56 protein-coding genes, 2 tRNA genes and 1 pseudogene (1 of these 59 running past the window's edge) are annotated in these 55,622 nt (G+C 58.5%); 41 read left to right on the forward strand and 18 right to left on the reverse strand.

The window, feature by feature from the left end; all coding sequences use genetic code 11:
• The 3 genes from AC2FNB_RS06840 to AC2FNB_RS06850 form a co-directional block, all read left to right on the forward strand.
• Positions 1–446: alpha/beta hydrolase family protein (locus AC2FNB_RS06840; RefSeq protein ID WP_496745284.1), on the forward strand; the 446-nt coding region annotated here is incomplete at its 5' end.
• A 54-nt stretch (positions 447–500) separates the two neighbouring features.
• Complete coding sequence (locus AC2FNB_RS06845) at positions 501–911, forward strand: cupin domain-containing protein (RefSeq protein WP_480751506.1); 411 nt, start codon at positions 501–503, stop codon at positions 909–911.
• 71 nt (positions 912–982) lie between these two features.
• Positions 983–1,837 (forward strand): 2-dehydro-3-deoxygalactonokinase, encoded by an 855-nt coding sequence (locus AC2FNB_RS06850; RefSeq protein WP_496745286.1) that lies wholly within the window; start codon positions 983–985, stop codon positions 1,835–1,837.
• A 5-nt stretch (positions 1,838–1,842) separates the two neighbouring features.
• Here the strand turns inward: AC2FNB_RS06850 and gph are convergent, their stop codons facing one another.
• A complete protein-coding gene (gene gph / locus AC2FNB_RS06855; protein ID WP_496745288.1) occupies positions 1,843–2,508 on the reverse strand; it encodes a phosphoglycolate phosphatase in 666 nt (221 codons plus the stop codon).
• Between the two features lie 83 nt (positions 2,509–2,591).
• Positions 2,592–3,506, reverse strand: coding sequence for an MBL fold metallo-hydrolase (locus AC2FNB_RS06860; protein ID WP_496745289.1), 915 nt, complete (start codon positions 3,504–3,506; stop codon positions 2,592–2,594).
• Between the two features lie 254 nt (positions 3,507–3,760).
• On the opposite strand from AC2FNB_RS06860, the gene hemP reads away from it, so the two are divergent.
• Together hemP and AC2FNB_RS06870 are read left to right on the forward strand one after the other, a co-directional pair.
• Entirely contained in the window at positions 3,761–3,928 is a 168-nt protein-coding gene (hemP, locus tag AC2FNB_RS06865) for a hemin uptake protein HemP (protein WP_480751512.1), read from the forward strand.
• Positions 3,925–4,398 carry a hypothetical protein gene (locus AC2FNB_RS06870; protein WP_480751513.1) on the forward strand — a complete coding sequence of 158 codons (474 nt, stop codon included), beginning with the start codon at positions 3,925–3,927 and terminating at the stop codon, positions 4,396–4,398. Before hemP ends, AC2FNB_RS06870 begins: the two co-directional genes overlap by 4 nt.
• A gap of 13 nt (positions 4,399–4,411) precedes the next feature.
• On the opposite strand, the gene AC2FNB_RS06875 is transcribed toward AC2FNB_RS06870, so the two are convergent.
• The 4 genes from AC2FNB_RS06875 to AC2FNB_RS06890 form a co-directional block, all read right to left on the reverse strand.
• Positions 4,412–7,477, reverse strand: coding sequence for an aminotransferase class III-fold pyridoxal phosphate-dependent enzyme (locus tag AC2FNB_RS06875; protein ID WP_496745292.1), 3,066 nt, complete (start codon positions 7,475–7,477; stop codon positions 4,412–4,414).
• Positions 7,478–7,511: 34 nt separating this feature from the next.
• A complete protein-coding gene (locus AC2FNB_RS06880; RefSeq protein WP_496745294.1) occupies positions 7,512–8,384 on the reverse strand; it encodes an NAD(P)-dependent oxidoreductase in 873 nt (290 codons plus the stop codon).
• A 135-nt stretch (positions 8,385–8,519) separates the two neighbouring features.
• Complete coding sequence (locus AC2FNB_RS06885) at positions 8,520–9,263, reverse strand: aspartate/glutamate racemase family protein (RefSeq protein ID WP_496745296.1); 744 nt, start codon at positions 9,261–9,263, stop codon at positions 8,520–8,522.
• A 7-nt stretch (positions 9,264–9,270) separates the two neighbouring features.
• Positions 9,271–9,960: a GntR family transcriptional regulator gene (locus tag AC2FNB_RS06890; protein ID WP_480751520.1), complete on the reverse strand. Its 690-nt coding sequence runs from the start codon at positions 9,958–9,960 to the stop codon at positions 9,271–9,273.
• Positions 9,961–10,062: 102 nt separating this feature from the next.
• Here AC2FNB_RS06890 and AC2FNB_RS06895 point away from each other — a divergent pair, with 102 nt between their 5' ends.
• Positions 10,063–11,754 (forward strand): thiamine pyrophosphate-binding protein, encoded by a 1,692-nt coding sequence (locus AC2FNB_RS06895; protein ID WP_496745298.1) that lies wholly within the window; start codon positions 10,063–10,065, stop codon positions 11,752–11,754.
• Positions 11,755–11,824: 70 nt separating this feature from the next.
• On the opposite strand, the gene AC2FNB_RS06900 is transcribed toward AC2FNB_RS06895, so the two are convergent.
• Together AC2FNB_RS06900 and AC2FNB_RS06905 are read right to left on the reverse strand one after the other, a co-directional pair.
• A complete protein-coding gene (locus AC2FNB_RS06900) occupies positions 11,825–12,019 on the reverse strand; it encodes a DUF1059 domain-containing protein (protein ID WP_496745300.1) in 195 nt (64 codons plus the stop codon).
• A 30-nt stretch (positions 12,020–12,049) separates the two neighbouring features.
• Complete coding sequence (locus AC2FNB_RS06905) at positions 12,050–12,472, reverse strand: GFA family protein (RefSeq protein ID WP_496745302.1); 423 nt, start codon at positions 12,470–12,472, stop codon at positions 12,050–12,052.
• Between the two features lie 144 nt (positions 12,473–12,616).
• Between AC2FNB_RS06905 and AC2FNB_RS06910 the strand changes: the two genes are divergently transcribed.
• Entirely contained in the window at positions 12,617–13,498 is an 882-nt protein-coding gene (locus AC2FNB_RS06910) for a LysR family transcriptional regulator (protein WP_496745304.1), read from the forward strand.
• Between the two features lie 7 nt (positions 13,499–13,505).
• Here AC2FNB_RS06910 and AC2FNB_RS06915 read toward each other — a convergent pair whose 3' ends face one another.
• The 4 genes from AC2FNB_RS06915 to AC2FNB_RS06930 are packed head-to-tail and all read right to left on the reverse strand — an operon-like array spanning position 13,506 to position 16,490.
• Positions 13,506–14,339, reverse strand: coding sequence for a PhzF family phenazine biosynthesis protein (locus AC2FNB_RS06915; RefSeq protein ID WP_496745305.1), 834 nt, complete (start codon positions 14,337–14,339; stop codon positions 13,506–13,508).
• A gap of 53 nt (positions 14,340–14,392) precedes the next feature.
• Positions 14,393–15,337, reverse strand: coding sequence for an alpha/beta fold hydrolase (locus tag AC2FNB_RS06920; protein ID WP_496745307.1), 945 nt, complete (start codon positions 15,335–15,337; stop codon positions 14,393–14,395).
• 51 nt (positions 15,338–15,388) lie between these two features.
• The gene (locus AC2FNB_RS06925; RefSeq protein WP_496745308.1) at positions 15,389–16,015 is read right to left on the reverse strand and encodes a pyridoxamine 5'-phosphate oxidase family protein; all 627 of its coding nucleotides are present in this window, start codon (positions 16,013–16,015) and stop codon (positions 15,389–15,391) included.
• Between the two features lie 10 nt (positions 16,016–16,025).
• Complete coding sequence (locus tag AC2FNB_RS06930) at positions 16,026–16,490, reverse strand: nuclear transport factor 2 family protein (protein ID WP_480751533.1); 465 nt, start codon at positions 16,488–16,490, stop codon at positions 16,026–16,028.
• A gap of 304 nt (positions 16,491–16,794) precedes the next feature.
• Here AC2FNB_RS06930 and AC2FNB_RS06935 point away from each other — a divergent pair, with 304 nt between their 5' ends.
• Positions 16,795–17,358, forward strand: coding sequence for a TetR/AcrR family transcriptional regulator (locus AC2FNB_RS06935; protein WP_480751534.1), 564 nt, complete (start codon positions 16,795–16,797; stop codon positions 17,356–17,358).
• Positions 17,359–17,369: 11 nt separating this feature from the next.
• On the opposite strand, the gene AC2FNB_RS06940 is transcribed toward AC2FNB_RS06935, so the two are convergent.
• A complete protein-coding gene (locus tag AC2FNB_RS06940; RefSeq protein WP_496745311.1) occupies positions 17,370–18,527 on the reverse strand; it encodes an acyl-CoA dehydrogenase family protein in 1,158 nt (385 codons plus the stop codon).
• Between the two features lie 187 nt (positions 18,528–18,714).
• On the opposite strand from AC2FNB_RS06940, the gene AC2FNB_RS06945 reads away from it, so the two are divergent.
• From AC2FNB_RS06945 to AC2FNB_RS06960, 4 genes are all read left to right on the forward strand, one after another.
• Positions 18,715–20,334: an acyl-CoA carboxylase subunit beta gene (locus AC2FNB_RS06945; RefSeq protein WP_496745313.1), complete on the forward strand. Its 1,620-nt coding sequence runs from the start codon at positions 18,715–18,717 to the stop codon at positions 20,332–20,334.
• Positions 20,335–20,336: 2 nt separating this feature from the next.
• Positions 20,337–22,307 (forward strand): acetyl/propionyl/methylcrotonyl-CoA carboxylase subunit alpha, encoded by a 1,971-nt coding sequence (locus AC2FNB_RS06950; RefSeq protein ID WP_496745315.1) that lies wholly within the window; start codon positions 20,337–20,339, stop codon positions 22,305–22,307.
• Positions 22,304–23,098 (forward strand): TIGR03084 family metal-binding protein, encoded by a 795-nt coding sequence (locus AC2FNB_RS06955; protein WP_480751540.1) that lies wholly within the window; start codon positions 22,304–22,306, stop codon positions 23,096–23,098. The genes AC2FNB_RS06950 and AC2FNB_RS06955 overlap by 4 nt, the downstream gene beginning before the upstream one ends.
• 106 nt (positions 23,099–23,204) lie before the next feature.
• Positions 23,205–24,362 carry an acyl-CoA dehydrogenase family protein gene (locus AC2FNB_RS06960; RefSeq protein ID WP_480751542.1) on the forward strand — a complete coding sequence of 386 codons (1,158 nt, stop codon included), beginning with the start codon at positions 23,205–23,207 and terminating at the stop codon, positions 24,360–24,362.
• Between the two features lie 123 nt (positions 24,363–24,485).
• On the opposite strand, the gene AC2FNB_RS06965 is transcribed toward AC2FNB_RS06960, so the two are convergent.
• Positions 24,486–25,382, reverse strand: a complete 897-nt coding sequence (locus tag AC2FNB_RS06965; RefSeq protein ID WP_480751543.1) for a LysR substrate-binding domain-containing protein — start codon at positions 25,380–25,382, stop codon at positions 24,486–24,488.
• Positions 25,383–25,480: 98 nt separating this feature from the next.
• Here AC2FNB_RS06965 and AC2FNB_RS06970 point away from each other — a divergent pair, with 98 nt between their 5' ends.
• Genes AC2FNB_RS06970 through AC2FNB_RS06985 form a run of 4 tightly spaced genes read left to right on the forward strand, consistent with a single transcriptional unit; the run spans position 25,481 to position 31,214 of the window.
• On the forward strand, positions 25,481–26,647 hold the full coding sequence (locus tag AC2FNB_RS06970) for a pyridoxal phosphate-dependent aminotransferase (RefSeq protein ID WP_496745318.1): 1,167 nt from the start codon (positions 25,481–25,483) through the stop codon (positions 26,645–26,647).
• Between the two features lie 24 nt (positions 26,648–26,671).
• The gene (locus AC2FNB_RS06975; RefSeq protein WP_496745320.1) at positions 26,672–28,864 is read left to right on the forward strand and encodes a dehydrogenase E1 component subunit alpha/beta; all 2,193 of its coding nucleotides are present in this window, start codon (positions 26,672–26,674) and stop codon (positions 28,862–28,864) included.
• Positions 28,861–29,895 (forward strand): ACP S-malonyltransferase, encoded by a 1,035-nt coding sequence (locus AC2FNB_RS06980; protein ID WP_496745322.1) that lies wholly within the window; start codon positions 28,861–28,863, stop codon positions 29,893–29,895. Before AC2FNB_RS06975 ends, AC2FNB_RS06980 begins: the two co-directional genes overlap by 4 nt.
• A 50-nt stretch (positions 29,896–29,945) precedes the next feature.
• Positions 29,946–31,214 (forward strand): NAD(P)/FAD-dependent oxidoreductase, encoded by a 1,269-nt coding sequence (locus AC2FNB_RS06985; protein ID WP_496745324.1) that lies wholly within the window; start codon positions 29,946–29,948, stop codon positions 31,212–31,214.
• A gap of 24 nt (positions 31,215–31,238) precedes the next feature.
• Here AC2FNB_RS06985 and AC2FNB_RS06990 read toward each other — a convergent pair whose 3' ends face one another.
• Complete coding sequence (locus tag AC2FNB_RS06990; protein WP_480751550.1) at positions 31,239–32,141, reverse strand: LysR family transcriptional regulator; 903 nt, start codon at positions 32,139–32,141, stop codon at positions 31,239–31,241.
• A 74-nt stretch (positions 32,142–32,215) separates the two neighbouring features.
• Here AC2FNB_RS06990 and AC2FNB_RS06995 point away from each other — a divergent pair, with 74 nt between their 5' ends.
• The 5 genes from AC2FNB_RS06995 (at position 32,216) to AC2FNB_RS07015 (ending at position 39,412) form a co-directional block, all read left to right on the forward strand.
• Positions 32,216–35,428, forward strand: a complete 3,213-nt coding sequence (locus AC2FNB_RS06995; RefSeq protein ID WP_496745326.1) for a reductive dehalogenase — start codon at positions 32,216–32,218, stop codon at positions 35,426–35,428.
• A gap of 144 nt (positions 35,429–35,572) precedes the next feature.
• Positions 35,573–36,433 carry an FAD binding domain-containing protein gene (locus AC2FNB_RS07000; protein WP_480751553.1) on the forward strand — a complete coding sequence of 287 codons (861 nt, stop codon included), beginning with the start codon at positions 35,573–35,575 and terminating at the stop codon, positions 36,431–36,433.
• Positions 36,434–36,436: 3 nt separating this feature from the next.
• Positions 36,437–36,916, forward strand: coding sequence for a (2Fe-2S)-binding protein (locus AC2FNB_RS07005; RefSeq protein ID WP_480751554.1), 480 nt, complete (start codon positions 36,437–36,439; stop codon positions 36,914–36,916).
• Entirely contained in the window at positions 36,916–39,174 is a 2,259-nt protein-coding gene (locus tag AC2FNB_RS07010) for a xanthine dehydrogenase family protein molybdopterin-binding subunit (protein ID WP_496745328.1), read from the forward strand. Before AC2FNB_RS07005 ends, AC2FNB_RS07010 begins: the two co-directional genes overlap by 1 nt.
• Positions 39,167–39,412, forward strand: a complete 246-nt coding sequence (locus AC2FNB_RS07015; RefSeq protein ID WP_480751558.1) for a MoaD/ThiS family protein — start codon at positions 39,167–39,169, stop codon at positions 39,410–39,412. The genes AC2FNB_RS07010 and AC2FNB_RS07015 overlap by 8 nt, the downstream gene beginning before the upstream one ends.
• 76 nt (positions 39,413–39,488) lie before the next feature.
• Here AC2FNB_RS07015 and AC2FNB_RS07020 read toward each other — a convergent pair whose 3' ends face one another.
• The gene (locus AC2FNB_RS07020; RefSeq protein ID WP_480751559.1) at positions 39,489–39,842 is read right to left on the reverse strand and encodes a phasin family protein; all 354 of its coding nucleotides are present in this window, start codon (positions 39,840–39,842) and stop codon (positions 39,489–39,491) included.
• Between the two features lie 226 nt (positions 39,843–40,068).
• Positions 40,069–40,143: transfer RNA gene (locus AC2FNB_RS07025), tRNA-Thr, on the reverse strand.
• Between the two features lie 83 nt (positions 40,144–40,226).
• Between AC2FNB_RS07025 and AC2FNB_RS07030 the strand changes: the two genes are divergently transcribed.
• The 16 genes from AC2FNB_RS07030 to AC2FNB_RS07105 all read left to right on the forward strand — a co-directional run bounded on the left by AC2FNB_RS07030 (position 40,227) and on the right by AC2FNB_RS07105 (position 49,819).
• Entirely contained in the window at positions 40,227–40,382 is a 156-nt protein-coding gene (locus tag AC2FNB_RS07030; protein ID WP_480751561.1) for a hypothetical protein, read from the forward strand.
• 6 nt (positions 40,383–40,388) lie between these two features.
• Positions 40,389–41,657, forward strand: coding sequence for a UDP-N-acetylglucosamine 1-carboxyvinyltransferase (gene murA / locus AC2FNB_RS07035; protein ID WP_480751562.1), 1,269 nt, complete (start codon positions 40,389–40,391; stop codon positions 41,655–41,657).
• The gene (locus tag AC2FNB_RS07040; protein WP_496745331.1) at positions 41,654–42,130 is read left to right on the forward strand and encodes a DUF2948 family protein; all 477 of its coding nucleotides are present in this window, start codon (positions 41,654–41,656) and stop codon (positions 42,128–42,130) included. Before murA ends, AC2FNB_RS07040 begins: the two co-directional genes overlap by 4 nt.
• 29 nt (positions 42,131–42,159) lie before the next feature.
• A complete protein-coding gene (locus tag AC2FNB_RS07045; RefSeq protein WP_496745333.1) occupies positions 42,160–42,639 on the forward strand; it encodes a GNAT family N-acetyltransferase in 480 nt (159 codons plus the stop codon).
• Between the two features lie 100 nt (positions 42,640–42,739).
• Entirely contained in the window at positions 42,740–44,041 is a 1,302-nt protein-coding gene (hisD, locus tag AC2FNB_RS07050) for a histidinol dehydrogenase (protein ID WP_496745335.1), read from the forward strand.
• A gap of 121 nt (positions 44,042–44,162) precedes the next feature.
• A complete protein-coding gene (locus AC2FNB_RS07055) occupies positions 44,163–44,642 on the forward strand; it encodes a UPF0262 family protein (protein WP_480751568.1) in 480 nt (159 codons plus the stop codon).
• A gap of 3 nt (positions 44,643–44,645) precedes the next feature.
• Complete coding sequence (locus AC2FNB_RS07060) at positions 44,646–45,104, forward strand: arsenate-mycothiol transferase ArsC (protein ID WP_496745337.1); 459 nt, start codon at positions 44,646–44,648, stop codon at positions 45,102–45,104.
• A complete protein-coding gene (locus AC2FNB_RS07065) occupies positions 45,101–45,499 on the forward strand; it encodes a ketosteroid isomerase-related protein (RefSeq protein WP_480751571.1) in 399 nt (132 codons plus the stop codon). Before AC2FNB_RS07060 ends, AC2FNB_RS07065 begins: the two co-directional genes overlap by 4 nt.
• On the forward strand, positions 45,492–46,085 hold the full coding sequence (locus AC2FNB_RS07070) for a GNAT family N-acetyltransferase (RefSeq protein ID WP_496745339.1): 594 nt from the start codon (positions 45,492–45,494) through the stop codon (positions 46,083–46,085). Before AC2FNB_RS07065 ends, AC2FNB_RS07070 begins: the two co-directional genes overlap by 8 nt.
• Before the next feature lie 271 nt (positions 46,086–46,356).
• A complete protein-coding gene (locus AC2FNB_RS07075) occupies positions 46,357–46,626 on the forward strand; it encodes a DUF4242 domain-containing protein (protein ID WP_480751573.1) in 270 nt (89 codons plus the stop codon).
• A 67-nt stretch (positions 46,627–46,693) separates the two neighbouring features.
• Positions 46,694–47,569: a carbon-nitrogen hydrolase family protein gene (locus AC2FNB_RS07080; protein WP_496745340.1), complete on the forward strand. Its 876-nt coding sequence runs from the start codon at positions 46,694–46,696 to the stop codon at positions 47,567–47,569.
• A 90-nt stretch (positions 47,570–47,659) separates the two neighbouring features.
• Positions 47,660–47,878: a translation initiation factor IF-1 gene (gene infA / locus AC2FNB_RS07085; protein WP_005978431.1), complete on the forward strand. Its 219-nt coding sequence runs from the start codon at positions 47,660–47,662 to the stop codon at positions 47,876–47,878.
• 10 nt (positions 47,879–47,888) lie between these two features.
• Positions 47,889–48,467 carry a Maf family protein gene (locus AC2FNB_RS07090; protein ID WP_480751576.1) on the forward strand — a complete coding sequence of 193 codons (579 nt, stop codon included), beginning with the start codon at positions 47,889–47,891 and terminating at the stop codon, positions 48,465–48,467.
• The gene (locus AC2FNB_RS07095) at positions 48,464–49,486 is read left to right on the forward strand and encodes a ribonuclease E/G (RefSeq protein ID WP_496745342.1); all 1,023 of its coding nucleotides are present in this window, start codon (positions 48,464–48,466) and stop codon (positions 49,484–49,486) included. Before AC2FNB_RS07090 ends, AC2FNB_RS07095 begins: the two co-directional genes overlap by 4 nt.
• Positions 49,483–49,665, forward strand: coding sequence for a DNA gyrase inhibitor YacG (locus AC2FNB_RS07100; protein ID WP_496745344.1), 183 nt, complete (start codon positions 49,483–49,485; stop codon positions 49,663–49,665). The genes AC2FNB_RS07095 and AC2FNB_RS07100 overlap by 4 nt, the downstream gene beginning before the upstream one ends.
• 79 nt (positions 49,666–49,744) lie before the next feature.
• Positions 49,745–49,819, forward strand: a tRNA-Phe gene (locus AC2FNB_RS07105).
• Positions 49,820–50,416: 597 nt separating this feature from the next.
• Here the strand turns inward: AC2FNB_RS07105 and AC2FNB_RS07110 are convergent.
• Complete coding sequence (locus AC2FNB_RS07110; protein WP_496745346.1) at positions 50,417–50,578, reverse strand: IS1096 element passenger TnpR family protein; 162 nt, start codon at positions 50,576–50,578, stop codon at positions 50,417–50,419.
• Positions 50,579–50,679: 101 nt separating this feature from the next.
• On the opposite strand from AC2FNB_RS07110, the pseudogene AC2FNB_RS07115 reads away from it, so the two are divergent.
• From AC2FNB_RS07115 to AC2FNB_RS07130, 4 genes and pseudogenes are all read left to right on the forward strand, one after another.
• Positions 50,680–50,811 (forward strand): annotated as a pseudogene (locus AC2FNB_RS07115) (IS6 family transposase); the annotation flags it as partial.
• Between the two features lie 183 nt (positions 50,812–50,994).
• A complete protein-coding gene (locus AC2FNB_RS07120) occupies positions 50,995–52,764 on the forward strand; it encodes a type I secretion system permease/ATPase (RefSeq protein WP_496745348.1) in 1,770 nt (589 codons plus the stop codon).
• A complete protein-coding gene (locus AC2FNB_RS07125; RefSeq protein ID WP_496745350.1) occupies positions 52,761–54,119 on the forward strand; it encodes an HlyD family type I secretion periplasmic adaptor subunit in 1,359 nt (452 codons plus the stop codon). The genes AC2FNB_RS07120 and AC2FNB_RS07125 overlap by 4 nt, the downstream gene beginning before the upstream one ends.
• Before the next feature lie 82 nt (positions 54,120–54,201).
• Positions 54,202–55,622, forward strand: partial view of a hypothetical protein gene (locus AC2FNB_RS07130; protein WP_496745351.1) — the beginning only. Its footprint extends 4,792 nt past the window's final position; 1,421 of the gene's 6,213 nt are visible here — the first part of the coding sequence; its start codon is at positions 54,202–54,204; its stop codon lies beyond the right edge, outside the window.

The following is a 55,622-nucleotide window of genomic DNA, read 5'->3' on the forward strand; positions in this document are numbered from 1 at the left end:
CCATCGACCTCGACCGCATCTATGTCTCGGGCTATTCCTTTGGCTCGGCCATGGCGTGGCGCTATGTCTGCCAGTCGGGCAATCACGTTGCCGCCCTGCTTGCCATCGCAGGCACGTTGAACCAGACCGAGGACTGCCCGCAGGGGCCAGCCGAGGTGCGCCATGTGCATGGCCTTGACGATACGGTGATGCGCTTTCCCTTTGGCCCCGGCGGCGACACGACCTATCCGGTAGCCCTTTGGCGGCAACGCAACGGGTGTCACGAGGCAACGCCGCAGGGTGATTGGCAGGTGGTGCCGTATTTGAAACTTTCGCGCGTGGCGTGGAATGATTGCGACGGGGGGCGGGTGACGCTTGACACTCATCCCGGCGGGCATTTCATCCCGCATGGCTGGATTGCGCGGCAACTCGACGAGTTGCTGGGATTGCCATTATCCTATCCCTAGCCAATGTCGCACCTTTCACACGGCGACCTTCATAGCTCGAACAGGAGATTCGACATGAAATCCATACTGCCCACTGTTTTGCTGATCGGCGCAACGGCGTCTGGTGTCTGGGCCAAGGATACCTATCCGCCGGTGCAGCTGCTGCTGCAAACGGAAACTTCTGTTCTGGGGGAGCCTCTGCAATATCCTGAAGGAACACCGCAGATCACGGTTGCAATCGTCACCATGCAGCCGGGGCAGAAAACCGGATTGCACCGGCATGAGGCGCCTTTGACGGGCTACATGCTGGAAGGTGAGTTGACGGTGGATTACGGCGACGCCGGCATCAGAACCTACAATCAGGGCGATGCGCTGGTCGAAGCATTCGGATCGCCACACGAAGGCACCAATACGGGCGCGGATATTGCGCGCGTTCTGGTCGTATTTTCCGGTGCGGAAGGAACGGAAAACACCGTTTCCGAATAAGCCCGGGGATGGCATCGGGTGACTTGCTGGCCTAGAACGGTTCAAACTTGGATCGGAACGGAGAAAACCGGATGGTGCCCGAATGGATTGCGGTGGATTGGGGCCAGACCCTCCAGCGGGCCTGGGCCATGCGTGGTTCGGATGTGTTGGACCGGGTTGAGCAGCAAGGTGTCGAAAAAACTGACAGAGACGCCTTGATCGATCTTGTCTTTCCTTGGTTGGGGCAGGGCACTGTTCCGGTGGTGACCTGCGGCGCGCTCGGGCCGTTGGGCCCGGCGGTTCCCTGTAAACCCTTCTCCGATGGGACTTGGGCGGTTTCGTTGGGCGACGACCGTGTGAACCTGCATATGGTGCCGGGAATACGACAGTCCACTCCGCCAGACATGATGACGGGCGACGAAACCCGCGTTGCGGGATTTCTGGCGCTCAACAAGGACTGGGACGGGGTTGTGTGTCTGACCGGACAGCAAAGTCGATGGGTGCATGTCAGTGCCGGAGAGGTTGTCAGTTTCCAGACTTTTCTCACCGGCTCTATGCTTTCGGCCCTGAAGCATGTCCCGGCCACGACTTTGGCGCTGATGACAGAGGGGTTCGACCGGCCAGCTTTCATCGCCGCGCTTGAGGATGCCATTGCCAAACCCGAACGCATTTTGGCACGCCTCTATGGCGTTCATGCTGATGGTGTCATGAACGGGTTGGAGCCCGAGGCGGCCCGCGCCCGTATTTTCGGCGCACTGATCGGGGCCGAACTGGCTGCTGCGCGCCCTTTCTGGCTGGGTCAACAATTGGCGGTGATCGGTGACGATCCTCTGGCCAGCCTGTATGTGGAAGCTCTGACGGCACAGGGCGCGCCGGCGGCACTGGCGGATGAGGCGCGCATGACGCTGCAGGGTTTGATCGAGGCCTGGCGCTTACTTGTCGTCTGACGAGACTATTTTGCGAGGGCGACCAAGTGCCTTTCGACCAGTTCCGGCAAATGGCTGCTGTGGTCATAGCGCGCAGAATGCGGCAGTTCTTCGGCAGGACGTTTGCTATAGCCTTGGGTGAATAGAAAGAACGGCACTTCGGCGCGTAGCGCGGTCTCGGCATCCACTTCGCTGTCACCGACATAAAGGTGCGGGCCGTTGGGCAAGGCATCGAATGCGGCCCAAAGGGCGGCTGGGTCGGGCTTGCGAACATTCAGGGTATCGCCTCCGACGACCACATCGAAGTATGGGGCCAACCCCAGGTCATCCAGAACCAGCCGGGCCGCGCCTTCAGGTTTGTTGGTGCAGATGCCAAGGGCGTGTCCACGGGATTTCAGCGCTTGCAAAGCGTCCCTGACGCCAGGATATAAAACGGTCATTTCGCTTGGCGCGGCTTTGTAGTGATCCAGTGTTACCTGTGTAAGCCGAGGATGAGAGGCAATATCCAAGGCGCAGTGATGGATCACCATTTTTACCAGATGAGGCAGGCCGTTCCCGGTGAAGCCAATTACCGTTGCCAGGTCAAGTGGCGCAACGCACTCTGCCTCAAGCATCCGGTTGACCGCCGCCGCGATATCCGGCGCACTGTCAATCAGGGTGCCGTCAAGGTCGAATACGATGGGTGTGGTCATGACATCTCCGGTCTTGTCAAGCCTACCAGTGACAGCGCCGCGCCAGAAAATCCACCGGAAACAGAATGTCGTCTTAGTTTTGGCTATGAGTTCAGCGGAACAAAATGATAGGCATCGCCGCTTCGATCAACATGCCCGATGCCGCCATGACTGAGATGAAACCCAATGATCCGGGTGTGCTGCGAGGCCAGCTGGTCCAGAAGTTGCACACGTGTCGCGGCGGCCATTTCCTGATCGTGGTCCGAACCGGAGTGCCAATCAGGCCGCTCGAATGCGACGTGAAAGTTAATGAGCGCATCGCCAACGATCATCAGGGATTCAGACCCACTGCGCAGTTCGAATGACATATGGCCCAGCGTATGGCCAGGGGTTGCGCGCGCAGCGACGCCAGAAAGGATCTCCTCTCCATCATCAAAAAGCTCGATGCGGTCTTCAAGCACATCCAACCGGCGTTTTGCTCCAACTGCCATGGTCTGACGTGCGGCACCGATTTCATTGACAGTATTCGGGTTCCACCAATAGTCCCATTCGGCCTTCCCCATCATGTGTCGTGCGTTGATGAAGAATGGTTCGTCAAAGTCATCCAGAGCGCCCCACAGGTGATCGGCATGACCATGGGTGAAGATAACATCCGTGATGTCTTCGGGGGTTAGGTCGATTGCACCCAGCGCCTCTGACAGCTTGCCGGCACCATCCTGAAATCCAGGGCCAGCGCCCACGTCAAACAGGATATTCCTGTTTCCGGTTTGGAGCAGCGTCACGTTGCAGGGGGGCTTTATCAGATCGCCGGTCAACCCGTATTTTTTTAGAATCGGGGCCAATTGATCCTGTGGCATGGCGTCGAAGAAAAACTCGGCCGGGACAGTCAGATGGCCGTCGCTGAGGCTGACGATCCGGGCCTGGCCCAGACTGATTTCCGTTGCGGCCCAGGTTGGTCTGGTACTCAAGGCGGTTGTGGCCGCGGTTGCTTTTAGAAATGTTCGGCGGGTCATGAGCATGATGGATCCTCCTGAACGCATAATTACATTCAATAACGTGAATAACAATAACATGATGAGATCCGATACTGGAAATCCCCGCTTGACTTACCTTACTAAAATAATCAGATTAACCCAAGAGCAGTAGCCACCCCGGAATTCGGGTCAGCCAGCAATGAAAATGGAAGCGAATGTTACTGGTATTGCCGCTGCGACGCGGACGCGCCAGCGGTTTTGTGGAACGCATTCGTGACCCGGACTCTGGAGATGACGCGATGAACGTTCAAAACCCGACACCCTCTCAAGGCTATGCTGTTCAGGTGCTACCTGCTCACAAAGCCGAAGATCTGACCGCAGGTGGAAACCTCGCCCATATTGCCTTGGGAGACCAGCTTTATACCTTGCGCATCACCCGCGCAGGCAAGCTGATCCTGACGAAATGAGCAACCAAATCTCGCGAGGTGCGGCCGCGGTTGGCCGGCTGTCCGATTTGGGTCCGATCGAAGCGAGGGTGGTCATGTATCTGCGCCGATGGAGCGATCGAGACCAAGCGAGGAGCGACGGTCAGAACTCGGATTTGACCATCTCAACCGGAAAGGATCAATCGGTGGCAGCGACGCTGGACCAGATTTGTATGCTCTGTGCACATTATGGTCGGCGTCCGCTGGTGCGGCATGAGATTGAATGCGAATGTCTCGGGGCGGACGAAAGCTGTTTCGCCCATATGGTCGGGGCTGCTTCGGAGGGGGCAAGGGAAGACGCCCTTATGGTCGCTTCGCTGATCGTAAGAGCCGATGTTGCACCGGCCCTAGTCGCTCTGTCTGAACAACTCGGGCTGGCCTTGCGGCGTGTCGCGGACACTCACTTTGAGGGTTGCCGAAACCTGTCCTGCCAAAACAGGCATCTGCATTGATGACCGGTTCTGATCAGCAACAACCGCATCCCGCGTGATGCTGGCCGTGATCGCACGCAGGGGCCGGGGTGAAGGTTCCCACCTCATCCAGAACGACGCGTAAGGCCCAAAGGATCATGTCAACGTCATCGGCCTCGACGGTCAGCGGCGGACGGATTTTCAGGATGTTGTCTTTTGGCCCTTCGCTGCCGATCAGAATCCGATGGTCCCGCATCCGGTTCTTGACGTATTTACAGATCTCGGTGCCTTCGGACCCGTCCGGGTTGATTAATTCTACGCCAAGGAACAGGCCCATTCCCCGTACATCCCCGATACAAGCGAAGTCCGCATCAATCTGGCGTAGACCGGTCATCAGGCGCTCGCCCATGAGGCGCGCGTTTTCCTGCAAGCCTTCGTCATCGACGATGTCCAGAACCTCTTTGCCGATCAGACAGGACAGGGTAGACCCGCCAAAGGTCGAAAAGAACTCGATACCGTTGTCAAAGCTTTCGGCAATTGCCTTGGTCGTGACCAGAACACCCAGCGGGTGCCCGTTGCCGATGGGTTTGCCCAACACCACGATATCTGGCAGCGCTCCTTGATGTTCAAAACCGAAGTAGAACTCACCCAACCGGCCAAGACCGGTCTGAACCTCGTCCGCGATACATACCCCACCGGCGGCGCGGATTTTCTTGTAGACAGCGGGAAGGTATCCCTTGGGTGGAATGATCTGGCCGCCGACTGACGGGAAGGTTTCGGCGATGAACCCCGCTACGCCATGGCCCTTCTCCTGCAAGGCAGCGATGGCCGGGTCGACGAGATCCGCAAATTTCTTGGCGCGCTCGGGATCGTTCCGCTTGAATGATCCGCGATAGTCATCCGCGACTTCGACCAATTCGACCCAATCCGCTTGCCCCACGCCGCCCGGCTTGTTGAACTTGTAGGCCGAGATGTCAATCGCACCGGTCGTGTTGCCGTGATAACCGTGATTGGGCGTCACCATTCCCTTGGCGCCGGTATGCGCGCGCGCCAACCGCAAGGCCAGTTCGTTGGCTTCGGTGCCGGAATTGACGAAAAAGCAAACCTCCAGGTGGTCCGGCATTTTGGACAGAACCTTTTTTGCAAATGCTGTCTGTGCCGGATGCAGATAGCGGGTGTTCGCGTTCATCCGCCTGAGTTGGTCCGCCGCGGCCGCCTGAACGCGGGGATGCGCATGCCCTACATGGGGGACATTGTTATAGGCGTCCAGATAAGGCCGTCCCCATTCGTCGAACAAGTGGTGTTTCCAGCCACGCACCAGCATGACAGGATCGTCGTAGGTCAGTGACAGGTTGCCACCGAAATGTGCTTGCCGCTCGGCCAGAACCTGGGCCTTGTCGGTCGGGCGATAAGACACCTTGTCATCAGGCAGGTTCAGCAGCGCCGCAGGGTTCGGGCAAACCGCGTGCCACAGGTCCATCTCGTCCGGATCGCCAACGCCGGGCCAGTCGTTTTCCATTCCGGCCGTGGTCAGCGCCAGCTGGAAATGCACATGCGGCGCCCAGCCGCCGTTCTGTCTGGCATCGCCGAGCTTGGCAAAGGCTGAACCCTGAGCCACCGGATCGCCCGGTTTCAAGCGGTCGCAAATCTCGGGGTCGAGATGGCCGTATAGGGTATAGAAGGCATCGCCCTGAGGCGTTTCGTGATGCAGGATTACCACTCCGCCGTAGTCGAGGTGATGATCTCGGTTTTCAACCGCTTCGACGCGCCCGCTCATCGGCGCGTAAAGGATCGTGCCAGCCGGGGCGAAAACGTCCACCGCCAAATGCACCGTGCGCCGGTCGCTGGCTTTCCACGGCCCTTTGCGGAACGCGGTATCGGCGTAGATCAGCCGGGGTTCGTTGTAATAGCCCAGCCACATATCCGTACCAAACTCTTCGCCCACGCGGGCGGCTTCTTCCAGTGGCATGTGGAACGGGTTTTGTGGCCAAAACGAATTTTCGACGGAAAGGGACCCCATCGGCGCATGTGACAAATCCTGTCCGAACAATTCCGCGAAATCGCCCCGGTGTTCCTCAAGATAGGCATGAATGCGTTCGGCCCCATCCGTCACCGGCAAGCCGCAGGCAACGCGCAGGCGCGCGGGCATCATGCCACCATTAATGGCCGTGTTTTCCAGGAACCGCCACGCTGGGGCCTGACTGATCGTCACGTATGGATCGTCGGGGTTTTCAGCGGCCATCAGTGAGGAGTTCACCACCGAAACCGCCAACCGTGTTCTGAGCAGCGGCCAGATCAGATCGACTTCGGCGGCGCTTAGCCGGTTCGCGGCGTGATATGCGCGAACCAATGCAGACAATGCTCGTTCTGGGTGCGGATGGTCCAGCACCACATAAGCCCCGGCAATCGCCACCTCACAAACTTTTGGCGCCGCACACATGTCGCCCAGATCGATCAGCCCCGAAATCGACCGACGTTCATGCAACTCGCCTTCGACCAGAACGTTATAGTCGTTTGCATCGTTGTGAATGGCCTGTTTCGGCAGATCGGCGAGTTTGCAGGAAGCCGCTTCAAAAGCTCTATATATCTCTAGAAGAATTGCTCGCCGGGACGGATCTCCAATTGTGTCGAGATGTTTGGAAATCCATCCGGCCTGCATGAGATCCCATTTGAAGCCTTCGCGCCGAAGCCCTTCGTGATCAAAGCTTGCAAGTGCTCGGTCCGTCGCGCCCAGCACGCGACCGAGTTTCAGGATCAGATCTTCGGGTTTGGGAGCGGATTTCGCATAACAACGGCCAGGCAATCTTTCCATCAACCAGACAAGCCGCGGTTTTCCGTCTTTGTCCGCGATTTCAGGAAGGCGTTTGTCGTCGAGCGCCGGTATGACGCCCGGAAAGGGCAGGCCGGGCGCATGAATACCGATATGCTCCAACGCTTTGATTTGCAGATCCACCAATTCGGCATCGCAACCCGGACGCATCACTTTCAAAACATGGTTCTGCCCATTCATGCCTTCGGCCAGAAAGTTCAGGTCAAATTCGCCGTCCAGACGGGTCAGTTTTGCCCGAATGCCCCAATGCCTGTGCAGGGCCTCGGCCCAGAATGCCGTATCGCCGCTCATCGGTTCCGGTGTCCTCTCTTCAAAACCTGATGCCTTAATCCAGCGCGCGCAGGCGCTTGATCAGTGACGAGGTATCCCAACGGCCACCGCCCAGTTTTTGCACATCCTTATAGAACTGATCGACCAAAGCGGTGACCGGAAGCGATGCCCCGGTTTCGTTGGCGGTATTCAGGCAGATGCCCAAATCCTTGCGCATCCAGTCAACCGCGAAACCGTGGTCGAAATGGTCATCCAGCATCGTCTCGTACCGGTTTGACATCTGCCAGCTCCCGGCCGCGCCCTGGCTGATCACCTCGACAACCGCACGCCCGTCCAGTCCCGCCTTTTCGGCGAAATGCAATGCCTCGCTCAGGCCTTGAACTAGCCCGGCAATGGCAATCTGGTTGCACATCTTCGTCATTTGTCCGGCCCCGCTGTCACCGATGCGGCGGCAAATCCTGGCATAGATCTGCATCACGGGCTCAGCCTGGTCAAAGGCAGCCTGATCCCCACCGCACATGATCGACAAAAGCCCGTTTTCTGCCCCGGCCTGACCACCCGAAATAGGCGCATCCACAAAGGCAATCCCTTTGGACTGACCTGCCTCGTACAGCTGGCGGGTCACTTTGGCTGATACGGTAGTGTGATCGACAAATACCGAGCCGTGGGCCATGCCATGAAACGCGCCGTTCTCACCCGTGCAAACCATGCGCAGGTCGTCGTCATTGCCGACGCAGGCCATCACGAATTCGGCTCCGCGCGCGGCCTCTTCAGGCGTCGACGCCATCGCGCCGTGGTGTTGCTCAACCCAGGCCTCGGCCTTGGCCTGTGTGCGATTGTAAACGGTGACATCGTGGCCCGCGGCTTGAAGATGCCCGGCCATGGGATAGCCCATGACGCCGAGGCCAAGGAATGCAATTTTCGCCATCTGGTGATCCTCCCGATTGCCCGGTCGCGACCATAAATCGGAGCGGCCGGGGATGCTCTGCCGAGACAAAGCAAAGCCCGGCCCAAAGGGCAACCCCGTCTGGCGTTCAGGATGGGGCAAAACTCGTTTTCCGGGTTAAAGGTGGCGCGGATCGTCCAGTTCAAGTGCGAATTTGCGCGGCATCAGGCCCGCTTGGAACCATTCGATCATTGAATAGACCGAATAGACCGGAAGACCCGTACGTTTGCGGATATCCGCAGCATACGGAACCATGTTGGTGCATTCCAGCACGATCGCGCCTGCATCCGGTTCGTTTGCAATGATCTCGTCAGCGGCATCCAGCAGGTCAAGCCTGCAGGCCTCGAAGTCGATCCGGGGGGCGTCGCCCAAGATGTCGCGTGTAAAGGCCCGCCCCCCGTCAGTGCCATAGATGGGTGTGTCCAGCGGGACTCCGGCAGCTTTCAGGTGGGCATCGGTCAAAGTCGTTTTCGAAATCGTCAGGATCACCGGCTTTCTTGTTGGCGGCAACATAGCCTGCACCATCGGAACCTGTATCAGCGACGACGTTGCGACCGGCACGCCAAGTGCTTCACGCAGTTCGTCCTGCACCAGTGCAAGAAACCCGCAATTCGTGGTAATGCCATCCGCCCCGGTAGCGACCAGATCGCGGCCTGCTTGGACAAAGGCATCCAGCAGATCCTTGGGGTTCCCGCGCACGACTTTCTCGGGTGACGCGCCGCGTACCACACGGTAGTGCACAGGAAATGGCCAGGTTGCGGCGTTGCCCATGTCACCGAGGATGCGCGGAAAGCGGGTTTCCAGCATCAGGATGCCGATTGCGGCGCCAAATACGGTCTTCCCTCCGGTATGAACAGACATGTGGACCTCAGAAATCAGGGACATAGAGTTGGGCGTAAGCGTCGCGAACGGCTTGTGTTGCGCCTTCGCGTCGGCGCTCGATATGGGCGCGCATCTGGACGGTTGCCTCATTCGCGTCGCGGGTGGCTATAGCCTTCAGAATGCGGCGATGGGCCGAGATCATGGTTTTGCTGTCTGATGCCGTTTCGCGAAGCCTGCGAAGATCGATCAGACGCAGATATCGGATGCGGTCATTAAGGTTGGCAAGCATCCGGCACAGTTCGGCATTGCCCGACAGTTGGCACAACTGACCGTGAAAGCGTTCGTCCATTGCCAAGAGCTGCTCTGGATCTGCTTCAGGGGTATAGTCAGGCGCGATGTCTTCGAGTTCCTGCATCAGTGCGGTGATCGCATGATCTGTTCCGCGCTCGCAGGCCAGGCGTACCGCTTCGACTTCAACAGCGACACGGGCCTCGTACAGGTCCATCACCAGTTCAGGCGAGAGCGAGCGGCAGAAAAAGCCGCGCCCTGAATGAAAGGTCAGAAAGCCTTCGGCCACTAGCCGGTTCAAGGCTTCGCGGATTGGTGTACGCGAGGCGTTGAGTTGGGTGGCCAATGCACTTTCATTGATGCGGGCATCCGGCTTGAAGGCGAAATCCGCCGCCATGCGCCGCAACGCTTCGTACAATCGGTCAACATTGCTTTCTGCCTTGGACATATCCGCTCCTCTTGGCGCCGAGATTAGGACGGGATTGACATGTGTGCAAGATGTAATGCAATTCTGTATACAATTTTGAACACGATTCTGCAGGGGAGTGAAATGAGCAATCAGATGAACGGCGCCGAGGCGATGATGCGGATGCTTGAGGCGCAAGGCGTGCAGCATATCTTTGGCCTTTGCGGCGACACCACGCTGCCGTTCTACGACGCCATGCTGCGGCTCGATCACAACATCACTCACGTTCTGACTCGTGATGAGCGCAGCGCGATGTATATGGCCGATGGTTATTCCCGCGTGACCGGGCGTGTCGGTGTGGCCGAGGGGCCATCGGGTGGCGGGGCGACCTATATCCTGCCAGGACTGATCGAGGCGTCTGAAAGCTCTTATGCAGTGCTCGGCATCACCACGGATATCTCGGTGGCGTCTTATGGGAAATACCCACTGACCGAGGTGAACCAGGAGGCGCTGATGGCGCCGCTGACCAAGTGGAACACGGTGATCAAACGCGCAGACCACATTCCTCGCATGGTTCGCGCGGCATTTCGGGCAATGACCACCGGGCGGTCAGGCGCGGCGCATATCGGGCTGCCTTATGACGTTCAATATGACCCTGTTGATGTGTCTGACATCTGGGCCGATGCGGCTACCGCGACCTATCCTGCTTATCCTCAGGTGCCGGCACCAGGAGCGGCTCAGGCAGCAGTCGAGGCAATTGTGTCGGCCAAGAACCCGCTGATCGTTTGCGGTGGCGGTGTTGTCATTGCGCGGGCCTGGGATGAACTTGATCGCTTGGCCACCCGGCTGGACATACCGGTTGCAACCTCGATCTCGGGGCAGGGATCATTGGCCGAAACGCATCCGAATTGTTTGGGTGTTGTCGGGTCCAATGGTGGCACCGACGAAACATGGGAAATGATGGAGGCGGCCGATCTGGTCGTGTTCATGGGCTGTCGTGCCGGCTCGACCACGACGGCTCGGTGGGAGGCGCCAAAACCCGGCACCCGGATCGTCCATTTCGACAACGACCCGATGGTGATGAATGCCAATTACCGAACCGAAGTCGCCGTAGTAGGCGATTTGCGGCTTGCGCTGGCCGAAGTCAACGCGGTGCTAGACAGGTTCGACCAGGGGGCCAAAACTTTTGGCGGTGCTGCCGCAATTGCAGAAAAGAAAAAGCGCAAATTTGAAGTATTCGAGAAACTCGCACAGTCTTCTCAGGCGCCGATCCGACCCGAACGGGTGATCGCCGCACTGATGAAGGTGTTGCCAGAGGACGCCACCGTCGTGTCCGATCCCGGCACCAGTTGTCCCTATTTCTCGGCCTACTATCAGTTGCCGAAACCTGGGCGGCATTTCATTACCAACCGGGCACATGGTGCGTTGGGGTATTCGCTTTCGGCGGCGTTGGGTGCGTGGTACGGGCGACCAACCTCGAAAACCGTGGCGCTGATGGGCGACGGGTCGTTCGGATTCACTTGCGGTGAGTTGGAAACCGTCTGCCGTGCGCGTGCGCCCATCACATATGTCGTGTTTTCGAACTCCAACTTCGGCTGGATCAAGGCCAGCCAGTTCGCGGACAAGGATGCACGGTATTACAACGTCGATTTCAACCAAACCGATCATGCAGCGATCGCAGCGGCCTATGGTGTCAAAAGTTGGCGGGTCGAGAACCCTGCCGATCTGGAAAAGGTGCTCGCCGAGGCGGTTGCACACGATGGACCGACACTGATCGACGTTGTCTGCCAAGCGCTTGAGGAAAGCAACGCCCCGGTACGACGCTGGATGGGATGATCGCCGTCTTGAAAGGACTCTGGTAGAGCCGTTCTGCTGCGAAGTGGCGGAGTCCCGAGGGTTTCACCAGTTACTCTGTCTTTATCAGTTTCGCCAATTCGGCACGGTCTTCGTCGCTCCAGGCCGAAGGGTCTTCGCCATGTGCGACCACCGCGTGAAGCTCCATCAATTTCCAGACCTCGTCCTCGGTCGCTGCAACGACTTTACCGGGGCAGGCCTCCATGCCGGGATAATCTTTGCAGGCGTATGAAAACGACTTTGACATCGTGTTCTCCTTTCGCGGGTTTGAGATGGGTCAGAATGTGTCGAAGGCAGGTGCGTTTGCCGGCAAGGTGATCCACGGTTGTTTATGTGAAACGAAGACATGGTTCTTTGGTGTCGCGATGGTTGGGTCATCCAGCGTCACGGCGGCGAACCAGGCGTCCCCGCTCCAGTCCTGGCCTTCGACCTCGTGACCTGCGGCATAGGTCAGGGTGGTGCCGCAATCGCCGCAAAATCCGCGCCTGACTCCGGGCGTCTTTTCACAAAACTTGATTTTCCCCTTGGTTACCGAGAACTCGCTGGACGGAACCTTGGCCCAGGTCACGAATGCCCCTCCCAGCGCCATTTGGCACGAACGGCAATGGCAATGAGCAGAGAAATCGGGCGCCTGTTCGATCCGGTATCTGACGGCGCCGCAGTAACATCCGCCTTCGTGTTGCGTTGAGCCGGTGGCCATGTCCAACCTCCCTTCTTACCTCCCAAGGTAAAGAATGTCTTTCATACTTTAGAAGAACTCTTCGCCTTGTATGCTATGAGACTTGAGGAAATCGGCGGATCGTGCAACAAAATTAATTTGTATAATTGTTAGAAATACTATCGAATGAACTGGCTGAAACTTCCCCCTCTCAATGGATTGCGCGCCTTTTCGGCAGTAGCCGAAACCGGTAGTTTCTCTCTTGCGGCGGGGCGGTTGAACGTCACCCACGCTGCTGTCAGCCAGCAGGTTCGATTGCTGGAGGACCGGCTGGGAACGCCACTGGTCACGAGAGTTGGGCGTGGGATTGAACTGACCGAGGAAGGGATAGCGCTTGCGCGGGATCTGGAGGTTGGATTTGCCACTATCGGGCGTGGTGTCGAGCGTCTGACCGACAGCCTGGCCAACAGACCGGTTCAAATCACCATGTCGCCCGCGTTTGCCGTTGAATGGCTGCTTCCACGCATGGCCGCGTTTCAACAAAGCAATCCCGACATCACATTGATGCTAAACCCGACTGCCGATTTGGTCGAGCTGAAGCCCGGCGGAGTCGATATTGCGATCCGGTATCGTGACAAGCGCCGCCCGGTCAGCGATGTCGAGCCGTTGCTATTGTCGGACATGGTGTTGATCGGCGCGCCGGAACTGGTTGCCGGACGGGACTTGTCCGATCCGGCATCTCTGATGGACTTGCCCTGGTTGCAGGAACTTGGCACCAACGAGGCTGCAGAGTGGCTGACGTATCACGGAGTAGTGCAGGATCGCCCTTTGGTGGTCCATCAGATGCCGGGAAACCTGATCATGAATGCGGTGCGGCGTGGGGACGGGATCACATATAGCAGCCGTGCGTTCTTTCAAGAGGACATCGATGCGGGCCGTATTGTTGAGTTGTTCTCCGAAAAGCTTTTCGGTGTCTACTATGTCGAAACCCGCCCCGGGGTATTGCGGCCTGCGGTCAGAACCTTTGTGAACTGGCTGAGATTTCAGGCCGAAACAGTCACTGTGTAGTGCGGTCTCAGATCCGGCGAGCGGTTCCTGAAACCCTGATACCTTCTCCGGGTTGTTCACCAATTTCGGCACGTAGCAGCGATCTTGCGCCCATGTCTTCGCCTTGAACGATGTCAATTGCGCCGCCGTGTGGCCAGCCGATATCCCTAAGGTAACCTGCCAGCGCCGCCGCCGCCGCGCCTGTAGCCGGATCTTCCAGCACGCCGCCAACGGCAAAGGCGTTACGGCTGTGAAACCTGCGCGGGGTTTCTAGCCACAGCAGGCTAATCGTGGTGAAACCGTTCAATTCCATGAATTTTGCACCTAGGTTCAGGTCGTAGTCCATTTGTGCAAGTTTCGACCGGTCCTTCAGCGCAAGGATCAGGTGGTCGTTGCCCGCATTGGCGACGGCCGGAGACAGGGTTGGGTTCAGATCATCGTCATCCAGTGCAAACAAGGCCAACGCGGCGTCCAGGGTTTCTACGTCAATCACCCGACTATGGGTGGGCGGAGAAATAAGCGCGGCTTGTACCCGCGTCTCACTTCGCGCGCCTTCAACCGAAATCTGTACGTCATTCAGATGCAGTGCAAAGGTGCCGTCGCCGAACCGTTCCGCCAGATTCGCGCCCAGTGCAATCGTTGCGTGGCCGCAAAATGCGACCTCCCCTGCCGGAGCGAAAAAGCGAACCCGCCAACCTTCTCCCTTAGGGGCTGCAAAAGCAGTTTCGGAATAACCGACTTCCGCAGCGATTCGCTGCATTTCGGAATCCGGAGGCAGGGCATCGGCGATGAATACACCGGCAGGGTTGCCGCCTTGGGCACCATCAGCAAAAGCAGCGATGCGTTCGACATGAGTTGTCATAGGTCTAACTCCTTTAAAAACGGCTCTCCGGCAAGCCAGAGAACCACATGCCCTCAATTGATACGGGCGAGAAAATCTTTCATCTCGGTTGCGATCTCGGTCCCATATTCTTCCAGCGCGAAATGGCCGGTGTTGAGCATGTGGAACTCTAGGTCTTTTAAATCGCGCTTATAGGGATGAGCCCCTTCTTCGGGAAAAATCACGTCGTTTTTCCCCCACATCAGAAGCGCGGGCGGTTGATGCTCGCGAAACAGGGCCTGCCATTTCGGGTACTCCCCGACATTGGTGCCGTAATCCAGAAACATCTCAAGCTGCACTTCCTGATTGCCAGGGCGGTCCAGCAGGTATTGCACGTGCCAGAAGTTGTCGGGGCTGATGGCATCGGGATCCTGAGTTCCGTGAGTGAATTGCCATTTGGTTGCATCCATTGTCAGAAAGGCGCGAAGAGCATCGCCGTTTTCCGTAGATGGGTCTGCCCAATAGGCTTTGATCGGTTCCCAGAACTCGCGCAACCCCTCTTCGTACGCGTTGCCGTTCTGAATGATAAAGCCCGTCACCCGTTCCGGGTCGTCCGCGAACATGCGAAAGCCGACCGGAGCCCCATAGTCCATCAGATACACTGAGTACTGGTCAACGCCTTTGGCGTTCAACAATTCGGTTACAATCCGTGCAGCGCCTTCAAAACTGTAATCGTATTCGGCGGCATCGGGCATGTCAGATGCTCCGAAACCGGGATAGTCCGGCGCGATCACATGATAATTCTCGGAAAGTTCGGGAATCAGGTTGCGGAACATGTGCGACGAGGTGGGAAAGCCATGCAGCAATAGAACCGTCGGATTCGTCGGATCTCCGGCTTCGCGATAAGCAATCTTCATTCCGCCAATTGTTTCCGTTCTAAAGACGGTCGCATTCGCGCCGGTCTGACCGGCAGTCGCAGGTAGTGCAAGCAAAGCGGTAGCGGCCACCGCCATGGCGGTGTTTGAAAAAATCCGTCTCATGGTTCAGTCCTTTGGGTTTGGGGTGATGGGCGCGACGCCCGGAAAGCGACCTCAGCCTTTTGTAGCGTCGGCCAACTCGTCTTTCAGGCGCTGGTTTTCGGCCTGAAGTTGTACCAGTTGTTGTCCCAGCGCATTGAGATGTGGGCGTAGTTCTTCTTCGGTGAAGCGAGGTGTGATGTGACGAGGGCAATTCCAGTCCAAACCCTCGACACGAATGATCACCGCTCGTTCTGCCGTCGCATCAGCGCCTTCGGGAAAAAGGCTGGCCGCAGCGGCTTTGCCTTCGGAGAACTCGACGCGGCCCAGAATCTTGAGACGACGCTGATTGGCGTAATCCATCAGGATCATCGCAATCCTGTCATTGCCATCCAGATTGCCGCGCGAGATGTATTGTTTGTTGCCGGAAAAATCGGCGTAACCAATTGTAGTCGGCCCAAGCACTTTCAAAAAACCGACGGGACCGCCGCGATGCTGGACATAGGGCCAACCGGTTTCGGATACGCTCGCCTGATAGAACCCGTCGCGGCCTTCGATGAATGCCTTCTCGGCGGGGCCGATCTGGTGACCCTGCTGCGGGCCACCTTCGATGAATTTTGCATAAGTTGCTGCTGATCCCATCCGCTCCTGTTGGGCGCGGACAGTGGGTGTGAAGGTTAGTTCGGAAAAGGCGCGTGGCATGACTTTCCTTTCAAAGACCCAGATCGGACAAGCCGGGATGATCGTCGGGGCGAGGGCCAAGCGGCCAGTGGAACAGGCGATCCTGCTCGGAAATCGGTAGATCGTTCAGCGATGCGTGGCGGTGTGCCATGCGGCCATCTTGAGCGAACTCCCAGTTCTCGTTCCCATAGGAGCGGAACCAATGCCGGCTGTCATTCCGCCATTCATAGGCATAGCGCACGGCGATACGGTTGTCGGAAAAGGCCCAGAGCTCCTTGATCAGACGATAGTCCAGTTCCGAATGCCATTTCCGGGCCAGAAAGGCATGGATCACATCGTGACCGGACAGGAACTCGGCTCGGTTCCGCCACTGGCTGTCGTCGGTGTAAGCTGGCGTCACGATATCCGGGTTGCGGCTGTTCCACGCGTTTTCGGCCATTCGCACCTTTTGCGCGGCGGTTTCCAGCGTGAAGGGCGGAAGAGGAGGGCGGTTCATATGAAAGGTCGCTTTCAGGCAAGAGTGGCGACGAGTATCGCCAGGGCCAGCAGAACTGGCAGATGTTGAGGGGGAAACAGACTGGCGCGGCGTCGCATGGTTTATCTCCGAGTGCGTACTGATCGGTAAACTTAAGCTTCAAAGTGTACTGATCAGTAAATGATTTCAAGTGTGAAACGGAAAAAAGTGTCTGTGCCTGAATGCTGAAGTGGTTAAAATGCAGATTTCTAAGGGTTTTGGCAGAGCATTTGCCTTCTGCGTCCTCGGGAACTATGTACTGTTCGGTACACTATGGAGCCGAATCATGCGTCCGAACAAACGGGATGAACTGGTCCGAAAAGCGCTGCAGGTCTTCTACCGCGATGGATTTCATGCCACCGGAATGGACAAGCTTGTGACGGAAACCGGAGTCTCAAAGACCTCGATGTACAAGCACTTCCGCACAAAGGAAGAGTTAATCCTTGCCGCACTGAGACTTCGGGACGAGAATTTTCGAAACTGGTTCCTGCGCCGCATTCAGGAACTGGCGGATACGCCTGCCGGACAACTTCTTGCGGGCTTTGATGCGCTGGCCGAATGGTTCGAAGAAGACGGTTATCGCGGTTGCATGTTCATCAAGGCTGGGGCCGAGTACCAGGAAAAGGATCACCCGATCCATGCGCAAGCTGCTGAACACAAGCGGCTGATTTTGAATCACATTGTTCATCTGGCCCGCCAAGCAGGTGCCCGGAATCCGGAAAAGTTGGGAAGCCAGCTTTTGTTGCTCAAGGAAGGCGCAATCGTGTCTTCAGTTTTGCTGAACACCAGTCAGCCCGCGATGGATGCCAAAGATGCGGCCGAGGTATTGTTGAAGGCCGCGCTGACGTGACGGGGGCCGAGCTATTCGCCACTCAACCTCATTTGGCGCACAGCAAGATCGCGCATGATCTCCTCTGAACCGCCACCTATAGCCATGACCTTGACCTCACGCCAGACCCGTTCGACCGGGTTGCCTGACATATACCCGGCCCCGCCGAAAACCTGTAACGCTTCGGAGGCGACGAATTCCAGTGCTTTGCTCGCCTGCACCTTGGACTTGGCAATCTCGGCGGCCGGCATCAGGCCTTGACTAATGCCCCAGCATATCCGCTCAAGATAGGCTTCGATCATATCGATCCGGGCCGACATCTCGGCGAATTTGTGAGCTATCACCTGATGTTCAATCAGGTATTTACCGAACGTCCGACGTTGTCTCGCCCACTCAAGCGCTGATTTGTAACACAGCCGCATCATCCCCAAGCTGCCCGCAACCATGGCAAGGCGTTCGTGGTTGAAGTTGCTCATTATCGCGAGAAAGCCCTTGTTCTCGGGTCCGATCAGGGCCGGTGCCGGAACCAGGCAATTGTCGAAATTTAGCATAGCCTGCTCTGAGCAGTGCCATCCCATCTTTTCTCCCAGAGGTGTGCGGGAGAAGCCGGGTGTGTCGGCCTCGATCAGGAACAACGAGATTCCGGTCAGGCCGGACCCGCCGGTTCGGGCACCCACGACGAACCACTGTGAGTCCATGCCACCTGTTATGAACGCCTTGGCGCCGTTCAGCACCCAGCCATGCGACGTGCGCTCGGCTTTCATTTTCAGGTTTGCCACGTCCGACCCGCCGCCCGGCTCGGTGATTGCCAGTGAAGAATTCATCCGTCCGGCCACGATCTCCGGGACCACTGTCTGCTTGAATTCTTCACTGGCAAACTGAACGATCGGTCCCAGCGAAATCATGCGCCCGCCAACAGCGGCCGCCACGCCCGACGCGCCACAGCCAAACGCAAGTTCGGTATAGTCGGCGCGCATAAAGGCGTCGTCAAAACCCAACCCGCCAAATTCCTCGGGGATGCCGAAACCAAATACACCCAAAGCCCCCAGTTTTTGGTGCAACTCCAACGGGACTGCCCGTTTCGCTTCCCACTGATCGACGAAAGGTCTGACTTCGCTGTCAAAAAACCGTGCGAGATTGGCGCGATACGCCTCGCGTTCGGGCGTCATGAAGGGCGAAAGGCAGGTCAAGGTATCTTCTTCCCCGGGGTGCGGGCATGTTCCGTGGCGTCGCAATCCATCGCCGCCCGTTGACCGCTTGCGTGCATGGCGGCAACCTAAAAACACAGCGGGCGATCTGAAAAGCGCGGCCCGCGGCAAAGCTGCAAGAATGTCGCGCGACGCCGGATCGGTCGCACGTTGTCAACGGAGGGGCGCCATGGCTTTCATCAGCCGGGTTGAACGCGACAGCGAAACATTCGCCCGAAATCGGGCAGATATGCTGGCGATGGTGGATGAGTTGCGCACGCTCGAAGCCCGCGCCGTTGCCCTATCCGAACAGCGGCGCGACAGAATGGCCGAGCGCGGCCAACTGACCCCGCGAGACAGGATGGCTGCTCTGCTAGATCCGGGCATGCCGTTTTTGCAGTTGCACAGTCTGGCCGGATATCTGGTGGACACGGATGATCCGACAAAATCCGTGCCCGGCGCATCGGTCATTGCCGGAATCGGTTTTGTCTCGGGGGTGCGATGCATGATCGTTGTTGATGACAGCGGCATCAAGGCAGGCGCAATGGTCGAGATGACGGCTGCGGCCTTTTTGTCGGCGCAGGAAATCGCGTTGAAACAAAAACTCCCCTTCGTGCATCTGGTGGAAAGCGCCGGGGCAAACCTGATGGAATACCGGGTTGAACTGTGGGCCAATGGCGGCAAGCTGTTCCGCAATCTGGCGCGGCTTTCGACGGCAGGTCTGCCCAATCTGGCGGTTCTGCACGGTCCTTCGACTGCGGGCGGGGCCTATATGCCTGGGCTGGCAGATTATGTGATTGGCGTCAAAAAGAACGGCATGGCGGCTCTTGCCGGAGTAGCTTTGGTGCATGCCGCGACCGGTGAAAAGGCCAATGACCGTGATCTTGGCGGCTCTGAAATGCATGCGCAGACCAGCGGTCTGGTCGAATATCTGGCCGAGGACGACGCACATGGGATCGAAATCGCGCGCGATGTCGTGCGCCGCTTGGACTGGAACAAATCTCTTCTCCAGCCACGGGCGCGCGAGATCGCGCAACCTAAATACGACATCGGCGATATCGCCGGGCTAGTGCCAATCGACTACCGTGTTCCCTATGATATGCGCGAGGTGGCGGCGCGCATCGTCGACAGCTCGGACTTTCAAGATTTCAAGCCGCGCTACGGTGCCTCGACTGTTTGTCTTCAGGCGGCGATCAACGGCATTTCGGTGGGTATCATCGGCAACAACGGTCCGATCGATCCGGCAGGTGCAACCAAGGCCGCGCAATTCATTCAGCTGTGCGGTCAGTCCGATATTCCAATCATTTTTCTGAACAACACAACCGGCTACATGGTTGGCACCGAATACGAGCAGGCGGGGATGATCAAACACGGCGCCAAGATGATACAGGCGGTAACTTCGGTCGATGTGCCGCGTATCACACTCTATATTGGGGCGAGTTTCGGTGCCGGAAATTATGGAATGTCGGGGTTTGCTTACGAGCCCGATTTCCTGTTTGCCTGGCCCAACGCCACAACCGGCGTCATGGGTGGCGAACAGGCGGCCGCCACAATGGCAATTGTGGCCCGCGCTGGGGCCAGACGCAAGGGCGAGGAAGTGGATGAAGCGCAGATGGAAAAGCAAAGCGCGCTGATTGCCGCGCATTTCGACCGTCAGGCAGGAGCATTCTATACCTCGGGGCGGTGCCTTGACCATGGTGTCATTGACCCGCGCGACACCCGCCGCGTGCTGGGTTTCTGTCTGGAAACCTGCCTGGAAGGACGCGCGCGCAAGGTCAAACCCGGAGCATATGGCGTGGCGAGGTTTTGAGCATGGTTTTCGACACGATACTTGTCGCCAACCGGGGCGAGATTGCCGCGCGCGTGATCCGCACGGCGCGTGATCTGGGTTTGCGGACCGTTGCCGTATTCACCAGCGCCGATGCCGCCTCTCCACATTTGCAACTGGCCGATCATTCCATCTGGATCGGTGAAGGGCCGGTTGCAGACAGCTATTTGTGTGCGCGAAAAATCCTGGACGCGGCAAAACGGGCCAACGCCGGGGCGATCCACCCCGGATACGGGTTTCTCTCCGAAAACGCCGAGTTCGCCGAAGCTGTGGCCAAGGCTGGGTTGACATTCATCGGCCCCGGTCCGGAAGCCATCCGGGCAATGGGCAACAAGGCCGAGGCCAAGCGCCTGATGAGAGCGGCCGGCGTGCCCTGCGTGCCCGGCTACGAAGGTGGGGACCAATCGGACGCTGCGTTTGCAAAGGCAGCGGAGGGGATAGGCTATCCACTGATGATCAAGGCGGCGGCTGGCGGTGGTGGGCGCGGCATGCGGTTGGTCAACGCTCCCGTGGAACTGGAAAATGCTCTGGCGCGGGCCAGATCCGAGGCTGCGAATGCCTTTGGCTCGCAAGAGTTGATCTTGGAAAAAGCCATTATCGCTCCGCGCCACGTCGAGTTTCAGATTTTTGCCGACGGCGATGGTAACGTTATTCACCTTGGCGAGCGCGACTGTTCGATTCAGAGGCGGCATCAGAAGATCATCGAAGAGGCCCCATGCCCGGTGATGACACCGGATCTGAGGGACCGCATGGGGGCCGCCGCCGTCGAAGCCGCGCGCGCTGTTGATTACCTGGGCGCGGGTACAGTGGAATTCCTGCTTGATGCCGAGGGTGAGTTCCATTTTCTCGAAATGAACACCCGGCTGCAAGTCGAGCATCCGGTGACCGAAATGATCAACGGCCTTGATCTGGTAGCCATGCAAATAACCGTGGCGCAGGGTGTCCCTCTGGCAATGGGTCAGAGTGATGTGACCCTGAACGGTCACGCGATCGAGGCACGTCTCTATGCCGAAGACCCCGGCAACGGGTTTCTCCCGGCAACAGGCCCGGTTCATCTGTGGCGTCCTGCAAGTGGACCCGGGATTCGCGTGGATGCCGGGATTGCCCAAGGGCAGTCGATCACTCCTCACTACGATCCGCTGTTGGCCAAGATCGTTGCCCATGGACCCACACGTGAGGTCGCAAGAGCGAGGTTGATCCGTGCCCTGCAAGATACCGTCTTATTGGGAACCGTGACAAATGCGGGATTACTGACGGACATCCTGAGCGAACCGGATTTCGTTCAGGGCAAAGCAACGACGGCCTTCTTGAACGGCAGCACTGTCGCACAGAACTCCGCCCCCCAAGCTTCCGGACAGATCGCCCTGGCCGTTGCGCTGCTACTCGAAGACGCGCGGGCACTTGCTCTTGCACGCGCCGGTTTTGTTGCGCCGGATCAATTGGGATGGTCGAACACTCGGATTCCGCCCCGCAAGCTTTCCGCACTTCTGTCCGGTGCGCTGGTAGAGTTTTCTGTAACCTCCAATCCGGGAGGCTGGAGGATTGCGGTGGATGGCCAGACCTTCGACGTGGAACTGGAATGTAACGGCCCCGAGGTCGTAGCCCGAATTAACGACGACCAGATACGGGCGGTGGCCCACGTCGCCGATGGCGAGGTGATGCTGGCGATGGGGGGTGACCGGCTTACGCTGCGCCTGCAACGGGCAGGGCATGCCGAAGAGGAGGGATCAGATGGGGGAGGTATCACCGCTCCGATGCCGGGGCTAGTGCAAATTCTAAGCGTGAGTGCGGGCGCGAAAGTGCGCAAGGGACAGACGCTGGCGGTGCTTGAGGCGATGAAAATGCAGCACCAGATCCTGGCCCCGCAGGATGGGTGCGTGGTTCGGGTGCACATTGTGGCGGGACAACAAGTGTCCGCCGGTGATCTGATGTTTGAGATCGAAGAGGAAAAATGATGGAGCAGGCAGGGGATTTTCTGGAAGAAAGCGAGGTGCTGGACAAGGTTCTGACGGATGTGTCGGGCGATCAATGGGACATCGTTACCCAGTTCAAGGAATGGACGCTGAACGATGTGCTGGTTCACCTGCATTTCTGGAACGGTATGGCCGATCTATCCTTGCGGGATCAGGACGCGTTTCAGGCCCGTGTTGCCGAAACTTTGGCCGGGATCGAGACAGCGGGGTTCCGGGCCACGGAAAACGCGATGGTCCCCGAGAGAAGAGAGGAGCTGCGCGCTGCGTGGCGCACACTCTACCGCGACATGGGTGTGCGTTGGGCTGAGCTTGATCCCAAGCAGCGGTTGAAATGGGTCGGACCCGATATGTCTGTCCGCTCTTCGATCACCGCGCGGCAGATGGAAACATGGGCGCATGGACAGGCGGTATTCGACATTCTTGGCGCCCGGCGGCAGGAAACGGACAGGATCAGGAATATCGTGATCCTTGGGGTCAACACTTTTGGTTGGGCCTATAAAGTACATGGGCACGAGGTGCCAAATGTCATGCCGCGTTTGGAACTGACCGCGCCGTCCGGCGCAGTTTGGGAATTTGGCGACAGCAGTGAGAACAGAATAACCGGCTCGGCGGTGGAGTTCTCGCAGGTCGTCACCCAAACCCGCAATATCGCGGACACCAGCCTTCGCGTCGAGGGGGCGGTTGCGCAGGAGTGGATGTGCATCGCACAGTGCTTTGCAGGCGGACCCGAAACGCCCCCGCCTCCAGGCCTGCGCCGTCGAAATACGACCTGAGCGCCAGAGACGTTGCGTTGCGACGTTCAAGACGCGGCGTCACCACAGTTGGCGGGATGCGGTCGTACGGATAGCGTGTCGGAAAACTCGGATCGGAGGAGCAGGAATGACTCTGTTTACCAGCACAGCCAGTTGGGTCACTGACGAACACCGCATGTTCGCCGAAATGGCGGGGCGGTTTCTGGACGCCGAGCTTGCGCCCAATATCGAAACCTGGGTTGACAACGGTGTAGTGGACCGTGAGTTCTGGCGGAAAGCGGGCGCTACCGGCCTGATGGCGGGCGCCATTCCCGAAGAGTATGGCGGCGTCGGCGGCGGTATGGGGTTCGATGCTGTCACCATCTATGAACAGACCTCACGCGGGGATGCGGGTTGGGGCTATGGTATCCAGTCGATCGTGACCCACTACATCACCGCCTATGGCAGTGAGGATCAGAAACAGAAATGGCTGCCCAAGCTTGCCTCGGGCGAAATGGTGGGTGCCATCGCCATGACCGAACCAGGCACAGGCTCTGATTTGCAAGCGGTTCGTACCACAGCCGATAGGGACGGAAACTCCTATCGCATCAACGGTTCCAAAATTTTCATTACAAATGGCCAGACGGCCGACCTGGTGATCGTAGTTGCCAAGACCGACAGGAACCAAGGCGCCAAGGGCGTGTCGCTGATCGCAGTCGAAACCGACGGGGCGGGTGGATTCCGGCGTGGGCGCAATCTCAAGAAGCTGGGGATGAAGGCCAACGACACAGCCGAGCTGTTCTTTGAAGACGTCAAAGTGCCGATGACCAACCTGATCGGCCCGGAGGAGGGGCAGGGCTTTTATCAATTGATGAAGCAACTGCCGTGGGAACGCCTGACCATCGGCATCATGGCGCTGGGCGCCATCGATTTCGCCCTCGCCGAGACCGTGAAATACGTGCAGGAGCGCAAGGCCTTCGGTCAACGCGTCATGGATTTCCAGAACACCCGTTTCAAGCTGGCCGAATGCAAGACCAAGGCCGAGGTGCTACGCAGTTTCGTCAACGACTGCATCGCCAAGCTGGACCGCGGAGAGCTGGATGCCGCCACTGCCTCGATGGTGAAATACTGGGGCTCCGAGGTGCAGAACGAAATCATGCACGAATGCCTGCAGCTTTTCGGAGGCTACGGTTTCATGATGGAATATCCCATTGCGCGGCTCTACGCCGATGCGCGGGTGCAAATGATCTATGGCGGAACCAACGAGGTGATGAAGGAACTCATCGCCCGGTCGATTGACGTCTAGTCCCGACGGAGGTTGTTTAACGGAGCACCTTCAGCGCTCTCGGCTTATTCTGGATGAGGGACGCTGTCCCTCATACTCCCTGGAGAATTTATCACCAGAAAGAAGCGGGATTTCTGCCCGCACTTAGCCGTGTTTTCGGGGCAGAAGTTGAGCTTCAAGCCAGTTCCGGAATGACTTCAACGGTGCCGATGCGGCCTTGTTCTGCGGCCAGACCAGATAATAGTCACCAAGACTGACGCGGGGGGCGTCGAAGGCAGGGACCAGCCTGCCATTTTCGATGTCCTGAGCCACCAGATAGCTGGGCAGCAAGGCCACACCCAACCCGTGAATGGTTGCCTGTATCATTGTCGAAAACTGATCGAACAACATTCCCTTGAGACCGCTTGCCTTAGTGTTCTGAGCTTCGAACCAGCGCTCCCATGCGTCCGGACGCGTATCCAGATGCAGCAAGGGTGCATTCAGCAGCCAATCGGCGGTGGAGTCATCGGGCCGTAAATGAGGCGCGCAGACTGGCAGGACTTCTTCACGCATGATCCTGAGGTAGCTGACCCCGGCCCAATCCTGACGCCCGAAATGAATGGCAGCATCAAATGGTTCCACCGCGAAATCGAATGGTTTCAGCCGCGTATTCAGGTTCACCGAAACTTCCGGGTGCTGCCGTGCGAAATCCTGAAGGCGAGGTGCCAACCAATGCATTCCGAACGCTGGCAGGATCGAAAGATGCAGCGAGCCACCGGTGGGGTTGGCCTTGAGCTTGAGCGAGGCTTGCGCCAGTTGATGCAGCGCGCCGCGCGCAGTTTGTACATATTCTCTTGCGGCTGGCGTCAGTTGCAGACGCATTTGATTGCGCTGGATCAGGTTGACGCCCAATTGTTCCTCTACGGCTTTCAACTGACGGCTGATAGCGCTTTGTGTCAGCGACAACTCGTCTGCGGCAGCTGACGCGCTTCCTAAACGATCCACGGCTTCCAGGGCCAAAAGCGAAGAGATCGAAGGCAAAAACCGTCGTGGTGCAATCATATGACTTTCCCTCATGCCTTTGAAATGGAATATCATTGGATTTTTGCGCTGAATAGGCGGAGAAAGGCAAGAATCGCAAGTATCGAAGGTGAATTGGCATGACTTATCAGAACAATTCTTCAGGGTTTCAGCGCGCCGGACGGCTTGATGGGGTCGAACTGTCAGAAATCGTTCAGATTTCGGAACATGCCGCGCGCCTGCGGACGCAGGGCGTTGATGTGATTGCGCTGAGTACGGGGGAGCCAGACTTCCCGACACCGGCCCATGTGGTCGAAGCCGCTCATCGCGCAGCACTGGAAGGGCAGACCCGTTATCCCGCCACTGCCGGAACACCTTCGTTGCGCGCGGCCATCGCCGCAGAAGCTGAAGCCGAGGCCGCCAATGTGATTGTTTCCACTGGCGCCAAACAAGTGCTGGCGGGTGCGTTTCTGGCCACACTCGATTCAGGCGACGAGGTTATCACCACGGCACCTTTCTGGACCAGCTATGCCGATATGGTGAAATTGGCGGGCGGGATGCCGGTGGTTCTGGATTGCCCCGGTGAGCAGGGATTTAAGTTGACGCCTGAGCAGTTGGAGGCGGCGATAACCCCGCGCACCCGCTGGGTGTTGCTGAATACCCCTTCGAACCCGACCGGCGCGGTTTATTCCGAGGGAGAGTTGCAGGCGCTGGGCGCGGTGTTGGAACGGCATCCCAATGTCTGGGTGATCTCCGACGAAATCTATCAGCATCTCTCGTACGTTCCCTTCACTCCTTTCGTGCAGGCGGTGCCGTCGCTGGCTGGCCGCACGTTGACCGTGAACGGCGTGTCCAAAGCCTATTCCATGACCGGCTGGCGCATTGGCTGGGGCATCGGCCCGGCACCACTGATCAAGGCGATGGTGGCGGTGCAGGGGCAAATCACGTCGGGTGCTTGTTCGATTGCGCAGGCCGCGGCGCTGGTGGCGATCACAGGGCCACAAGAGTTGCTGACGGAACGCCGGGCCGAGATGCAGGCGCGCCGCGACCTTGTGGTTTCCGGACTGAACGCGGCCGGTCTGGCCTGCGCCAAACCAGATGGGGCGTTCTATGTCTTTCCGAAGACACCCTTCAAAATGCCTGTGGATTATGAGTTCTGCAGTTATCTTCTGGACGAGGTGGGCGTTGCGCTGGTGCCGGGGCGCGCCTTCGGGATGCCTGGGCATTTGCGCCTGTCTTTCGCCTATGCAACAGACAGCCTGACCGAAGGGCTTGCACGTATCGCCCGCGCCGTCGAAGCACTGTAACAAGACCTGAAAAAAGACCGAGCCATGGACCGCGCCCAAATCGTTCACGACAATTTCCTAACCCGTGTTGCCAAACGCGACCTGCCTGCCGGAGCACTGCCGCGGCCGGGGCTGAACGGGACCGACGCGGTCTCGCTGTTCCGGTCTCAGGTGCTCAGCCGCGCGCTTGACCGGACTAGCCGGGCGATGCAGAAGTCGGGGCAGGGGTTTTATACCATCGGCTCGTCGGGTCATGAGGGGATGGCAGCAGTGGCTCATGCCCTGCGTCCAACAGATATCGCTTTTCTGCACTATCGCGATGCGGCCTTTCAAATTGCCCGCGCCGAGCAGGTGCCCGGCCAGCAGATCGCCTGGGACATGCTGCTGAGCTTTGCCTGCTCCAAGGAAGATCCGACCTCTGGCGGACGGCACAAGGTACTGGGATCAAAGGCGTTGATGATCCCGCCGCAGACCTCGACCATCGCCAGCCATCTGCCCAAGGCAGTAGGTGCCGCCTATAGTCTGGGGGCCGCGCGCAGGCATGATCCGGAACACCGTCAACTGCCCGAGGACGGGATTGCCATGTGTTCTTTCGGCGATGCCTCGGCCAACCACTCGACGGCTCAGGGGGCAATCAACACGGCCGGGTGGACCAGTGTGCAATCGACTCCGCTACCGCTATTGTTCGTGTGCGAGGACAACGGTATCGGTATCTCGACCAGGACACCCAAGGGCTGGATTCAGGCGTCGATGGAGCATCGACCGGGGATCAGGTATTTTCAGGCCAACGGGCTCGATATTTTTGAGACCTATGCGGTTGCCCTTGAAGCCGCCAATTATGTGCGCTCGCGGCGAAAGCCGGCGTTTCTGCATCTCAAGACCGTGCGCCTTTACGGCCATGCGGGCGCAGATGTGCCGACAACTTATCTGGGCAAGGCTGAGGTCGAGGCGGACGAGGCCAATGATCCGCTGTTGCACACGGTGCGACTGCTGGATCAGGCCGGGGCGCTGTCGCCCGATCAGGCGCTGAAGATCTATGAAGAGACCTGCGCCCGTACAGATCGCATCGCTGCGGAGGCCGCCAGCCGTCCGCATCTGGCCAATGCGACCGAGGTAGTGGCCAGTTTGATCCCGCCCAAGCGCGCCTGCAAACCTACCAACGGGCCCAGCGCCGAAGCCCGCGCCGCCGCATTCGGTGGCGACATGCGTGCGCTGGGCGATCCGCAGCCGATGAGCCGTCTGATCAACTGGGCGCTGACGGACCTGATGCTGGAACACGGTGAGATCGTCTGTATGGGCGAAGATGTGGGGCGCAAGGGTGGCGTTTATGGCGTCACGCAGAAGCTGCAACAGCGGTTCGGTTCCGATCGGGTGATCGACACATTGCTGGATGAACAGTCCATTCTGGGGCTGGCCATCGGTATGGGGCACAACGGTTTCATTCCGATCCCGGAAATCCAGTTCCTGGCCTATCTCCACAATGCCGAGGATCAGATCCGGGGCGAGGCCGCAACATTGCCATTCTTCTCGAATGGACAATTCACCAACCCGATGGTGCTGCGCATCGCCGGGCTGGGGTATCAGAAAGGTTTTGGCGGGCATTTCCACAATGACAACTCGCTTGCCGTCCTGCGGGATATTCCCGGAGTGATCATTGCCTGCCCATCGACAGGGGCGGATGCGGCACGGATGCTGCGCGAGTGCGTACGGCTAGCGCGGGAAGAGCAGCGGGTGGTCGTTTTCCTGGAACCCATCGCGCTTTATCCGATGCGCGACCTGCACGAAGGACAGGATGGGAGGTGGATGACCACCTATCCTTCGCCCGACCAACGGATCAGATTGGGCGAGGTCGGCGTGCATGGTGACGGCACCGACCTGGCTGTCGTGACCTATGGCAACGGGCATTACCTGTCGAAACAAGCTCTGCCCGAATTGCAGGCAGCGGGGGTGAAGACCCGGATCATCGACATGCGCTGGCTGGCGCCGATGCCGACCGACGCGCTGCGCGAGGCGACAAAGGGTTGTAAGCACGTCCTGATCGTCGACGAGTGCCGCCGCACAGGCAGCCAGTCCGAGGGGTTGATGACATTCTTCAGTGAGGAAATCGGTTCCGTTCCGACTGCTCGCGTCGTGGCTGAAGATTGTTTCATCGCGACCGGTCCGGCCTATTCTGCGCCCTTGCCGTCGAAAGACGGCATTGCTGCTGCTGCCCTGAATCTGACCGGAGCCCGCAAATGACCCGTACTGCCGTCGTGATCTGCCCCGGTCGGGGTACTTACAACAAGCCCGAGCTTGGCTATTTGCATCGCCACCACGGTGCCCGGATGGAAATGTTTCGCGGCTTCGACATCATCCGAGCAGAGGCCGGGCAAGAGGCGGTAACGGCACTGGATAGTGCCGCGCGTTACACTGTGGGCAAATACTCTCGTGGTGATGTTGCCTCACCCCTGATTTATGCGGCCTCGCTGGCAGACGCGAAGGCATTGGCCGGGGATATCGAAGTGTTGGCTGTGACCGGAAACTCGATGGGTTGGTATATTGCTCTGGCTGTCGCAGGAGCACTTAGTGCCGATGACGGGTTCCGGGTGGTCAACACCATGGGCACTTTGATGCAGGAACGCCTATTAGGCGGGCAACTGGTTTATCCTTTCACCGGAGAGGACTGGGTAAACGATCCTGAACGCAAGGCAGAGTTGCTCGCGCAGGTCGCACGCATCGACAGGGTCGGCGGGCAGGACCTGGCGCTTTCCATTGATCTGGGCGGGATGCTTGTGCTGGCAGGTAACGAGGCAGGGTTGGCGGCTTTTGAGGCCACGGTTCCGATGGTGCACGAACGGTTTCCGATGCGCCTGTCGAACCACGCGGCCTTTCACACCCGTCTGCAAGCGCCGGTCGCGGCCGAGGGGCGTAACCGCCTGGCAGCAGGTATGTTCCGCCAGCCTGACCGCCCGCTGATCGACGGGCGGGGTAAGATCTGGTGGCCGGGGGCGACCGATACCAGTGCTTTGTGGGGCTATACACTGGGCCATCAGGTGACCGAACCTTATGACTTTACGCGTGCCGTGCAGACGGCAGCGCGCGAATTCGCTCCGGATCTCTTCATCGTCACCGGGCCTGGGGCAACGCTGGGCGGGGCTGTTGCGCAGTCGCTGGTGCTGGCAAACTGGCGCGGTATGGCGGGCAAAACGGATTTTCAGGCACGGCAGGAGGAAACCCCCATGCTGATCTCGATGGGCCGCGAGGATCAAAGGACTCTTGTCATCGACTGACCGCCGGAAAATTGTTTCGGTTGCGATATCCGAACAGATTGGAAGTGCTGATGGATTCTGAGAAAAGCCTGTGGCAGGAAACCTGCCGAGAAAAGACTGACGCGCGTGTGCTGAACGAAACGATTACCGTCGATCTTGCGGTAATCGGCGGAGGTTATACCGGCTGTTCCGCAGCGCTTCATGCGGCGCAAGTCGGGGCATCGGTCTGCCTGCTGGAAGCACATGACATCGGCCATGGTGGGTCGGGTCGTAACGTCGGACTGGCCAATGCTGGCCTTTGGTTGCCACCGGATGATATTCGTGCCCATCTTGGAACCGAGGCGGGAAACCGACTGATCGCGTTGTTGGCCGATGCACCTGCGCGGGTCTACGAGTTGATCAATTTGTACGGGATCGACTGTGAACCAGTCAGAAACGGAACTTTGCACTGCGCGCATTCCCCGTCCGGCCTCCGCAATCTGTCGCAACGCTGCGAACAACTGAACGCCTCCGGGGCGCCTGTGCAACTGTTGTCGGAGGCGGAAACCCGCAGGCGAACAGGAAGTGGTTCTTTTCACGGTGCCTTGTTCGATCCGCGCGCGGGAACAATTCAGCCGATGGCCTATGTTCGCGGGCTGGCGCGGGCGGCAACCGAGGCGGGGGCTCGAGTATTCACGCAAAGCCCGGTGCAATCACTGCGTCATGAAGGGGATATGTGGCATCTGTCGACACCATCCGGAGAGGTGCGGGCCAAAGCGCTGCTACAGTCGACAAATGCCTATCATCGTGATTTGACGCATACTGCACCGGCCTATGTACCGGTGTATTACTTCCAATATGCGACCGCGCCTTTGCCACAGGCGATGCGCGCGACCATCCTGCCCGGAGGTGAAGGATGCTGGGACACCGGGTTGATCATGACCTCTTTCAGGATGGATCAGGTCGGGCGACTGGTGATCGGGGCGATGGGTGATCTGGGTCATGCGGGCAGTTTTGCCCATCGCAACTGGATCGTGCGCAAGCTCGGTCAGTTATTCCCACAACTGGCGGATCAACCATTGACCGCTGGCTGGCACGGGCGCATTGCTATGACCTCTGACCATATACCGAAAATCACGCAGATCGGACCGAACGCCTTGGCCGTGCATGGCTATTCCGGTCGAGGAATCGGGCCGGGAACGGTGTTTGGCGCCATGTCCGCCCAAAGCCTGCTGTCAGGTGACCCCGAAATGCTGCCGGTTCCTGCCGTCGTGGAGCATCGCGAGAATTGGACCGGTCTGCGCCGCGCCTTTTTCGAAACCGGCGCGGTGCTGACGCACCTGGTCAAAGCAAGGTTCTGAGTGTTTCCGATCCTATCGCGGCAATCATGGTTGCAACTGAGATGCCAACGTTTCTATCCGACCACGCAACCATCGGTGCGCAGGGTCGCCGTTTGAACGTTGATGCCAGACCATGAAGATCTGCACCGGCTCGCAACGGAACGGCAGGGGCGCGCAATCGAGTGTTGCTAGCGGCCCCATTTTCATCAGTGCCGTGTCAGTCGAAATCAGGTCGCTACCGAGCAGAAAAGGTGGGATGGCGTTGAAATGTGGCAGGGTCACGGTCGGAGGGCGGATCTGGCTTTGATCGACGCCACGCATGACCACCTTGGCGCTGCGCCCGTCAGCAAAGCGAACTTCGACGTGTTCGGCGGCGCAATACTCTTCCCATGTCGCAGGTGGGGCGCGATGGCTTGCATCGAAATAGACCATTAGCGGGCTGGTCAGCAGCCGCTTCTGAAAGATATCCGGCCCGTCGGGCGGAAGCGGCGTCAGCATCAATTGGCAGCGGTCATTTCGCAAAATGGCGGCATCGGGAACGCCTGAAGGAACAAAATGCAGCCGCAGGCGCACACCGTCGGTGCGCGCGGCATTCAAAAGCCGGGGAAAGATCAGGTCTCGTTGCAGGTCGTTTGCCGCGATCTGGAAAGTCATCTCCTCAGATTGCGGATCGAATGGACGACCTTCGGTCAGGGTGTGCATCCCGTCGAGAATCTGTTGTACCGGTTCCTGCAGGGCGATGGCGCGTTCGGTGGGGGTTAGCCCCTGACCCGAACGTACAAAGAGCGGATCGCCCAGTACAATTCGCAGTTTCGACAGGGTGTGGCTGACGGCCGATTGCGTGACCCCAAGACGGTCGGCTGCCTTGGACACAGAACTCTCTTCGAGAATGGTCAGAAAGGTTCTCAGGACCTTGCCGTCGAGATCAGTGAAATCGAATTTGCTCATGCCGTATATGACTAACCATGAATGGTTTTGGTGTCCATTTCACAGTAGACGGGCGGTCAGGACAGGAGAACGCGATGGGATTCCGCTTTTTTTCCGACAAGAACCGGCCTGTGCACATGGGGCACTATCCCCTTGAACGGCTTGCGCGGGCGGCCGACCTGCCGGACCTTGCGCAGATACCAGAGATGGCGGAGTTGAGTTTTCACCGTCGGCAGACGCCAGAAAGCATTGTCAACGCGATGGGAGAGTTTCAGGCGATGCTGGATGCGATCCGCGACGGCTTCGTCAATCCGGCGGTGGCAGAGATCCCGGAAAATCCGCTTGAACGAGCCAATCATCTGAAATCATTTGGTTATTTCAATGATGCATCAATGATGGGATGCGGGCCGCTGCCGACTGAAGCGATGTTGTCCAATCCGCGCCGAAACCCCGATATCGACCGATTGGCTCATGCGCTCAGGACGCGCCAGACCAAGACTCTGGCCTCGGGCATTGACGTTATCATGGCCGACCTGAAGGACAGTATGGAGGCCGAACCGATCTCGATCGACAGCCACCGTCACGCCATCATTTTCCTGTATGAGCACAACCGAGATCCGGACCCGGATGAGTCGGGGTCTGAGTGGATTCTGGATGCACAGGATCACCGAGTCTGCCTGTTAGCTACTGAAAATGCTACAGTAATTGCCAATTACATTCGCCTTCTTGGGTTTGACGCGCGGGCGCATTCGGTGATGTCTTCGGATGTCGATCTGGGGAAATTGGCGGTTGCCGCGGGGTTGGCGACGGTCGAGGACGGTGTGTTGGTCGCCCCCTGGTTGGGCTGCCGGTTCGGGTTGGCGGCGGTGACGACCGAAATGGAGATTGCGCATGATCTGCCGTTGCGACCGATGGCCGAACAACCTTGGTTCCAAACCCAAGGCCCTGCCTGGTGGCTAGGTAAGGGATTTGCAAAAAATGCTTTCAACAGAGATCCTTACGCCAGGCGCCGCTATGTCGATGGGGCGCAGCCGTTCGAGAAGCTGAAACGGGTTGAGGAGCCGACGACCTATATCGACGAGGCTCATGTGGCGCGGGTTCCGAAACGTACAGATATGTTCGCGCGGGCGCAGTTCGGGGATATGGGCAAGGCGGTTCAGGACGGGGCCAAGGGCGGTCATTATGCGCGCAAATCCGCGCCCAGTTTCGCGCAGAGACGCGCACTTGGCGCTTTTGTACTGCTTCAGGATGGGGACTGTGCCGAAACGTACAAACCAAATGACGCCAATCGCAACGCCGCCAACCTGAAAGCGGCCAGCTATTTTCTGGGCGTCGACGCGGTCGGCCTCAGCCGCTGCCCGGACTGGGCCTGGTATTCGCATGACGCGACCGGCGAAGAGATCGTGCCGCCGCATGATCAGGCCGTCAGCATGATCATCGATCAGGGTTATGAGACGATGGAGGGCGCATCCGGTGACGACTGGATCAGCGTCGCGCAGTCGATGCGCGCTTATTTGCGTTTCTCGCTTTTGGGTGGGGTGATCGCGCAGCAGATCCGAAATCTGGGTTACAAGGCCAAGGCGCATACGGTGATGGATGGCGAGGTGTTGCAACCGCCGCTGTTGCTGCTGAGTGGTCTGGGCGAGGTCAGCCGCATTGGCGAGGTGATCCTGAACCCCTATCTGGGGCCGCGCCTGAAATCGGGTGTCGTGACCACGGACATGCCGATGGCCCATGACAAACCCATCGATTTCGGCCTGCAGAATTTCTGCGAAAGCTGCAACAAATGTGCCCGCGAGTGCCCGTCGGGGGCGATAACCGCGGGACCAAAGCGGATGTTCAACGGCTATGAAATCTGGAAATCGGATAGCCAGAAATGCGCGACCTATCGGATCACCACGCCGGGCGGGGCGATGTGCGGGCGCTGCATGAAAACCTGCCCGTGGAACCTTGAAGGGATCTTCAAGGAAAAACCGTTCCGCTGGGCCGCGATGAATATCCCGTCAGCCGCGCCTGCGCTGGCAAAGCTGGACGATGCCGTGGGCAATGGCGGGCTGAACGATGTCAAGAAATGGTGGTGGGATATCGAGTTGCAGGGGGATGGCGCCTATCGCCCTTCGGTGCATCCGTTGAACCGGCGCGGTCTGCAAAGGGAGCTGGAGCTGAAATACGAGGATCAGACGCTGGCCGTCTATCCTGCGCCGCTGGCGCCGCACCCTTGGCCCTATCCGTTTCCGATGGATCGCGAGGCCGGGATCGAGGCCTATGAGGCGATGGTCAGCGCCGAGGAACACAGGGCGCGCGTTGCTGCCGGGGATATGTCGGTTGTCCACCGCTATCGGATCGCGGGCGATGCCCCGGTGATGCGGGTGGAACTGACCCGGGTCGAGAAGATGACGGCGGATGTGACCAAGTTCGAATTCTCACCCATTGACGGCGTGCCGTTGCCGGAATGGACGGCGGGCGCACATCTGGACGTGCTGGTGGCGCCCGAGTTCCTGCGCCAGTATTCGATGTCGGGCGATCCGTCTGACCGGTCGAAATACCAGATCGGCGTGTTGCGCGAGGATCACGGGCGGGGCGGATCGGCCCTGATGCACAGAATCTTTCACGAGGGGCGCAAGGTTTTCATCTCGAAACCGATCAATCATTTCGAACTGGATGAAAGCGCGAGCAGGACATTCCTGATGGGCGGTGGCATCGGCATCACGCCGATGATCGCCTTTGCCCACCGGCTGTATGCAATGGGCGCGGAGTTCGAGCTGCATTATTCTGCCAGCACGCAGGCCGGTGCGGGGTATCTGGACGATCTGGCGGCGATGCCCTGGGCGGACAGGGTGCGCTTGCATTTCTCGGACAAGGGCACGCGTGCCGATCTGGATGCGGTTCTGGCAGGCTACCAGCCGGGCTGGCACGTCTATACCTGTGGGCCGGATCGGTACATGGATGGCGTGATGGCGGCGGCTGAACGGCAGGGATTCCCCGAAGAGGCGCGGCATCTGGAATATTTCTCGGTTCCCGAACAGCCCGAATACGAAAATCACTCCTTTACGGTGCGGCTGGCGCGATCGGGGCGCGAATTCGTGGTGCCCGAGGACAAGGACGCCGCACAGGTTCTGAACGAGGCGGGCATTCATGTGGATGTGAAATGCGCCGACGGGATCTGCGGGGTGTGCAAATGCGGCCTGATCTCGGGCGAGGTGGAGCATCGCGATTTCGTGCTGTCGAAGAAACAGCGCGAAGGGTCGATCATCCTGTGCCAGAGCCGCGCCGCAGAACCGGACGGGGTGATCGAAATCGACCTTTGACGCCCGGGTCGCTGGCCCGGGGGTCTGGAAACGACATTTTGCTTCGAAAAAAATCGTCGTTCCTGTCATGGACGCCGGATGGGTGCTGGACTAACGTCGCCCCCGAACCAAGTGAAACCCTGATCAACAGGTGCGAGGTAAAACATGGATTATCACAGCCCCGCCAGTTTCGCCGAGGCTTCGGAACTGGCCGTGAATGCGACGGGCATTACGCGTTTCCTGGCTGGCGGAACGGACGTGCTGGTACAGTTGCGTTCGGATTTCGTGACGCCGGATACGCTGATCGACATCAAGAAAATCAAGGGGGTGCAGGACATTACCCGCCAGGATGACGGCAGCTGGACGCTGGGTGTTGCGGTCTCGGGTGCCGAGATGAGCGAGCATCCGCAGCTTGGGCGGGACTGGCCCGGGCTGGTCGAAGGGATGGATCTGATCGGGTCGACCCAGGTGCAGGGGCGCGCGACGCTGACCGGCAATCTGTGCAACGCCTCGCCCGCCGCCGATTCCGTGCCGGGCATGGTGGCGGCCGGTGTGACCGTGACAGTGACGGGCCCGAACGGGGATCGCGAGGTTGCGGTCGAAGACGTCCCCACCGGTCCGGGCAGGACGTCGCTGGCCAAGGGCGAGGTGATTTCGGCCGTGCATATCCCGGCACGGGGGGCAAATGGCGGCGATGCCTATCTGCGGTTCATTCCGCGTACCGAGATGGATATCGCGGTGGTCGGTGTCGGCGTGAACCTGCGGCTCGATGGCGACACCGTTACCGAGGCGCGCGTTGCACTGGGCGCGGTTGCGCCGACGGTTCTGCTGGTCGAGGACTGTGCAAAGGCCATCATCGGCACCACGCTGGATGACGCCGCGCTGGAGGCGCTCGCGGCGGCGGCATCCGCGGCCTGCAATCCGATCGACGACAAGCGCGGCACCATCGCGTTCCGCACCGAGGTCGCCGGCGTGCTGGCCAAGCGCGCTGCCAAGATCGCCTATGCCCGTGCCAAGGGAGAATGAGCCATGAGCAAGATCCACGTATCAACCACTGTCAACGGCGATGCGGTCGAGTTTCTGTGCGACCCGCGTGAAACCCTGCTGGACTGTCTGCGCGACAAGCTGAACCTGACCGGCGCGAAAGAGGGTTGCGGCACCGGCGATTGCGGTGCCTGTTCGGTCACCGTCGATGGTCGGCTGGTCTGTTCCTGCCTGATGCTGGGGGCCGAGGCCGAAGGCAAGGAGATCGGCACCGTCGAAGGCATCGCCGATGGCGACGTTCTGCACCCGCTGCAGAAGAAGTTCATCGAATATGCCGCCCTGCAATGCGGCGTCTGCACGCCGGGGATTCTGGTGGCCGCGAAATCGCTGCTGGAAAAGAACCCCGACCCGACCGAGGAAGAGACGCGGTACTGGCTGGCGGGGAACCTGTGCCGGTGCACCGGCTATGACAAGATCATTCGCGCCGTGATGGATACGGCGGCCGAGATGCGGGAGGCTTCGTGATGGCGCTTGACGATCGCAAGACCGATTTCAGATTTGTGGGCACACGGCCCGATCGCCCGGACGGGCTGGACAAGGTGACGGGCCGCGCCAAGTTCGGGGCGGATGCCCAGGCGCCCGGCATGCTGCATGGCGCCATCCTGCGCTCGCCGCATGCGCATGCGCGGATCGTGAAGATCGACACGTCGAAGGCCGAGGCGCTGAAAGACGTGAAAGCGGTGGTCACGCGCGCCGATTTCTCGGACAAGCCCGAGTTCAAGCCGGGGCTTGAGGGCGAGTTCTGGAATGTGCTGGAAAACGTCATGGCGGGAGACAGGGCGCTGTATGACGGGCATGCGGTGGCGGCGGTGGCTGCGACCTCGGCGCTGGCAGCGCGCGATGCGCTGAAGCTGATCGAGGTGGAATACGAGGTGCTGCCCCACGTCACCGACGTGGACAAGGCGATGGCATCCGATGCGCCGGTGATCCGCGAGGGGGCTGCCGATTACTCGGTGCCAGAGGGGATGCACCCGAACGTCGTGCGCTATCACGAAAGCGGTCACGGCGATGTCGAGGCCGGATTTGCCGAGGCGGATCTGGTGGTCGAGGACCATTTCGAAACCGAAGCGACACACCAGGGTTATATCGAGCCGCATGCCTGTCTGGCCACATTGGGCAATGACGGCAAAGGTGAGCTGTGGTGCTGCACCCAGGGGCATTGGTACGTGCAGAAATACTGTGCCGCGCTGCTGGGTATCGAGACGTCGCAATTGCGCGTCACGGCCTCGGAAATCGGTGGCGGCTTTGGCGGCAAGACCACGGTGTTCATCGAACCGGTGGCGCTGGCGCTGAGCCGCAAGGCCAACCGTCCGGTCAAGCTGGTGATGAACCGGTCGGAGGTGTTCCGGGCCACCGGGCCGACCTCGTCGGCGTCGATGGACATCAAGATCGGGATGAAGAAGGACGGCACCATCACTGCTGCGCAAGGCATCTTCCGCCTGCAGGGCGGCGCCTTTCCGGGTGCGCCGGCCGAATTCACTGCGATGTGCGCCTTTGCGCCTTACAACCTGACCAATGTGCGGCAGGTGGGCTATGACGTGCTGGCCAACCGCCCGAAACAGGCGGCCTATCGCGCGCCGGGCGCGCCGATGGGGGCGTTTGCGGTTGAATCGGTGATCGACGAGCTGTGCAACAAGCTGGGTCTGGACCCGGTCGAGGTGCGCCTGAAGAACGCCGCGCACGAAGGCACCAAGGCCAGCTATGGCCCGCGCTACGACCGCATCGGGCTTGTCGAGACACTGGAAGCCGCCAAGGCGCATCCGCATTATTCGGCGCCGCTGAAGCCGGGGCAGGGGCGCGGCATCGCCTGCGGGTTCTGGTTCAACCACGGGGGCGAGACCAGCGTGTCGCTGGCGCTGAGCGAGGATGGATCGGCGCAGGTGATGGTGGGTACGCCGGATATTGGCGGGTCGCGCGCATCGATGGCGCTGATGGCGTCCGAGGTGCTGGGCATCCCTTACGAAAACGTTCGCGTGACGGTCGCAGACACCGCGACGCTGGGGTACAATGACATCAGTCACGGCAGCCGCGTGACCTATGCCTCGGGTCTGGCAACCATCAAGGCGGCGCGCAATGCCGTCGAGAAACTGTGTGAACGCGCGGCGGCCAAGTGGGGTATCCCGGTCGATGCGGTGAAATGGGAAAACGGCTGTGCCGTGCCGTCGGGGCCGAATGCTGGTGATTTCGATCCGCTGCCGCTGGCCGAAATAACCGCCGACATGGGCGCGACAGGCGGCCCGATCTCGGGCCATTTCGAGGCCACGCCCGAAGGTGCGGGGGTATCGTTCGGCACCCATATCGTCGATGCCGAGGTCGATCCCGAGACCGGCAAGACCTGTGTCACGCGCTATACGGTCATTCAGGATGCGGGCAAGGCGATCCATCCGACCTATGTCGAAGGTCAGTATCAGGGCGGCGCGGCGCAAGGTATCGGCTGGGCGCTGAACGAAGAGTATATCTATGGCCAGGACGGTCGCCTGCAGAACTCGATCTTCCTTGATTATCGTATCCCGGTGGCCAGCGACCTGCCGATGATCGACACGGTGATCGTCGAGGTGCCCAACCCCGGTCACCCGTTCGGTGTGCGGGGCGTGGGGGAAACCGGAATCGTGCCGCCGCTGGCTGCGATCGCGAATGCCGTATCGAACGCAGCAGGTGTTCGCATGCGCCGCCTGCCCATGTCGCCGCCGCGGATTCTGGCGGCGCTCAAGGGCGATGGTTGAGGTCAACCTCTGGTCTGGTCTCCGGTCTTTGACCGGGGGCCAGCAGGTGGTCGAGGTCGAGGCCTCGGACACCGGCGAGTTGCTGCGCGAACTGGTGCGCGCCTATCCTTCGCTGAAAGGCCCCATCGATGCGGGCGTGTCGGTGGCAATCAACGGTCGGATCATTGCCGGTGGCCTGACCGAGCCGATCCCGGACGGGGCCGAGGTTTACCTGATGCAACGGCTTCGGGGCGGTTAGCCCTGCGCCAGTTCCTATGGCAAACCGCCTTTGACCGGCAGAATGGATATCGCCTGAAGATCCGGCGTCGCCACTATCAGAGGGGCACGTCGTCATAATCGCGGGACTGGCGGAACGGCGTGTCTTTGATCGTTTCTTCCGTCGCCTTGGACATCATCGTGAAAAGGCGCGCAGCCTCGTCGGTATATTGCTCCATCGCGGTCTTGAAAAACTCCGACTGGACCTTCACCAGATCCGCCGGGGTCTTGCAGGCCAGCAGAGCCTTTTGCGTTTCAAAGTCCTGTTGCAGGCGATCCGTCACGAACCGCGTGCTTTCGGACATGATGTCCATCCAGGCTTTGGCCGCGGTCTGATTGACACCCATCAAGCCAAGAGTCATCGCGGGCGCGGTTGCGTCCAGGTCTGCATCCGTATTCTTCGATTTTGCCATGGCCTTGCTCCTGTATCAGACTGAGTATCGGGTTGTTTCGTCGCCGCCTGCGCGAAACCCGATGCTTGTCCATAGCTGGTTTGAGCTTGCCGGTCCTTGATCTGGATCGTGCGGGGTCACAAAAACTGCTGGATCACCGCCAGCCTATCCTGTCAGATCTGTCCCGCAGTTGGGCGCGCACATCTTCAATCCCGTGAGGCGGGCGTTTGTTTTCAATAAGTTAGGATGGTGCTGCCGGAGAGATTTGAACTCTCGACCTCTCCCTTACCAAGGGAGTGCTCTACCCCTGAGCTACGGCAGCGCGGTGAGCGGGTGATTAGACGCAAACGAAACGCGGCGCAAGGGTGTCTGGACGGTTTTTTTTACCTCCTGTAGAGAAAGGTCATGTCAGACGAAAATTCACCAAAAAAACACGGCAAATCCGAATCTGCGCGCGAGGACAGGCTGAAGGCGGCACTGAAGGCCAACCTGGCAAGGCGCAAGGCGCAGGCGCGCGCGCGCGCGACGACGGATGACAAGGCCGGTGAGGAAAAGGAATAAGAGCAGATGGATTCGATTCTCGTTACCGGCAATGGCCCGCTGAATGGCCAGATACCCATTGCAGGGGCCAAGAATGCGTGTCTCACGCTGATGCCGGCGACGCTGCTCAGCGATGAACCGCTGACGTTGACCAATGCGCCACGGCTGAGCGACATCAAGACGATGACGACGCTGCTGCAATCGCTGGGGGCCGAGGTGTCGCTGTTGCAGGACGGGCAGGTTCTGGCGATGTCGAGCCATGATCTGACCAGTCACACGGCGGATTACGATATCGTTCGCAAGATGCGCGCGTCGAACCTTGTGCTGGGGCCGTTGCTGGCCCGGTTTGGCCAGGCCGTTGTGTCGCTGCCCGGCGGCTGCGCCATCGGTGCGCGCCCGATGGATTTGCATGTCGAGGCGCTGGAGGCGCTGGGAGCCGAGATCGAGTTGAAGGACGGGTATCTGCACGCCAGCGCGCCGGGCGGGTTGAAGGGCGCGGTGCATGAGATGCGGTTCGCTTCGGTGGGCGCGACCGAGAACATGGTGATGGCGGCCACGCTGGCGAAGGGCACTACTGTGCTGAAGAACGCCGCGCGCGAACCCGAGATCGTCGATCTGGTGCGTTGCCTGCGCAAGATGGGCGCCCAGATCGAGGGTGAGGGCACGTCGACCATCGAAATTCAGGGTGTGGAGCGGCTGCATGGCGCCACGCATCAGGTTGTCACCGACCGGATCGAGCTGGGCACCTATATGCTGGCACCCGCAATCTGCGGCGGCGAAGTCGAGCTTCTGGGCGGACGGATCGAGCTTGTGGGCTCGTTCGTCGAAAAACTGGATGCGGCTGGGATCGCGGTGGAAGAGACCGAGAAGGGCCTCAAGGTGGCGCGCCGCAACGGCAGGGTCAACGCCGTTGACGTGGTGACGGAACCTTTCCCCGGGTTTCCGACCGATCTGCAGGCGCAGATGATGGCGCTGATGTGCACCGCCGAGGGGACCTCGGTTCTGGAGGAGCGGATTTTCGAGAATCGCTTCATGCATGCGCCTGAACTGATGCGCATGGGTGCCCAGATCGACGTGCATGGCGGCACCGCGACGGTGACCGGGGTCGAACGGTTGAAAGGCGCGCCGGTGATGGCGACCGATCTGCGGGCGTCGGTCTCGCTGATTCTGGCCGGTCTGGCCGCCGAAGGAGAAACCGTGGTCAGCCGGGTCTATCATCTGGATCGCGGATATGAGCATGTGGTGCGCAAGCTGGAAGGCGTCGGCGCGCGGATAGAACGGATCAAGGGCCAATGACGGACGCAAAATTCGAAGAGGGGCGCGAAGCCCCGCTGAACCTCGGAGCCGAGGATGTCGACGATCTGAAGGTGATCGCCACACTGACGCAGGACGCGGTGTTTCCTGTTACGGAACTGTCCTGGCGCCCGTCGGAACAACGCTTTGCCCTACTGCTGAACCGGTTCCGCTGGGAGGATCGCGAGGCCGCCGAACGGCGCGGGCGCGCGTTCGAGCGGGTTCAGTCGCTGCTGGTGTTCGATTCGGTATTGTCGGTGGCAAGCCAGGGGATCGACCGGTCGGACAAGGACATGATCCTGTCGCTGCTGTCGGTCGAGTTCGAACCGTCCGGAGACGAGGCGGGGCAGATCCTGCTGACATTGGCCGGAGACGGGGCGATACGGTTGAATGTCGAGGCGCTCGACGCCCGTCTGAAAGACGTGACCCGGCCCTATCGCGCCCCCTCGGGGCAGGCCCCGCGCCACCCCGAATAGTGCAGAACAAGCGCGGCATATCGCAGGCGATGTCCCCAACTGCATCGGGGATCGCCTTGCGGCGGGCCACGGTTTTTGATGTTTTTGATATCAGCCGCATTCTGGTGCAATCGATCACCCTGCTGTGCCGCGACGATCACCGCGACGATCCCAGGGCGCTGGCTGAATGGACCTCGGGCAAGACCGCGCAGGACATTCGAAAATGGCTGGACGGCGATGCCGAGTTCTGGCTGGCGGAGTGGAACGGACAGCCCGGCGGGGTTGGCGCGATATCGCCCGGCGGCGAGGTGCTGCTGCTTTATGTTGCGCCATCGGCGGTGGGGCAGGGACTCGGCGCCGCGTTGTTGGACCGGCTTGAGGATCGCTTGCGGGATGCGGGGCACCAAACCGGATTTCTGGTCGGCACCACCACGGCCCGTGCGTTTTACGAGGCACGGGGCTGGCGTGGGGACGGGGCGGCGCAATGTGGCCCGGCGGCCTCTTGTCAGGCGATGACCAAGCAACTTTGATCACGCGGCACTGGCACAAATCGCTGCACCCCCGCGGCTGAGGCTTGAGACCGCCGCGCCGCGGCGATATGCACCCTGCAAAACGCCCGGAGGTCCAGCCATGCCCCAATTCCTCGACACCACGTCGCCCGATTTCGATGCCGCGTTTGCGGCGCTTCTGGCCGCCAAGCGCGAAGACAGCCCGGATGTGGACGAAGTGGTTGCCGCGATCATTGCAGATGTACGGGAGCGGGGCGATGCAGCGGTGATCGAACTGACCGAGCGGTTCGACCGTATCGCACTGACCCCGGAAAGCCTGCGGTTTTCCCCGCAAGAGATTGTGCAGGCGACTGGCCAGGTTACGACGGAGGAGCGCGAGGCGCTGGAACTGGCCGCCGAGCGCATCCGGGCCTATCACGAACGGCAGATGCCGCAGGATGAGGAATGGACCGATGCGGCAGGCGCGACGCTGGGCTGGCGCTGGTCGGCAGTGTCGGCGGCGGGGCTATATGTGCCGGGCGGTCTGGCCTCCTATCCGTCATCGGTGCTGATGAATGCGATTCCGGCCAAGGTGGCGGGGGTGGAACGGCTGGCGATTGCGGTGCCGACGCCGGATGGGCAGGTAAATCCGCTGGTTCTGTTGGCGGCGCAACTGTCCGGGGTGGACGAGATTTACCGGATAGGTGGGGCGCAGGCGATTGCGGCGCTGGCCTATGGGACTGATGCGGTCAGGCCGGTTGACAAGATCACCGGCCCGGGCAATGCCTTTGTCGCCGCCGCCAAGCGCCGCGTCTTTGGCAAGGTCGGCATCGACATGATCGCGGGACCGTCCGAGATTCTGGTGATTGCCGACAAGGACAATAACCCCGACTGGATCGCGCTGGACCTGCTGAGCCAGGCCGAACATGACGAGAGCGCGCAGTCGATCCTGATCACCGATGATGCGGGTTTTGGCCAAGCGGTGGCGGAAGCGGTTGAAAAACGCCTTGAGACATTGGAGCGCCGCGCCATTGCCGGGACAAGCTGGCGGGATTTCGGAGCGGTTATCACGGTGCGCGACATGGACGAAGCTGCGGCGCTGTCCAATCGTATCGCGCCCGAGCATCTGGAACTGTGCGTGGCCGATCCGGACGCGCTGAGCCAAAAGACCATCCACGCAGGCGCCATTTTCCTGGGCCAGTACACGCCCGAAGCGATCGGCGATTATGTGGGCGGGCCGAACCATGTGCTGCCGACCGCGCGTTCGGCCCGGTTTTCCTCGGGCCTGTCGGTGATCGACTTTCTCAAGCGCAGCACCATCAGCAAGATGTCGCCCGAGGCCCTGCGCGCCATCGGCCCGGCAGCAGAGCGGCTGGCGATTTCGGAGAGCCTGGAGGCGCACGGATTGTCGGTGCGGGCGCGGCTGGATCGTCTGAACAGTTGAGACCGAAGGACAGATCCGCGCGGTATCCTGTGGCCCATGGGAACGGGGCGACACACAGTTGCCCCCAATTGCACGTTGTTGTACCCCTGCCGGAACGCAGTTTTTTCCGAGCACCGAAAGTATGAGTCACATAAGCCATATCGAACTGGACGATCGCAACCTTCCCGCGCCGACGCCGGAGATCGAGCAGGAGCGCAAGGTGGCGATTTTCGACCTGCTTGAGGAAAACAGTTTCGACCTGCCCCAACGGGATGATCGGGTCATTCCGGATGGTCCCTATCGGTTGCAACTGTCCATTCGCGACAAGCGGCTGGTCTTTGACATCGAAACCGAAGACAACCAGAAAGCCGCCGAGTTTCATCTGTCGCTTGGCCCGTTCCGGCAGGTCGTGAAAGACTATTTCCAGATCTGCGAAAGTTATTTCAACGCAGTGAAAACGATGCCGCCCAGTCAGATCGAAACCATCGACATGGCGCGGCGCGGCATCCACAACGAAGGCAGCCGTGTGTTGCAGGAACGGCTTGAGGGAAAAGCCGAGATCGACACCGACACCGCGCGCCGCCTGTTCACCCTGATCTGCGTTCTGCATTTTGGGGGCTGACGCGTGAAGCCGTTGCCGCACTCGGTGCTGTTTTGCTGCGACCACAACGCGGTGCGGTCACCAATGGCCGAAGGCATCATGAAGAAGTTCTACGGCACCGGCACCTATGTGCAGTCGGCCGGGGTCAAAAGTGATATGGATGTTGACGGGTTCTGCATCGCGGTCTGCCAGGAAATCGACGTCGAACTGTCGCGCCACCGTACGCGCACCTTTGACGAGATGCAGGAATGGGGCGACGATCTGGGGTCTTTTGACCTGGTCATCGCGCTGTCGCCTGCGAGTCAGCGGCGGGCGCTGGAACTCACCCGATATTATCACCTCGATGTCGATTATTGGCCAATAATGGACCCTACTGGGCTCGGCGAGACGCGGGAAGAGAAGTTACATCATTATCGTCAAACCCGCGATCAAATCATCCAGCACCTCAAGGAGCGCTGGGGAGAGCCTACGGAGATTACATGAACGACACCGTCAAACGCTATTTCGATGCCTTCAATGCCGGGGACGTCGACGGAATGCTTGCCTGCCTGTCCGATGACGTGGCCCATCACGTGAACGAAGGGCAGATCCGCGAGGGCAAGGAAAAGTTCGCCGCGTTCTGCGCCCATATGAACCGCTGCTATAAAGAAAACCTGACCGACATGGTGATTTTCGAGGCCGATGGTGGCACCCGTGCGGCGGCGGAATTCATCGTCAATGGCACCTATCTGGAGACCGATGACGGGTTGCCCGAGGCGCATGGCCAGAGCTATCGCTTGCCCGCCGGGTCGTTCTTTGACCTGCGCGACGGCAAGATCACCCGCGTCACCACTTTCTACAATCTGGCCGATTGGATGAAACAGGTCTCGAATGGGTAAGGTCACGGATGTCCGGGCGCTGACCGGCGCAGCGCTGGAAGCGGCGCTGGACGATGTGGCGCGGTTGCGCATCGCGGTATTCCGGGCTTGGCCCTATCTCTACGACGGCGATCTGGCCTATGAGCGCGACTATCTGAAGGTCTATGTCGAAAGCGAGGGCGCCATCGTGGTTGGCGCCTTTGACGGAGGCAAGCTGGTCGGCGCTTCGACCGGCATGCCGTTGGCCGATCACGCCGATGATTTCGGCGCAGCCTTTGCCGATACCGGGCTGGACATGGGGCAGATCTTTTATTGCGCCGAATCCGTGTTGATCCCGGATTACCGGGGGCAGGGGATCGGCCACAGGTTCTTTGACTTGCGCGAAGCCCACGCCCGCGAATTGGGTTATGCCAAATGCGCCTTTTGCAGCGTGCAGCGCCCTGCCGATCACCCGATGCGGCCGGAAAGCTATCGCCCGCTTGACGCATTCTGGCGCGCGCGGGGGTACGAGCCATTGCCGGGGGCCGTTGCCCAATTCCCGTGGAAGGATCTGGGCGACGAGGAAGAAACGTCAAAGCCGTTGCAATTCTGGATCCGGGATCTCTGATCCCGGCTGCGCGCCTTTGGGCGCTTGTGGCGCACCATTCAACAACCGGTGCCGGATTTGACATTCAGTGACCGCTTGCCGGGCCAGAAAATCGTAGGGTCACTTTTGGGCCGTCCAAGCCAGAAAATGCCGAAAGCCTGTCGCAGTCAGATTTGGCAGCGATAGTGGAGACAGATCAAAGCTGTGTTCAGGGGGAAAACCTGTCGTCAAATTCGCTCATACAAATATGCAAAAATGTGTTACCTTTGAGGTTTCCAAAGGGGGGAAAGTCATGAAAAGATATGTGATTGAGCGCGATTTGCCGGGGGTTGGCGGCATGTCCGGCGACGAATTGGGCGGAGCGTCCGCCAAGTCGAACGAGGCGCTGGACCAGATACCGGGGGTGCAGTGGCAGCACTCGTATGTCGCGGGAGACAAGACATTCTGTATTTATCTGGCCGAAAATGAGGACGCGATTCACAAGCACGCGGAACTCAGCGGTTTCCCGGCCAGCAAGATCACCGAGGTCGTGACCATCATCGACCCGACAACCGCCCGCTAATCGGGTCTGTACATGGCGCGGCGTCCCCGCATAAGGTCGCACGACCTTCGCAGCCGGGGACGCCGATATGAAACTAGCAACCGCCGCCTATCCGCTCGATTGGCTTGATAGCTGGGCCCAGTACGAGGACAAGCTGAATCGTTGGGTGGCCGAGGCTGCCGGAAACGGGGCCAATCTGTTGGTGTTTCCCGAGTATGGCGCGATGGAGCTTTCGACTTTGGACGGGCCGGAGGTTGCCGGAGATCTGGAGAAATCGATCCATGCAGTTTCGGATCGGATGGAGGACGCGGCTGTCCTGCACCAGAATCTCGCGCGGGAGTACGGGGTCCATATTCTTGGGACTTCGGCCCCGGTGAATGCGGGATTTGACAGGCCCGTCAACCGGGCCGAGTTCTACACCCCGACGGGTGGGCGAGACCATCAGGACAAGCAGATCATGACCCGGTTCGAACGCGAACACTGGAATGTTGTTGCGGGCGGGCCGCTCAAGCTGTTCGATACCGCGCTGGGCAAGATCGGTGTTCTGATCTGTTATGACAGCGAATTCCCGCTTTTGGGGCGGGCACTGGCCGAGGCCGATCTGATCCTGGTGCCATCCTGCACCGAGGCGCTGTCGGGCTATTGGCGTGTCCGTATCGGCGCGATGGCCCGGGCACTGGAAAATCAATGCGTTACGGTCATGGCTTCTCTGGTCGGCTGCAACGACTGGTCCGAGGCGGTGGATATGAACACCGGGACGGGCGGCATCTTTGGTCCGCCGGATATTGGGTTCCCCGAAACGGGTGTTCTGGCCGAGGGCGGGCTGAACCAGCCCGGCTGGACCTATGCCGAGGTGGACCTTGGGGCGATTGCCCATGTGCGTGCAGATGGTCGGGTGCTGAACCGGGCCCACTGGGCCGAGCAGGAACCCCGCGTCTTATCCGTCACAAACTGTGGCATCTAGGCAATTCGGCCCTTGAATTAAGGGGAAAATGCGCTCATTTAAGCGCACGTCCCGTAGATTCTGCGGGTGCAACGTATTTAAGGAGAGAACATGGCCAAGGAAGATACGCTCGAATTTCCCGGTGTCGTGAAGGAACTCCTGCCGAATGCGACGTTTCGGGTCGAGCTGGAAAACGGCCATGAGATCATCGCACATACGGCAGGCAAGATGCGCAAGAACCGCATCCGCGTTCTGGCCGGCGACAAGGTGCAGGTCGAGATGACCCCTTACGATCTGACCAAGGGTCGGATCAACTATCGTTTCAAGTAACGCCAGCCTTATGGCGTTCATCCTGGGATCGGGCAGTCCGCGGCGGCTGGACCTGCTGGCTCAGCTTGGCGTGCGGCCCGACAAGATATCCCCTCCAGACATTGACGAAACGCCCCATAAAGGCGAGTTGCCGCGGCCTTATTGCGCCCGGATCGCCCGGGAAAAGGTGCAGGCGGTGCAGGCCGGGGACAGCGACGTTGTCTTGTGCGCCGACACCACCGTAGCGCTGGGGCGCCGCATTCTGGGCAAGCCGTTGGATGCGGCCGAGGCCGCCAAGTTTCTTTATGCCCTGTCGGGCCGTCGCCACCAAGTGATCACCGCCGTCGCCGTGCGGCGCGGCGATGACCTTTGGGCGCGGGAGGTGGTCAGCCAGGTCAAGGTCAAGCGGCTGTCGGATGTGGAAATCAATTCCTATCTCGCCAGCGGCGACTGGGAGGGTAAGGCCGGTGCCTATGCCATTCAGGGACCTGCGGGTGCCTTCATCCCGTGGATAAGCGGGTCGTTCACCGGTATCGTCGGCCTGCCGTTGGCGGAGACGTCGGGTTTGTTGCAGGCGGCAGGTTTGCCGCTGTATCAGGAGGTGTCATGAAAGGCCGCACAATCATTCTGGACCACATAGACGACCGCGAGGCGGCGGCGCTGATGGTGGATGGCAGGCTGGATGATTTCCTGATCGAAGGCGACGCGCCTGCGCCCGGAACTATCTATCGCGCCCGCGCGGACCGGCCCGTGAAAGGGCAGGGCGGCATGTTTTTGTCGACCCCAGACGGCCCGGCCTTTTTGCGGCAGGTCAAAGGCCTGGCGCCCGGTGCGCAACTGCTGGTGCAGGTCACCGGCTATGCCGAGCCGGGCAAGGCGATCCCGGTCACGTCCCGGCTGCTGTTCAAGAGCCGCTATGCCATCGTCACGCCGGATGCGCCGGGTTTCAACATCTCGCGCAACATCCGCGACGAGGACCTGCGCGACAGGTTGCTGGAAATTGCCCATGAACACATGGGCGACAGCGCGTACGGGCTGATCCTGCGGTCGTGCTGCGACGGAGCCGAAGCGGAAGCAATCGCCGAGGATATCGCCGCCATGGCGGAATTGGCGGACAAGGTATTGAGCGACCAGGGGGATGCGCCTGAGATCCTTGCCGAAGGCGACGGCCCGCATACCCTTGCCTGGCGCGATTGGACCGAAACGGCCGAGGTGGTGACGCAACCTGGCGGGTTCGAGGTTCATGGCGTGCTGGATGCGCTGGATACGGCCCGAGCGATTGCCGAGCCGCTTGCAGGTGGCGGGCAACTGTTTATCCAGCCAACCCGCGCGTTGGTCGCCGTGGATGTGAATACCGGGTCTGATACGTCCCTGGCGGCAGGTCAGAAGGCCAATTTCGCATGCGCCAAGATCCTGCCACGCGCGCTGCGGGTGCGCGGCCTGGGCGGACAGATCACGCTGGACCTCGCCCCCATGCCGAAGAAGGACCGGCGCGGGTTCGAGGCCGCCTTGCGCGCGGCCTTCAGGCAAGACAGCGAGGAAACGATTCTGGCTGGATGGACCCCGCTGGGCCATTTCGAGTTGCAGCGCAAACGCGGGAGAATTCCCTTGGCGGAGGTGCTGAAATGAGCTGTCCGATCTGTGGTGACAAGACGACGACAACCTACCGCCCTTTCTGCTCGAAACGCTGTGCGGATCTGGATCTGGCCAAGTGGCTGAACGGCTCATACAGCTTGCCGTCCGAACGTGAGGACGACGTGGAAGAGGCGGTCGAACCTCGCACTTCAGCGTCCGAACGCCCGCATTGAAAAAATGTCAAAAAGCCTCTGGACACCGCCTGTGGCAAGTCATAGAAGGCCTCCACCCAACGGCAAACACCGTTCCCGTGCCCGGGTAGCTCAGGGGTAGAGCAGTGGATTGAAAATCCTCGTGTCGGTGGTTCGATTCCGCCCCCGGGCACCATTCAACTATCTGACATGATGGTAGTTTCTTCTCATGGCTGATCCTCGCTTCGGTCGGGTTTGACACTTTTCTGCGAAGGTTTGACTCTTTCGGCCCGCCTTCGCTTTTCTTCTTCCAGTGTGGCCATGGTCTCGCGGTTCTTGTCGGCAAGCCGGAAATCTGAAGTTTCCATGAAGCTTGAAAACTTACGACACTTAAAAATTCAGCGTCACGTCAGGGTCACCGGACGGACACGTCAATATGAATTGAGGACATATTGAGGAGGCATGTCCGTAACCGTTCCTTTCCGGACACCCCTTACCACATCTGCTGGCGCATCAGATTGTGATGCTCTTCAGCGTGAAACCGTAAGTTCAAGCCACCTCGCGAGAACTTCCCCTCCACGAACGGTTTGCGCGCCGCTATCCGTTCGATCGCAGCCTCAACATCGTCGGACAGGAAATCGGAAACCTTCCTTTCGGGGGCATCCGCTACGACGATGTCTTAAAGAAAATCTGTCATGATCCCCATGTCCCTCCAGGCATCATAACTCATCGTCTCATCGCGGCGCTCTTGAAATACGTGGTAACCGTCCGGGTTCGCAGCATGCAATTCAAGTCAGCCGTACCGCATCGCATGAATGTCGAAGAGAAACAGATGAAGTCCCTCCCAGCCCATCGCGACCTCTAGAACGCCGTGCAACTCGCGCAGGATCATCGAGGCCGGCACCAGCACCCGCTGCCAGATCATCGCGCTGATACTGAGAAGGCGAATTTTCAATTGGTAGACTCTTGGGCCGGCTGACACGAGAAATCACTGCCAGCATCAAACCCGAAATTCAACTGCCCCACACTTTGCGGTACTCTCCTAACCGCTCACTCATGAAGACACAGCCCAAATTGCCGCGCCTGAAGGGTTTTCATTTTCCGCGCGAGATCATTGCCTATGCAGTCTGGGTCTACCATCACTTTGCGCTTAGCGCCGCTGAAGTTGAAGATCTGCTCGCGGAACGTGCAAACAAGTTGGCAATGCTCCTTTTCCGGTTTCAAGAAAAATATTCTGGAAACGGAATAATACCCCACCGCAATAATAAAATGCACCACATCACGACAATGTTACTATCCTTATAATTGTTACTTCCTCAAATTGTTTAAAAACGAATCACTACCGCTAAAGGTGTTAAAGATAAACCGCTAATGCATGTTTTTGCTGAGGCAAAAACTGTACGCATAACAAAAGAAGGTTGGAAAAGGTTTATGGGGAATCCAATATCTGCGGCAATCAGAGAGGATAAAAACATAAGTGCAATTGTCGCATTTAGTCTTTTTGTGAATATCCTAGTTCTAACTGGCCCGATCTATATGTTGCAGGTTTACGACCGAGTGTTGGCAAGCGGATCAAATGTGACCCTTGTCGCTGTCTCGGTTTTGGCGTTGGCCTTGTATACTTTTATGGGTTTGCTCGACTATTTTCGGGGGAGACTACTGCAACGAACGTCTATATCGATGCAGTATTCCCTATCGGAAAAAGTCTTTTTCGCTTCGTTGGAACAAGCCAAGGATATCAAAAAACAGGCCAAAAGCTCCAGTGCTCAATCCGAACTAGAGGTTGTGCAAAAATTCTTATCCAGCTCGGTCCCTTTAGCGATAATAGATCTACCTTGGACTTTCATGTTCATAGGAATATTATTTGTTTTTCACTGGATTTTCGGTGTTCTGGCTGTGGCTTCAATGCTCATTTTGGCGACAATAGCGTTTATCAGTCAAAGAACGCAAAAAAAGGAACAAGATCGACAAGTTGCTTTCGGGGCAGAGAGCGAAGAATTCCAAAAAGCCTTATGGTTTCAAACAGAAACCATTCAGGGACTTGGTATGCGGAAAGATATTGTCTCAAGATGGCAGAATTGGTTGGGACAGCGGTTAAATGCCGAAATGAAAGTCGGAGATATTTCCGGGATCGGAAGCGTGTCATCCAAGACTTTGAGAATGGTATTCCAATCTGCCGCATTGGGCATTGGCGCCGCATTGGTTTTGCAGGACCTTGCGACACCAGGTGTCATGATCGCTGCCTCCATCATTCTGGGACGAGCTTTGGCGCCCGTCGATCAAATTGTGGGCCAATGGCCACTCATAACGCGAGCACGAAGAGGGTATTTGGCTATCGGGGGGATGTTTTCGGATAAAACTGTCTCGTCGCCCAATAGAGTCGCACTTCCGGAACCCACCGGACATATCAATGCCAGTCGAATTGTTTACGGTCGACGCGGCAATTCCTCGAAGCCGTTGTTGGGAGGCGTGGATTTTGAAGTCCAACCGGGAGAGGCTCTTGGGGTTTTAGGACCGAGCGCAAGTGGCAAATCAACACTTGCACGAATGTTAACTGGAAGCATAATTCCGTCTTCCGGGTCGGTCTGTTTGGATGGAGCCTCATATGATCAATGGGACCAGAACGAACTAGGGCGACATCTTGGGTACCTACCTCAAGACGTTACATTATTTCGCGGAACCATCGCCGAGAATATCGCAAGATTTTCCACCAACGCGGAAGATGACGAAATAATTAAAGCTGCCCAACTCGCGAATGCTCATGAGCTAATTCTAGATCTGCCAGATGGATACAATACTTTCGTTGGACATGGCGGGTCCGGTCTTTCCGGTGGGGAAAAACAAAGAATAGGCCTTGCAAGAGCACTTTTTGGTTCACCTAAGTTGGTCATTTTAGATGAACCCAATGCCCATTTGGACAGCAAGGGAGAGGAGGCACTCATCAGGGTGCTCAGGACCCTAAAGGGAAAAGGCTGTTCTATAGTAATTACCGCCCACAGACCACGGGTAATATCAGAATGCAACAAATTGATTATGCTAAAAGAAGGAGTGCAAGTGTCCTATGGGCCTCGAGACGAGGTTCTTCGGGAGATCATGGCGGAACCAGTTGACATAACAAGCAAGAAGGCAGCTGGCCAATGAAAAATGAAACTCCAAAGAGCGAGGCCGACGGCAAAACTGAACTAAATCCGGAAACAATGCTGTTTAAAAAAAATAAATTCCACAAAAATGGGGGAATAATAACTTTAGTTGCTTTGATAGCCATTGTCGGTAGTTGGATGGCATTCGCAACAATAGAAAGCGCTGTAATTGCTCAAGGAGAGTTACGTGGATCGAAGAACAGGTTCCAGGTTCAGCATGAAATCGGTGGAGTCGTTGCGAAAATCCATGTTCGAAACGGTGAATACGTCAAGAGAGGAGACACACTGATCCAGTTGGATGACACGAACTTACAGGCCGATCTGAATATTGTAAGAAGTGAACGATTCGAACTGGAAGGTCAGCGGGCTCGCTTGGTTGCATTAAGAGAAGGGCGCACAGGGATATTTTTTCCGGAGTTTTTTCAAAACACGGGGGGGTTCAAATCGAAAGCGGAAAAAATCATTTCGGAAAACCGGAGATACCATGAAATTTCTCTAATTTTCCAAAAAGTGACCGAGGAAAAATATGAAAATAAGAAGGAAAATGCCAGAAACGCAATCTCTGCAAAAATACGCCAGAAAATTGCATTAACAGCGCGTCTTGACCTTATACGAGAAGATCTGGAGGCCCAAGAGAAACTGGTCCTAAAGGGAATTGCATCCAAAAGGGACCTTTCGGCCAGACGCCAGGCGGTTCATGAAATTCTTGGACAACTAGCGGCGCTGGACACTGAAATAGTTGAATTGAAGGGGGCCGTCGCTGAGTTTGGAATTGAGCTCCAAGAAATCAGGTCAAGAATAAAGGAAAACGCCTCTAGTGAGTTGCAGGGTGTTACTGCCCGTATTAACGAACTCGTCGTGCGTGAGCAAGAACTAAAGTCTGAACTGGAGGCAACATTCATAAGATCTCCAGTGGATGGTATTGTGCACAATATGGCAATTCTGAATATTGGGGCGGTTGCCCAGCCAGCTCAGGTATTGTTGTCGATCGTGCCTCGTGAAGTACATTTGATAGCGGACGTTCAGTTAAAACTGACGGATGTAGATCGAGTTTCAGAGGGACAAGAAGTTTCGCTGTTGTTTACTGCGCTGAATACGCGGACGACTCCGGAAATTATGGGAAAAGTTCAACAAGTATCCGCTGATAAAATTGTCAGTGAGGATGGTTTAACAGGGTATTATTCTGCTGAAATAAAGTTCTCAGAACAGCAAAAAAGTCGTTTGGGAGAAAACCAGTACAAACTTACTTCGGGTATGCCGGTTGAAGCTCATATTAATACCGGTGGGCGCAGCCCCGCCAGTTATTTCCTAAAGCCAATCAACGATCAGATCAGGAGGGCTTTGAAAGAGGAATAAGAACAGAAACCCAGAATTGAGCAAAGATCCGAAAATAGCCCAACCTTCGTCAACTCTTGAGAACTAAAACGGGAATAGAAACATGGAAGACTCGGCAGTACAAGACGCCATCCAAGATGCACTGTTAAATGAACAAATTTCGGACGAGCTGCGGAATTTGATCAATAATAGCCCGGAGTTGTCCGCAATGGCGGAAGCAGTTGTACGGGTTATTATCGAAAATTTAAGAGCCAGTGAGTTTACGACCAGGGAAGATTTGACGGATCGAATTTTTCAAGAGTTCTCAAATTACGACAATCTCGCAGAGGTCACGGTAATATACGAAACGCTGCGTGAGAACGAGGAGTTTCAGGACTATTTGTCCGATATTTCGCAAATAATTGACAGTAACAATATTCCTGTGACGGGTGAAACGGAGGAGGAACGTATCGAACGAGAAGCCCGTTTGGGAAATGAAATTTTTAACAATATTCGATCCGGTACTTTCAATTCCTTTTTTCTTTCCGCCGGTGCTATTGATCAGGTGATACAAAACAGAATTGCCAAAGGTTATACCGAACTGGAGGCTGGCGTTAATCCGCTATACCGAACAATTTCCCTAAAAGGTATTTACGAACCCGGGGAAAGAGTTGGCGCACCTGGCGTTAATCTGTCTCTTGCGGGTACGTTTCTTTCGTCCACAGCAAGCGTAACCTCTTTGGGATTCAGCGGTAGCGCGCTTCAGGATGCAATCGAGGACAACGATTTTGTAGCCATTGTTTCTGCCTCTCTCGGCATAGCGTCGTCGTCCTTGAGCACAATTGTCAACGTCACCAGGTTTTCGCTGGCCGTCGGGCAGTTGTTTACGGGAGGCACAACCAATTTGGCCCTGGGTGGCATCAGCGGTCTTCTCGGGGGATCTAGTTTCGTTTCCAACGGCGCTAAAGTTGCCGCAGGTTTCGGCCAAGCGGCTGCGACTGGCGTTCAGGCTGTCGGTGCAACTCTTGCAGTCGTAGGTGCAGCGCTCAGCGTTGCTTCATTCGCTGTATCCGGAGTGTTGGCTTTCCGAGATTTCGGTGATTTGTCTGCAGAAGAGCAAATTAACACGGCGGTCAACTTTGCCGTGGATGCCGTGCAGTTGGTTTTGGGCATTGTTGCCTCTATTGCCTTTGCAGTTGGCGGTCCGGTTGGGACCATTGTCGGAGCGGCAATCACTATCATCAATCTTATAATTGATATTGCTCAACTATTGGCGGATGTGATTGATGGGGCGATCCCGAGGGATCAGTATGGTACATTTGGCGATGATTTCCTGCAAGGCCGGGATGGCGCTGATCGGATCTATGGTGGCTATGGAGACGATACGATTCTTGGCGGAGGCGGCTTTGACGAGCTTTTCGGCCAAGGCGGGAATGACGTAATCAACCCTGGCACCAATAGAACATTGGCCGATGGCGGCGAAGGAAACGACACGATCAACTTCCAGATTGACGCCACAACCAAAGATGGGCTTACGTTTACGGA

The sequence above is a fragment of the Ruegeria sp. BHSB058 genome, from assembly GCF_059613285.1.

What these genes read in the sequence shown, in the direction of transcription:
- AC2FNB_RS06995 (WP_496745326.1), top strand. Translation starts at nt 32,216, where the DNA reads ATGGGATTCCGCTTTTTTTCCGACAAGAACCGGCCTGTGCACATGGGG.
- AC2FNB_RS06990 (WP_480751550.1), bottom strand. Translation starts at nt 32,141, where the DNA reads ATGAGCAAATTCGATTTCACTGATCTCGACGGCAAGGTCCTGAGAACC.
- AC2FNB_RS06930 (WP_480751533.1), bottom strand. Translation starts at nt 16,490, where the DNA reads ATGAACCGCCCTCCTCTTCCGCCCTTCACGCTGGAAACCGCCGCGCAA.
- AC2FNB_RS06845 (WP_480751506.1), top strand. Translation starts at nt 501, where the DNA reads ATGAAATCCATACTGCCCACTGTTTTGCTGATCGGCGCAACGGCGTCT.
- AC2FNB_RS06960 (WP_480751542.1), top strand. Translation starts at nt 23,205, where the DNA reads ATGACTCTGTTTACCAGCACAGCCAGTTGGGTCACTGACGAACACCGC.
- AC2FNB_RS06895 (WP_496745298.1), top strand. Translation starts at nt 10,063, where the DNA reads ATGAGCAATCAGATGAACGGCGCCGAGGCGATGATGCGGATGCTTGAG.
- AC2FNB_RS07030 (WP_480751561.1), top strand. Translation starts at nt 40,227, where the DNA reads ATGTCAGACGAAAATTCACCAAAAAAACACGGCAAATCCGAATCTGCG.
- AC2FNB_RS06905 (WP_496745302.1), bottom strand. Translation starts at nt 12,472, where the DNA reads ATGGCCACCGGCTCAACGCAACACGAAGGCGGATGTTACTGCGGCGCC.
- AC2FNB_RS06945 (WP_496745313.1), top strand. Translation starts at nt 18,715, where the DNA reads ATGGCTTTCATCAGCCGGGTTGAACGCGACAGCGAAACATTCGCCCGA.
- AC2FNB_RS06850 (WP_496745286.1), top strand. Translation starts at nt 983, where the DNA reads ATGGTGCCCGAATGGATTGCGGTGGATTGGGGCCAGACCCTCCAGCGG.
- hisD (WP_496745335.1), top strand. Translation starts at nt 42,740, where the DNA reads ATGCCCCAATTCCTCGACACCACGTCGCCCGATTTCGATGCCGCGTTT.
- AC2FNB_RS07020 (WP_480751559.1), bottom strand. Translation starts at nt 39,842, where the DNA reads ATGGCAAAATCGAAGAATACGGATGCAGACCTGGACGCAACCGCGCCC.
- AC2FNB_RS06910 (WP_496745304.1), top strand. Translation starts at nt 12,617, where the DNA reads ATGAACTGGCTGAAACTTCCCCCTCTCAATGGATTGCGCGCCTTTTCG.
- infA (WP_005978431.1), top strand. Translation starts at nt 47,660, where the DNA reads ATGGCCAAGGAAGATACGCTCGAATTTCCCGGTGTCGTGAAGGAACTC.
- AC2FNB_RS06935 (WP_480751534.1), top strand. Translation starts at nt 16,795, where the DNA reads ATGCGTCCGAACAAACGGGATGAACTGGTCCGAAAAGCGCTGCAGGTC.
- AC2FNB_RS06860 (WP_496745289.1), bottom strand. Translation starts at nt 3,506, where the DNA reads ATGCTCATGACCCGCCGAACATTTCTAAAAGCAACCGCGGCCACAACC.
- AC2FNB_RS07080 (WP_496745340.1), top strand. Translation starts at nt 46,694, where the DNA reads ATGAAACTAGCAACCGCCGCCTATCCGCTCGATTGGCTTGATAGCTGG.
- AC2FNB_RS06880 (WP_496745294.1), bottom strand. Translation starts at nt 8,384, where the DNA reads ATGGCGAAAATTGCATTCCTTGGCCTCGGCGTCATGGGCTATCCCATG.
- AC2FNB_RS06955 (WP_480751540.1), top strand. Translation starts at nt 22,304, where the DNA reads ATGATGGAGCAGGCAGGGGATTTTCTGGAAGAAAGCGAGGTGCTGGAC.
- AC2FNB_RS06900 (WP_496745300.1), bottom strand. Translation starts at nt 12,019, where the DNA reads ATGTCAAAGTCGTTTTCATACGCCTGCAAAGATTATCCCGGCATGGAG.
- AC2FNB_RS06870 (WP_480751513.1), top strand. Translation starts at nt 3,925, where the DNA reads ATGAGCAACCAAATCTCGCGAGGTGCGGCCGCGGTTGGCCGGCTGTCC.
- hemP (WP_480751512.1), top strand. Translation starts at nt 3,761, where the DNA reads ATGAACGTTCAAAACCCGACACCCTCTCAAGGCTATGCTGTTCAGGTG.
- AC2FNB_RS06890 (WP_480751520.1), bottom strand. Translation starts at nt 9,960, where the DNA reads ATGTCCAAGGCAGAAAGCAATGTTGACCGATTGTACGAAGCGTTGCGG.
- AC2FNB_RS07120 (WP_496745348.1), top strand. Translation starts at nt 50,995, where the DNA reads ATGCATGTTTTTGCTGAGGCAAAAACTGTACGCATAACAAAAGAAGGT.
- AC2FNB_RS07005 (WP_480751554.1), top strand. Translation starts at nt 36,437, where the DNA reads ATGAGCAAGATCCACGTATCAACCACTGTCAACGGCGATGCGGTCGAG.
- gph (WP_496745288.1), bottom strand. Translation starts at nt 2,508, where the DNA reads ATGACCACACCCATCGTATTCGACCTTGACGGCACCCTGATTGACAGT.
- AC2FNB_RS07090 (WP_480751576.1), top strand. Translation starts at nt 47,889, where the DNA reads ATGGCGTTCATCCTGGGATCGGGCAGTCCGCGGCGGCTGGACCTGCTG.
- AC2FNB_RS07055 (WP_480751568.1), top strand. Translation starts at nt 44,163, where the DNA reads ATGAGTCACATAAGCCATATCGAACTGGACGATCGCAACCTTCCCGCG.
- AC2FNB_RS07040 (WP_496745331.1), top strand. Translation starts at nt 41,654, where the DNA reads ATGACGGACGCAAAATTCGAAGAGGGGCGCGAAGCCCCGCTGAACCTC.
- AC2FNB_RS06875 (WP_496745292.1), bottom strand. Translation starts at nt 7,477, where the DNA reads ATGAGCGGCGATACGGCATTCTGGGCCGAGGCCCTGCACAGGCATTGG.
- AC2FNB_RS07095 (WP_496745342.1), top strand. Translation starts at nt 48,464, where the DNA reads ATGAAAGGCCGCACAATCATTCTGGACCACATAGACGACCGCGAGGCG.
- AC2FNB_RS07010 (WP_496745328.1), top strand. Translation starts at nt 36,916, where the DNA reads ATGGCGCTTGACGATCGCAAGACCGATTTCAGATTTGTGGGCACACGG.
- murA (WP_480751562.1), top strand. Translation starts at nt 40,389, where the DNA reads ATGGATTCGATTCTCGTTACCGGCAATGGCCCGCTGAATGGCCAGATA.
- AC2FNB_RS07045 (WP_496745333.1), top strand. Translation starts at nt 42,160, where the DNA reads ATGTCCCCAACTGCATCGGGGATCGCCTTGCGGCGGGCCACGGTTTTT.
- AC2FNB_RS06970 (WP_496745318.1), top strand. Translation starts at nt 25,481, where the DNA reads ATGACTTATCAGAACAATTCTTCAGGGTTTCAGCGCGCCGGACGGCTT.
- AC2FNB_RS06915 (WP_496745305.1), bottom strand. Translation starts at nt 14,339, where the DNA reads ATGACAACTCATGTCGAACGCATCGCTGCTTTTGCTGATGGTGCCCAA.
- AC2FNB_RS06965 (WP_480751543.1), bottom strand. Translation starts at nt 25,382, where the DNA reads ATGATTGCACCACGACGGTTTTTGCCTTCGATCTCTTCGCTTTTGGCC.
- AC2FNB_RS07015 (WP_480751558.1), top strand. Translation starts at nt 39,167, where the DNA reads ATGGTTGAGGTCAACCTCTGGTCTGGTCTCCGGTCTTTGACCGGGGGC.
- AC2FNB_RS07125 (WP_496745350.1), top strand. Translation starts at nt 52,761, where the DNA reads ATGAAAAATGAAACTCCAAAGAGCGAGGCCGACGGCAAAACTGAACTA.
- AC2FNB_RS07065 (WP_480751571.1), top strand. Translation starts at nt 45,101, where the DNA reads ATGAACGACACCGTCAAACGCTATTTCGATGCCTTCAATGCCGGGGAC.
- AC2FNB_RS06975 (WP_496745320.1), top strand. Translation starts at nt 26,672, where the DNA reads ATGGACCGCGCCCAAATCGTTCACGACAATTTCCTAACCCGTGTTGCC.
- AC2FNB_RS06885 (WP_496745296.1), bottom strand. Translation starts at nt 9,263, where the DNA reads ATGTCTGTTCATACCGGAGGGAAGACCGTATTTGGCGCCGCAATCGGC.
- AC2FNB_RS07075 (WP_480751573.1), top strand. Translation starts at nt 46,357, where the DNA reads ATGAAAAGATATGTGATTGAGCGCGATTTGCCGGGGGTTGGCGGCATG.
- AC2FNB_RS06980 (WP_496745322.1), top strand. Translation starts at nt 28,861, where the DNA reads ATGACCCGTACTGCCGTCGTGATCTGCCCCGGTCGGGGTACTTACAAC.
- AC2FNB_RS06925 (WP_496745308.1), bottom strand. Translation starts at nt 16,015, where the DNA reads ATGCCACGCGCCTTTTCCGAACTAACCTTCACACCCACTGTCCGCGCC.
- AC2FNB_RS06950 (WP_496745315.1), top strand. Translation starts at nt 20,337, where the DNA reads ATGGTTTTCGACACGATACTTGTCGCCAACCGGGGCGAGATTGCCGCG.
- AC2FNB_RS07000 (WP_480751553.1), top strand. Translation starts at nt 35,573, where the DNA reads ATGGATTATCACAGCCCCGCCAGTTTCGCCGAGGCTTCGGAACTGGCC.
- AC2FNB_RS06985 (WP_496745324.1), top strand. Translation starts at nt 29,946, where the DNA reads ATGGATTCTGAGAAAAGCCTGTGGCAGGAAACCTGCCGAGAAAAGACT.
- AC2FNB_RS06920 (WP_496745307.1), bottom strand. Translation starts at nt 15,337, where the DNA reads ATGAGACGGATTTTTTCAAACACCGCCATGGCGGTGGCCGCTACCGCT.
- AC2FNB_RS07100 (WP_496745344.1), top strand. Translation starts at nt 49,483, where the DNA reads ATGAGCTGTCCGATCTGTGGTGACAAGACGACGACAACCTACCGCCCT.
- AC2FNB_RS07070 (WP_496745339.1), top strand. Translation starts at nt 45,492, where the DNA reads ATGGGTAAGGTCACGGATGTCCGGGCGCTGACCGGCGCAGCGCTGGAA.